General features: G+C 60.1%; 51 protein-coding genes and 1 pseudogene (2 of these 52 only partly in view). 31 read left to right on the forward strand and 21 right to left on the reverse strand.

The genetic code is table 11. The features are described from left to right. The 3 genes in view from AB4Z13_RS24335 to AB4Z13_RS24345 are tightly spaced (each overlapping or abutting the next) and all read right to left on the reverse strand, a layout consistent with a single transcriptional unit that may run on beyond the window. Window positions 1-590, reverse strand: the 5' portion of a protein-coding gene (locus tag AB4Z13_RS24335; protein WP_442206991.1) for a CCA tRNA nucleotidyltransferase. Its footprint begins 667 nt before the window's first position; only the first 590 of its 1257 coding nucleotides appear in the window; it begins with the start codon at window positions 588-590; its stop codon lies beyond the left edge, outside the window. Next, entirely contained in the window at window positions 587-1237 is a 651-nt protein-coding gene (locus AB4Z13_RS24340; protein WP_029868578.1) for a CoA pyrophosphatase, read from the reverse strand. The genes AB4Z13_RS24335 and AB4Z13_RS24340 overlap by 4 nt, the downstream gene beginning before the upstream one ends. Beyond that, on the reverse strand, window positions 1234-1869 hold the full coding sequence (locus tag AB4Z13_RS24345; protein ID WP_442206992.1) for a DUF1285 domain-containing protein: 636 nt from the start codon (window positions 1867-1869) through the stop codon (window positions 1234-1236). Before AB4Z13_RS24345 ends, AB4Z13_RS24340 begins: the two co-directional genes overlap by 4 nt. 160 nt (window positions 1870-2029) lie before the next feature. On the opposite strand from AB4Z13_RS24345, the gene AB4Z13_RS24350 reads away from it, so the two are divergent. The 5 genes from AB4Z13_RS24350 to AB4Z13_RS24370 are packed head-to-tail and all read left to right on the forward strand — an operon-like array spanning window position 2030 to window position 9283. Next, window positions 2030-3040, forward strand: a complete 1011-nt coding sequence (locus AB4Z13_RS24350) for an AAA family ATPase (protein WP_037100272.1) — start codon at window positions 2030-2032, stop codon at window positions 3038-3040. 13 nt (window positions 3041-3053) lie between these two features. Next, entirely contained in the window at window positions 3054-3974 is a 921-nt protein-coding gene (locus AB4Z13_RS24355) for a DUF58 domain-containing protein (RefSeq protein ID WP_442206993.1), read from the forward strand. Next, entirely contained in the window at window positions 3971-6790 is a 2820-nt protein-coding gene (locus tag AB4Z13_RS24360) for a DUF4159 domain-containing protein (RefSeq protein ID WP_442206994.1), read from the forward strand. Before AB4Z13_RS24355 ends, AB4Z13_RS24360 begins: the two co-directional genes overlap by 4 nt. Before the next feature lies 1 nt (window position 6791). Next, window positions 6792-8864: a hypothetical protein gene (locus AB4Z13_RS24365; RefSeq protein ID WP_442206995.1), complete on the forward strand. Its 2073-nt coding sequence runs from the start codon at window positions 6792-6794 to the stop codon at window positions 8862-8864. Window positions 8865-8866: 2 nt separating this feature from the next. Beyond that, complete coding sequence (locus AB4Z13_RS24370; RefSeq protein WP_442206996.1) at window positions 8867-9283, forward strand: GNAT family N-acetyltransferase; 417 nt, start codon at window positions 8867-8869, stop codon at window positions 9281-9283. Window positions 9284-9385: 102 nt separating this feature from the next. On the opposite strand, the pseudogene AB4Z13_RS24375 reads toward AB4Z13_RS24370, so the two are convergent. Further along, a pseudogene (locus AB4Z13_RS24375) lies at window positions 9386-9957 on the reverse strand (GNAT family N-acetyltransferase). 210 nt (window positions 9958-10167) lie between these two features. On the opposite strand from AB4Z13_RS24375, the gene AB4Z13_RS24380 reads away from it, so the two are divergent. Further along, complete coding sequence (locus tag AB4Z13_RS24380; RefSeq protein WP_439016068.1) at window positions 10168-11157, forward strand: glutathione S-transferase family protein; 990 nt, start codon at window positions 10168-10170, stop codon at window positions 11155-11157. Between the two features lie 3 nt (window positions 11158-11160). Here AB4Z13_RS24380 and AB4Z13_RS24385 read toward each other — a convergent pair whose 3' ends face one another. Next, entirely contained in the window at window positions 11161-11640 is a 480-nt protein-coding gene (locus tag AB4Z13_RS24385; RefSeq protein ID WP_113322001.1) for an NUDIX domain-containing protein, read from the reverse strand. A 68-nt stretch (window positions 11641-11708) separates the two neighbouring features. Here AB4Z13_RS24385 and AB4Z13_RS24390 point away from each other — a divergent pair, with 68 nt between their 5' ends. The 4 genes from AB4Z13_RS24390 to AB4Z13_RS24405 all read left to right on the forward strand — a co-directional run bounded on the left by AB4Z13_RS24390 (window position 11709) and on the right by AB4Z13_RS24405 (window position 14913). Beyond that, window positions 11709-12617, forward strand: a complete 909-nt coding sequence (locus tag AB4Z13_RS24390) for a metallophosphoesterase family protein (protein ID WP_113322000.1) — start codon at window positions 11709-11711, stop codon at window positions 12615-12617. A 159-nt stretch (window positions 12618-12776) separates the two neighbouring features. Beyond that, the gene (locus AB4Z13_RS24395; protein WP_442206997.1) at window positions 12777-13337 is read left to right on the forward strand and encodes a tetratricopeptide repeat protein; all 561 of its coding nucleotides are present in this window, start codon (window positions 12777-12779) and stop codon (window positions 13335-13337) included. A 221-nt stretch (window positions 13338-13558) separates the two neighbouring features. Continuing rightward, window positions 13559-14071 (forward strand): RNA polymerase sigma factor, encoded by a 513-nt coding sequence (locus AB4Z13_RS24400; RefSeq protein WP_442206998.1) that lies wholly within the window; start codon window positions 13559-13561, stop codon window positions 14069-14071. A gap of 5 nt (window positions 14072-14076) precedes the next feature. Next, complete coding sequence (locus AB4Z13_RS24405) at window positions 14077-14913, forward strand: anti-sigma factor family protein (protein WP_113322024.1); 837 nt, start codon at window positions 14077-14079, stop codon at window positions 14911-14913. A gap of 3 nt (window positions 14914-14916) precedes the next feature. On the opposite strand, the gene AB4Z13_RS24410 is transcribed toward AB4Z13_RS24405, so the two are convergent. After that, the gene (locus AB4Z13_RS24410; RefSeq protein WP_113321997.1) at window positions 14917-15897 is read right to left on the reverse strand and encodes a zinc-binding dehydrogenase; all 981 of its coding nucleotides are present in this window, start codon (window positions 15895-15897) and stop codon (window positions 14917-14919) included. Between the two features lie 98 nt (window positions 15898-15995). Here AB4Z13_RS24410 and AB4Z13_RS24415 point away from each other — a divergent pair, with 98 nt between their 5' ends. Continuing rightward, complete coding sequence (locus AB4Z13_RS24415) at window positions 15996-16385, forward strand: winged helix-turn-helix transcriptional regulator (RefSeq protein WP_113321996.1); 390 nt, start codon at window positions 15996-15998, stop codon at window positions 16383-16385. A gap of 9 nt (window positions 16386-16394) precedes the next feature. Here AB4Z13_RS24415 and leuA read toward each other — a convergent pair whose 3' ends face one another. The 3 genes from leuA to AB4Z13_RS24430 form a co-directional block, all read right to left on the reverse strand. Then, window positions 16395-18128 (reverse strand): 2-isopropylmalate synthase, encoded by a 1734-nt coding sequence (gene leuA, locus AB4Z13_RS24420; protein WP_113321995.1) that lies wholly within the window; start codon window positions 18126-18128, stop codon window positions 16395-16397. Window positions 18129-18455: 327 nt separating this feature from the next. Then, entirely contained in the window at window positions 18456-19670 is a 1215-nt protein-coding gene (locus AB4Z13_RS24425) for a benzoate/H(+) symporter BenE family transporter (RefSeq protein ID WP_442206999.1), read from the reverse strand. A 161-nt stretch (window positions 19671-19831) separates the two neighbouring features. After that, a complete protein-coding gene (locus AB4Z13_RS24430; RefSeq protein WP_113321993.1) occupies window positions 19832-20419 on the reverse strand; it encodes an ATP-dependent Clp protease proteolytic subunit in 588 nt (195 codons plus the stop codon). A 157-nt stretch (window positions 20420-20576) separates the two neighbouring features. Between AB4Z13_RS24430 and AB4Z13_RS24435 the strand changes: the two genes are divergently transcribed. Next, on the forward strand, window positions 20577-21287 hold the full coding sequence (locus AB4Z13_RS24435) for a hypothetical protein (protein WP_113321992.1): 711 nt from the start codon (window positions 20577-20579) through the stop codon (window positions 21285-21287). A gap of 114 nt (window positions 21288-21401) precedes the next feature. Further along, a complete protein-coding gene (locus AB4Z13_RS24440; protein ID WP_442207000.1) occupies window positions 21402-22151 on the forward strand; it encodes a DUF2076 domain-containing protein in 750 nt (249 codons plus the stop codon). Window positions 22152-22345: 194 nt separating this feature from the next. On the opposite strand, the gene queF is transcribed toward AB4Z13_RS24440, so the two are convergent. Beyond that, a complete protein-coding gene (gene queF, locus AB4Z13_RS24445) occupies window positions 22346-22810 on the reverse strand; it encodes a preQ(1) synthase (RefSeq protein WP_007824496.1) in 465 nt (154 codons plus the stop codon). Beyond that, window positions 22810-23724: a CDF family cation efflux transporter EmfA gene (gene emfA / locus AB4Z13_RS24450; RefSeq protein ID WP_113321990.1), complete on the reverse strand. Its 915-nt coding sequence runs from the start codon at window positions 23722-23724 to the stop codon at window positions 22810-22812. Before emfA ends, queF begins: the two co-directional genes overlap by 1 nt. Before the next feature lie 246 nt (window positions 23725-23970). On the opposite strand from emfA, the gene AB4Z13_RS24455 reads away from it, so the two are divergent. The 4 genes from AB4Z13_RS24455 (at window position 23971) to AB4Z13_RS24470 (ending at window position 26139) form a co-directional block, all read left to right on the forward strand. Further along, window positions 23971-24480: a MarR family transcriptional regulator gene (locus AB4Z13_RS24455; protein WP_113321989.1), complete on the forward strand. Its 510-nt coding sequence runs from the start codon at window positions 23971-23973 to the stop codon at window positions 24478-24480. A gap of 84 nt (window positions 24481-24564) precedes the next feature. After that, on the forward strand, window positions 24565-25245 hold the full coding sequence (locus AB4Z13_RS24460; RefSeq protein ID WP_442207001.1) for a GNAT family N-acetyltransferase: 681 nt from the start codon (window positions 24565-24567) through the stop codon (window positions 25243-25245). A 105-nt stretch (window positions 25246-25350) separates the two neighbouring features. Continuing rightward, window positions 25351-25875, forward strand: coding sequence for a hypothetical protein (locus AB4Z13_RS24465; protein WP_113322023.1), 525 nt, complete (start codon window positions 25351-25353; stop codon window positions 25873-25875). 99 nt (window positions 25876-25974) lie between these two features. Further along, window positions 25975-26139: a DUF1328 domain-containing protein gene (locus AB4Z13_RS24470; RefSeq protein ID WP_007824505.1), complete on the forward strand. Its 165-nt coding sequence runs from the start codon at window positions 25975-25977 to the stop codon at window positions 26137-26139. Between the two features lie 68 nt (window positions 26140-26207). Here AB4Z13_RS24470 and AB4Z13_RS24475 read toward each other — a convergent pair whose 3' ends face one another. Further along, the gene (locus AB4Z13_RS24475; RefSeq protein WP_442207002.1) at window positions 26208-28397 is read right to left on the reverse strand and encodes an anthranilate synthase; all 2190 of its coding nucleotides are present in this window, start codon (window positions 28395-28397) and stop codon (window positions 26208-26210) included. Between the two features lie 267 nt (window positions 28398-28664). Continuing rightward, on the reverse strand, window positions 28665-30902 hold the full coding sequence (locus AB4Z13_RS24480) for a TonB-dependent hemoglobin/transferrin/lactoferrin family receptor (RefSeq protein WP_442207003.1): 2238 nt from the start codon (window positions 30900-30902) through the stop codon (window positions 28665-28667). A gap of 279 nt (window positions 30903-31181) precedes the next feature. Here AB4Z13_RS24480 and AB4Z13_RS24485 point away from each other — a divergent pair, with 279 nt between their 5' ends. Beyond that, the gene (locus AB4Z13_RS24485; protein ID WP_442207057.1) at window positions 31182-32096 is read left to right on the forward strand and encodes an extensin family protein; all 915 of its coding nucleotides are present in this window, start codon (window positions 31182-31184) and stop codon (window positions 32094-32096) included. Between the two features lie 83 nt (window positions 32097-32179). Here AB4Z13_RS24485 and AB4Z13_RS24490 read toward each other — a convergent pair whose 3' ends face one another. Beyond that, window positions 32180-33859, reverse strand: coding sequence for a formate--tetrahydrofolate ligase (locus tag AB4Z13_RS24490; RefSeq protein ID WP_007824517.1), 1680 nt, complete (start codon window positions 33857-33859; stop codon window positions 32180-32182). A gap of 154 nt (window positions 33860-34013) precedes the next feature. Between AB4Z13_RS24490 and AB4Z13_RS24495 the strand changes: the two genes are divergently transcribed. Then, complete coding sequence (locus tag AB4Z13_RS24495; protein ID WP_007824518.1) at window positions 34014-34541, forward strand: TIGR00645 family protein; 528 nt, start codon at window positions 34014-34016, stop codon at window positions 34539-34541. A 90-nt stretch (window positions 34542-34631) separates the two neighbouring features. Here the strand turns inward: AB4Z13_RS24495 and AB4Z13_RS24500 are convergent, their stop codons facing one another. Then, on the reverse strand, window positions 34632-36323 hold the full coding sequence (locus AB4Z13_RS24500) for a hypothetical protein (RefSeq protein WP_442207004.1): 1692 nt from the start codon (window positions 36321-36323) through the stop codon (window positions 34632-34634). 95 nt (window positions 36324-36418) lie between these two features. Then, on the reverse strand, window positions 36419-39535 hold the full coding sequence (gene putA, locus AB4Z13_RS24505) for a bifunctional proline dehydrogenase/L-glutamate gamma-semialdehyde dehydrogenase PutA (RefSeq protein WP_442207005.1): 3117 nt from the start codon (window positions 39533-39535) through the stop codon (window positions 36419-36421). A 112-nt stretch (window positions 39536-39647) separates the two neighbouring features. On the opposite strand from putA, the gene AB4Z13_RS24510 reads away from it, so the two are divergent. The 3 genes from AB4Z13_RS24510 to AB4Z13_RS24520 all read left to right on the forward strand — a co-directional run bounded on the left by AB4Z13_RS24510 (window position 39648) and on the right by AB4Z13_RS24520 (window position 41488). Then, the gene (locus AB4Z13_RS24510; RefSeq protein WP_007824522.1) at window positions 39648-40109 is read left to right on the forward strand and encodes an Lrp/AsnC ligand binding domain-containing protein; all 462 of its coding nucleotides are present in this window, start codon (window positions 39648-39650) and stop codon (window positions 40107-40109) included. A 145-nt stretch (window positions 40110-40254) separates the two neighbouring features. Continuing rightward, window positions 40255-40980, forward strand: a complete 726-nt coding sequence (locus AB4Z13_RS24515) for a helix-turn-helix transcriptional regulator (protein WP_113321982.1) — start codon at window positions 40255-40257, stop codon at window positions 40978-40980. Between the two features lie 46 nt (window positions 40981-41026). Further along, complete coding sequence (locus tag AB4Z13_RS24520; RefSeq protein ID WP_113321981.1) at window positions 41027-41488, forward strand: diguanylate cyclase; 462 nt, start codon at window positions 41027-41029, stop codon at window positions 41486-41488. On the opposite strand, the gene AB4Z13_RS24525 is transcribed toward AB4Z13_RS24520, so the two are convergent. The 3 genes from AB4Z13_RS24525 to AB4Z13_RS24535 form a co-directional block, all read right to left on the reverse strand. After that, a complete protein-coding gene (locus tag AB4Z13_RS24525; protein ID WP_442207006.1) occupies window positions 41485-42606 on the reverse strand; it encodes a DUF2333 family protein in 1122 nt (373 codons plus the stop codon). The genes AB4Z13_RS24520 and AB4Z13_RS24525 overlap by 4 nt on opposite strands. A gap of 152 nt (window positions 42607-42758) precedes the next feature. After that, on the reverse strand, window positions 42759-43832 hold the full coding sequence (locus AB4Z13_RS24530; RefSeq protein ID WP_442207007.1) for a hypothetical protein: 1074 nt from the start codon (window positions 43830-43832) through the stop codon (window positions 42759-42761). Window positions 43833-43905: 73 nt separating this feature from the next. Continuing rightward, on the reverse strand, window positions 43906-44508 hold the full coding sequence (locus tag AB4Z13_RS24535; protein WP_113321978.1) for a thymidine kinase: 603 nt from the start codon (window positions 44506-44508) through the stop codon (window positions 43906-43908). 236 nt (window positions 44509-44744) lie between these two features. Between AB4Z13_RS24535 and AB4Z13_RS24540 the strand changes: the two genes are divergently transcribed. The 5 genes from AB4Z13_RS24540 (at window position 44745) to AB4Z13_RS24560 (ending at window position 48989) form a co-directional block, all read left to right on the forward strand. Beyond that, window positions 44745-45701 (forward strand): choline ABC transporter substrate-binding protein, encoded by a 957-nt coding sequence (locus AB4Z13_RS24540; protein WP_442207008.1) that lies wholly within the window; start codon window positions 44745-44747, stop codon window positions 45699-45701. Window positions 45702-45778: 77 nt separating this feature from the next. Then, window positions 45779-46624: a choline ABC transporter permease subunit gene (gene choW, locus AB4Z13_RS24545; RefSeq protein WP_442207009.1), complete on the forward strand. Its 846-nt coding sequence runs from the start codon at window positions 45779-45781 to the stop codon at window positions 46622-46624. Continuing rightward, on the forward strand, window positions 46621-47667 hold the full coding sequence (choV, locus tag AB4Z13_RS24550) for a choline ABC transporter ATP-binding protein (RefSeq protein ID WP_442207010.1): 1047 nt from the start codon (window positions 46621-46623) through the stop codon (window positions 47665-47667). The genes choW and choV overlap by 4 nt, the downstream gene beginning before the upstream one ends. A 139-nt stretch (window positions 47668-47806) precedes the next feature. Beyond that, window positions 47807-48556 carry a HugZ family pyridoxamine 5'-phosphate oxidase gene (locus AB4Z13_RS24555; RefSeq protein WP_442207011.1) on the forward strand — a complete coding sequence of 250 codons (750 nt, stop codon included), beginning with the start codon at window positions 47807-47809 and terminating at the stop codon, window positions 48554-48556. 115 nt (window positions 48557-48671) lie between these two features. After that, window positions 48672-48989, forward strand: a complete 318-nt coding sequence (locus tag AB4Z13_RS24560) for an ArsR/SmtB family transcription factor (protein ID WP_007824533.1) — start codon at window positions 48672-48674, stop codon at window positions 48987-48989. 143 nt (window positions 48990-49132) lie between these two features. Here the strand turns inward: AB4Z13_RS24560 and AB4Z13_RS24565 are convergent, their stop codons facing one another. Further along, a complete protein-coding gene (locus AB4Z13_RS24565; protein WP_442207012.1) occupies window positions 49133-51106 on the reverse strand; it encodes a PhoX family protein in 1974 nt (657 codons plus the stop codon). Between the two features lie 247 nt (window positions 51107-51353). Here AB4Z13_RS24565 and AB4Z13_RS24570 point away from each other — a divergent pair, with 247 nt between their 5' ends. Continuing rightward, window positions 51354-52682 (forward strand): aspartate aminotransferase family protein, encoded by a 1329-nt coding sequence (locus AB4Z13_RS24570; RefSeq protein ID WP_007824535.1) that lies wholly within the window; start codon window positions 51354-51356, stop codon window positions 52680-52682. A 139-nt stretch (window positions 52683-52821) separates the two neighbouring features. Beyond that, complete coding sequence (locus tag AB4Z13_RS24575; RefSeq protein ID WP_442207013.1) at window positions 52822-53880, forward strand: alpha/beta hydrolase family protein; 1059 nt, start codon at window positions 52822-52824, stop codon at window positions 53878-53880. A 105-nt stretch (window positions 53881-53985) separates the two neighbouring features. Here AB4Z13_RS24575 and AB4Z13_RS24580 read toward each other — a convergent pair whose 3' ends face one another. Then, window positions 53986-54897: an HD-GYP domain-containing protein gene (locus tag AB4Z13_RS24580; protein ID WP_442207014.1), complete on the reverse strand. Its 912-nt coding sequence runs from the start codon at window positions 54895-54897 to the stop codon at window positions 53986-53988. Between the two features lie 447 nt (window positions 54898-55344). Between AB4Z13_RS24580 and AB4Z13_RS24585 the strand changes: the two genes are divergently transcribed. Then, on the forward strand, window positions 55345-56448 hold the full coding sequence (locus AB4Z13_RS24585) for a branched-chain amino acid ABC transporter substrate-binding protein (protein ID WP_442207015.1): 1104 nt from the start codon (window positions 55345-55347) through the stop codon (window positions 56446-56448). 117 nt (window positions 56449-56565) lie between these two features. After that, window positions 56566-57671 carry the 5' portion of an adenine deaminase gene (ade, locus tag AB4Z13_RS24590; RefSeq protein WP_442207016.1) on the forward strand. Its footprint extends 592 nt past the window's final position, so only the first 1106 of its 1698 coding nucleotides appear in the window; its start codon is at window positions 56566-56568; its stop codon lies beyond the right edge, outside the window.

Raw genomic sequence — 57671 nt, forward strand, 5'->3', positions numbered from 1 at the left:
AGCTTCGAACGCGCTGAGGATGACGCTCTCAGCCCTTCTGCATCGGGCCGTCCGGAACCGTACCAGGCGAAGAAACGGAAGAAGCGCAGGATGCGCAGATAGTCCTCGGCGATCCGCGTCGCTGCATTACCGATGAAGCGAATATTGCGCTTCTCGATATCATCGAGCCCGCCGATGAGATCGATCACCTCGCCCGCAGCATTTGCGTAAAGTGCATTGATGGTGAGGTCGCGCCGTTCCGCATCCGATTGCCAGTCCGCGCTGAAGGCCACCTTGGCGCGACGGCCATCCGTTTCCACATCGGTACGCAACGTCGTCACTTCGAAGGGGCGGCCATCGATGACGAGCGTCACCGTTCCGTGGTCAATGCCGGTCGGTACCGCCTTGACGCCAGCAGCAGCGGCCCGCTCCATGACTGTTTCCGGCAGCAGCGTGGTGGCGACATCGATATCGGCGACCGCAAGCCCCATCAGGCTGTTGCGCACCGCGCCACCGACCACACGCCCTTCCCCGCCATCGGCGTTCAGTAGCGCAAAGACCCGACCGAGCGCCGGATCCTGAAACCATGCCTGGTCGGCAACAGAGGTCATGCATAAAGCCTTTCATAAAGCGTGCGGACGATGCCGGCGGTGATGCCCCAGATCATCCGCGTTTCATAGGGCATGCGGTAGAAATGCCGGTCGATACCATCAACTACCCGCTTGTCCCGTGTGTGATTGGCAGGATTCATCAGGAAGGAAAGCGGCACCTCGAAAACGTCGTCCACTTCGATCGGATTGAGCTGCAGCGAAAAACCGCGTTGCACAACGCCGAGAACGGGCGTGATGCGGAACCCGGTGGACGACAGATAGTTCGGCAGCCGGCCGACCGTCTCGACGAAGCCGCCGCCAAGACCAATCTCCTCCTCGGTTTCGCGGATCGCGGCCATCTCGGGCGAGACATCCTCGGGATCGATCGAACCACCGGGAAAGGCGATCTGGCCAGAATGCTTGCGCAGTGTCGACGTTCGCTTGGTGAAGATCACCTTCGCCTCTTCGCCATCATCGACGACGGGCACCAGCACGGCCGCATCACGGAGTTTCAAGGTCTCGGCCAGCGCAACGATATCGGGATTGAGCACATGGTCGCCATGGTCGCGCCAGGCGTGATCGATGGGTGCACCGATCTGATTGAGCGCACGGCGACGGAACTCGGCAGCCGAAAACGGGGGATAGGTCTTGCTGATCGCTTCACTCATCGGGAGGCTGCTTCCAGTTCGTCGGCCGGCATGATCGGAAAAATCTCACCACCGGAGCGAACGACGAACATCTCCCGGCCGGCAACCTCGGCCACCTCTCCGAGTTCGACCAGCTCATACATCACGGCGCGTGACACCAATGCTTCAAGCCGGCCCCGCACATGCAGATAGGGCTTTAGTTCACTGTCTTTCCCATACTCTGGCCCATGATCCGGAAAGCGCAGAGGGTGATCCTTGCCGGCCTCGATGACATCGCCGACATTGGTGCGGAAGGTCAGAACCTGCTGGCCATCTCGCTCACTTACATTCATCTCGACGGCCACAAAGGGTGCGTCAATGACCCTGATGCCGACCTTTTCCACAGGAGTTACGAGATAGGTTTTTCCGTCTTCGTCCTTCCTCAAAACGGTCGAAAAGAGCTGGACCAGCGGAGCCCGGCCGATCGGCGTGCCCATGTAGAACCATGTGCCATCCGCCCGAATTTCCATGTCGATATCGCCGCAAAAGGGCGGATTCCATTTCTCGACAGGCGGCAAGCCGCGCTTTTTGCCGGATTTCGCCTCGGAAGCGCGCGAAATCAGCGCGGCAAGCCCCGCTGCATCTGCCGTATGCCTCATTTCCTCGGCTGCCATTCTTCTGTCCCGGTTTGCTCTTAACAAAATAAAGTCACGAGATAGTCATTTGAAACAAACTTGTCAGCCCGCAACATCTTCATAACTGTATCGGGTATGAGGCACGCCTATTAAAGTCAGACGATTCGCAGCCGAATGATTTCAGCCGTTGGAGATGCCCGTGGGTATGATCAAGACCGAAGCCAGCCTCGATGAACAGGCGATTGTCGCCGCCGCAGAAAGAGCGCTCTCCGATATCGCCGCCATCCGCACGGAAGTTTCCAAGGTCATCTTCGGTCAGGAAAGCGTGGTTGAAAACACGCTTCTCGCCGTTCTCTCCGGTGGTCATGCACTCCTCGTCGGTGTTCCCGGCCTTGCCAAGACGAGGCTCGTGACAACGCTCGGCGAAGTCCTCGGCCTTGCCGCAAACCGTATCCAGTTCACGCCCGACCTGATGCCTTCGGATATCCTGGGTTCCGAAGTGATGGACCAGGACGAGAGCGGCCGCCGCTCCTTCCGTTTCGTCAAGGGGCCGGTTTTCGCCCAGCTTCTGATGGCCGACGAAATCAACCGCGCTTCGCCGCGCACCCAGTCGGCACTTCTGCAGGCGATGCAGGAATATCATATCACCATTGCCGGCCAGCGTTATGACCTGCCCTCACCCTTCCACGTTCTCGCAACGCAGAACCCGCTGGAGCAGGAAGGCACCTATCCGCTTCCCGAAGCCCAGCTCGACCGCTTCCTTCTGCAGGTCGATGTTCACTATCCCGAACTTGCCGCCGAGCGCCAGATCCTTCTGGAAACGACGGGTCTCACCGAAGCCAAACCCGAACCGGTCATCAATGCGGCACGCCTGTCCGAAATCCAGACGCTCGTACGCCAGATGCCGGTCAGCGATACCGTCGTCGATGCCATCCTCTCGCTCGTGCGCTCAGCCCGTCCAGGCCAGGGCAATGCCTCCACCGACAAGCATGTGGCCTGGGGGCCTGGCCCGCGCGCCGGCCAGGCGATGATGCTGTGCGCCCGCGCCCGCGCGCTCTATGAGGGCCGTCTGGCGCCCTCGCTCGACGATATCTACGCTCTGGCCGAGCCCGTTCTCGAGCACCGCATGGCACTGACCTTCGCCGCCCGCGCCGAGGGCATGTCGGTGCGCGACGTCATCGCCGGACTGGTCAAGCAGGCAAAGGGATAAGGAAGCGCTGCGCGTGGCATCCATCGGACAGATCGTCAACCCGACGCCCGGCAGCGATGCCCTTTCCCGCGCAAGGCAGCGGGCTGCCCTCGTGCCGGATTGCCTGGTCGAAGCCAAGCGCATCGCCAACACCGTGATTGCCGGCTGGCATGGCCGCCGTAAACGCGGTATCGGCGAGAATTTCTGGCAGTTCCGCCCCTATAGCGAAGGTGAAAGCCTGTCGCGCATCGATTGGCGCCGCTCCGCCCGCGACGACCATACCTATGTGCGTGACCGCGAATGGGAGGCTGCCCACACAATCTGGCTCTGGGCCGACATGTCGCCCTCCATGATGTACAAGTCGACCTATGGCAGCGTTTCCAAGGAAAGCCGGGCGCTGGTCATCATGCTGGCGCTTGCCGAGATCCTCGCCCGCTCCGGCGAGCGCATCGGCTGCCCCGGCGTGATGGAACCTGTCTCCGCCCGCAATGCAGCCGAAAGGCTGGCAGCCGCCCTGATGCACACGCCGCTGACTGGCGGCCTGCCCGAAACCGCGATGGTGCGCGGTTGGAGCGATCTCATCCTCATCGGCGATTTCCTCGATGACGCGCCTTCCATCATGGCTCGTCTCGGTCCGCTTGCCCGCCGGGGCCTGCGTGGCCATGTGGTCGAGATCGCCGATCCGGCCGAGGAAATCTTTCCCTATAACGGTCGCACCGAATTCACCGATCCGGAAACAGGCGACAGGCTGACCTCCGGGCGGGCGGAGAGCCTGCGGGAAGCCTATCGCAACGCCTATCTCGCGCGACGCGAAGATCTCGGCCAATCGCTGCGCCATCTCGGCTGGACCTTCGTCAGCCACCGCACCGATCATCTGGCGTCCGAAGCGCTGGTTGCCGTCCATATGTATCTTTCCGGCATGCCGGCAAAGGCAACGCATGGAGGACAGTTTTGAGCGCGCTTCCCTTCGCCTTCGCCTATCCCGCTATCCTCGGCGCGCTGATTGCCCTGCCCGTCATCTGGTGGCTGCTGCGGCTCACCCCGCCGCGCCCGCAGGCGGAAGTCTTTCCGCCGCTGAAAATCCTCGCGACTGTGCTGAAGCGCGAGGAAACGCCGGCGAAAAGCCCTTGGTGGCTGACGCTGCTGCGCATGCTTCTGGCAGCCGCCATCATCTTCGCGATCGCCGATCCGGTCTTCAATCCGCGCACCAGCTCGCTCGCATCGGGTGGTCCGCTCGTCCTTTTCGTCGACAATAGCTGGGCTTCGGCACCCGATTGGGAGCGCCGCGTCCAGACGGCCGATGCGCTGATCGACGATGCCGAGACTGCCGGCGCTGTCGTCTCCATCGCCTTCACCGCCGACCCGACCAATAACGCGACACCCGGCACTGCGGCTGCCGCCCGCGAAAAGCTCCGCGCCGCCGTGCCGAAACCGCTCGTGCCGGATCGCCAGCGGGCTTTCGAAGCGCTGCGCGCCGCCCTGAACGGCACGCATCCCGGCACGCTTGCCTTCCTCACCGACGGTGCAGCAAGCAGCGACAACGATGCTGTCGTCCGTCAACTCTCCGACCTTCGGCCCGCCGAACTGCGCGTGATCGAAGGCGATGCTGCCCAGACGGTAGCAATCTCGGGCGCCACCAATACGGCCGATGCGATGACGGTCAAACTGACCCGCCTCAGTGCCAGTGGCGCGGCCTCCGTCCCGCTCAATGCACAGGACGCGCAGGGCCGCGTGATCGCCACCGGCAGGGCTGACTTCGCCCCCGGCCAGACGGCCGTCAATGCCGGCATTTCCGCCCCCTTCGAGATGCGCAACGATTTTGCCCGCGTCAGCATCAATACCGGCGCCACCGCAGGCGCGGTGCATCTGCTCGACGATGCCTTCAAGCGCCGCAGGGTCGTGCTTCTCTCGGGCGAAAGCGGCGATGAATTCCAGCCGCTGCTCTCCCCGCTCTACTACATCCAGCGGGCGCTCGAACCCTATGCGGACCTCGTGCGGCCGACCGATGCCGATCTTTCGGTCGCGATCCCGAAGCTGCTCGCCAACAATCCTTCGATCATCATCATGGCCGATATCGGCCGCTTGCCGGAGGATACCTACGCGCCCCTGCAGCGCTGGATATCGAACGGTGGCATGCTGCTGCGCTTTGCCGGCCCGCGCCTTGCCGCGGCACCTGCCGAAGATCCGCTGATCCCTGTCACCCTGCGCCAGGGGGAACGTGCGCTTGGCGGCAGCCTGTCCTGGAGCGAGCCGCAAGCGCTCGCCGAATTCCCTGGATTCAGCCCGTTTGCCGGCATACCGCGTCCGACCGACGTGACGGTCAACCGCCAGGTGCTGGCAGAGCCGACACCCGATCTCGCCGAACGCACATGGGCAAGCCTTGCCGATGGTACGCCGCTCGTGACCATGAACAAGATGAATGCCGGCCAGATCGTGCTCTTCCATGTGAGTGCCGAAGCGACCTGGTCGAACCTGCCGATTTCTGGCACCTTCGTCGAAATGCTGCGCCACCTCATCCAGATCTCCCGTTCCGGCGGAGTAACCTCGGAATCATCGGGCAGTGCGCGCGTTGCCGAAACACTGCCGCCCTTCCGCATGCTGACCGCCAAGGGCATCCTGGTCACCGAAACCGGCAATGCCCGTCCACTGATCCCGAATGCCAAGGCAGCACCCATTGCCAATTTCGACAATCCACCCGGCCTCTATGGCTCCGAAGATGGCTTCACGGCACTGAACGTTCTGCCCGACAATGCCGAGCTGAAACCGCTCGACATCGATGGCGTCAATGTCGTGCGCGCCGGCCTTGTCGGTGGCGAAAGCTGGTCGGCCAAGCCCTTGCTCTTCTTCATCGCCTTCCTGCTGCTTCTGGCCGATAGCCTGGTCGTGCTCTTCATGAACGGCGCCTTCTCCCGCCTGCGGCCGCGCGCCCGGGCTGCGGCGACGATCGCCGTGGCACTTGCGGCCGGCCTGATGTTGCAGCCGGACATCTCGCATGCCAATGACACCCAGCCGGGCGACGACATCATCATGCAGCGGCTCGACAATACCCATCTCGCCTATGTCGTGACCGGCGAACAGGATGTGGACAATATTTCTGAAGAGGGGCTCAATGGCCTCACGAGATTCCTGACCTACCGCACCACGCTGGAGCCGTCCCCACCCGTTGGCATTGACCTGAATAAGGACGAGTTATCCTTCTACCCGATCATCTACTGGCCGATTTCGGCAACCGCGCCGATGCCGTCCAACGCCGCCATCAGCCGTATCGACGCCTATATGCGCAATGGCGGAACGGTGCTTTTCGACACGCGCGACCAGTTCGACTCCCTCGAAGGGGGCAGCGACACGACCGCCAACGGCCAGCGCCTGCAGCAGATCCTCGCCAATCTGGATATTCCGCCGCTGGAACCCGTTCCGCACGACCATGTGCTGACCAAGTCCTTTTATCTTCTGTCCAGCTTCCCCGGCCGCTACGCCGGCAGCCCGCTCTGGATCGAGGCGCGGCAGGGCGGCCAGAACCAGAACAGCGCCAATAGGCCGGCCGCTGCCGCAGACGGCGTCTCGCCGATCCTGATCACCGCAAACGATTTTGCCGGCGCGTGGGCCGTTGACGACAATGACACCCCGCTGCTGCCCACTGTGCCGCCGGATGAGACGCAGCGCGAATATGCCTTCCGCGCCGGCGTCAACATCATGATGTACATGCTGACCGGCAACTACAAGACAGACCAGGTTCACGTGCCCGACCTGCTCGAACGGCTGGGGCAGTGATATGACGCTCGATTATTCACCCTTCCTGCCCTGGCCCTTTTTGGCGGTACTGACCGGCATCGTCCTCCTGATCGCCGTATTCGCGATCTGGCGCGGCATACGCGGCGCATGGATCCGCACGCTTGCGGCGATGGCGCTACTGGCAGCACTTGCCAATCCAGTACTGCTGCAGGAGGACCGCGACCAGCTTTCGACCATCGTCCCCGTCATCGTCGACCGCAGCCAGAGCCAGCAGACGGCCGACCGCATGAAGATGACGGATGATGCGCTGGCATCCTTGAAAACCCAGCTCGCCCGCTTTCCGCAGATCGAGCCCCGCTTCGTGGACGTGAACGAGGACCGCAATTCCGACGTGCCCTCCACACGCCTCTTCGAGGCCCTGTCGGCTTCGATCGCCGATGTACCGCCCTCGCGCGTTGGCGGCGCGATCATGCTGACGGATGGCGAGGTGCATGATGTGCCCGGCGTCAATCAAGCACTCGGCTTCGACGCGCCGATCCATGGCCTCATCACCGGCAAGCCGAACGAGTTCGACCGCCGCATCGAGGTCATCAAGGCGCCCCGCTTCGGCATCGTCAACGAGGAGCAGCAGCTCGTCCTGCGCGTCTTCGACGACGGCCCGAGTCCCGGCGGCGCTGCGAATGTGACAGTGCGCCTCAACGGCGATGAGATCGCCACCCTGCAGGCAACACCCGGCCAGGATACACCCTTCTCCTTCAAGGTGACCCGCGGCGGCCCGAACGTGCTGGAATTCTCCGTCGCCGGTATTCCCGGCGAAGTGACGGATGCCAATAATCGTGCCGTGCACATCATCGATGGCATCCGCCAGAACCTGCGCGTCCTTCTCGTCTCGGGCGAACCGCATGCCGGCGAGCGCGCCTGGCGCAATCTCCTGAAGTCCGACGCGTCAGTCGATCTCGTGCATTTCACCATCCTGCGCCCGCCGGAAAAGCAGGACGGCACGCCGATCAACGAGCTGTCGCTGATCGCATTCCCAACCCGAGAGCTCTTCGTCGACAAGATCAAGGATTTCGACCTGATCATCTTCGACCGCTATCAGGATCGCGCCAATGTGCTGCCGATGCTCTATTATGACAACATCGCGCAATATGTGGAAAATGGCGGCGCATTGCTGATCGCCGCCGGTCCTGAGCATGCAAGCCCGGAGTCGATCGCCATGACCCCGCTTGCTTCCGTACTGCCGGCAGAGCCAACCGGCCGGATGATCGAGCAGGCCTTCTATCCCCGTCTTTCCGAACAGGGCCGCAAGCATCCCGTCACTCGCGGGCTTGACGGCTCCGGCGATGAGCCGCCGCATTGGGGCCGCTGGTTCCGAAGCGTCGATGTCGAGCGGCCGCAGGGCCAGACCGTCATGGTCGGTGCCGACAACCATCCGCTGCTGGTGCTCAACCGCGCCGGCCAGGGCCGTGTCGCCATGCTGCTTTCCGATCAGGGCTGGCTCTGGGCGCGTGGCTTCGAGGGCGGCGGCCCGCACGTCTCGCTCTATCGCCGCATCGCCCACTGGTTGATGAAGGAACCCGCACTGGAGGAAGAGGCTCTGACGGCGCGCACCTCCGGCCGAACACTGGAAATCACCCGCCAGACGATTGGCGATGCCCCCGGAGACGCGGTCGTCCGCTACCCCTCGGGCAGGACCGAGAACCTGCCGCTGACGCAGACCGAGCCCGGCCTCTACAAGGCCGAAAAGCGCATGGACGAAATCGGGCTTTTCGAAATCCGCAACGGCGATCTGACCACGCTCGCCCATGTCGGCGCCGTCGATGCGCCCGAATTCAAGGCGATGATTTCGACGACCGCTGCGTTGAAGCCGATCACCGACAAGAGCCGCGGCCTCGTCACGCGCGTCGTCAACAGTGCCGGCGCCATCACTGTCCCGCCCATCCTGCCGGTGCGCGGCCAGGTGCGTGTGGCCGACAATGATCGCATGGCGATCCGCATGACCAATGAGACCGTGCTGAAGGGCATCAATACCTTGCCACTCTTTGCGGGCTTCGCAGGTGTCGGAATTCTGCTTCTAGCCTTTGGCGCCATGTGGTGGCGTGAGGGGCGGTAACAATGCCGGAGTTCGAACTCACCGCGTCCCCTTCGCCGGAAGAGCTCGCCGTCATCACTGATGGCCTTTCGGCCTTCAATACCGAGGATGTCGGTCCGTCCGAACGGCAGACGCTTGCCGTTCTGATCCGTGATACAGATGGCAAGGTCTCCGGCGGTCTGTCGGGCTACACCGCCTGGGGCTGGCTCTTCGTGCAGATGCTCTACATTCCCGACATGCTGCGCGGCAGTGGCATGGCAGGCAAGATCCTCGCGAAGGCGGAAGAAGAAGCCGCCGCCCGGGGCTGCCGTGGCGCCTGGATCGATACGTTCAACCCGCATGCGCTCAGCGCATACAAGCGTCAGGGCTATGAAGTCTTTGGCGAACTGCCCGATTTTCCCGAGGGCAGGACGCGGACCTTCCTCAAGAAGAGGCTCTGACGAGAGCAATTCCAGCAAAAGTGCGCAGCTGTTTTGCGTCCGGAATTGCGTAAGAACAAAGAGATAGAGTGTTTCCGTGATCCGAAGAAGAACGGAAATGCTCTATCGCCGCCAGGCGATCGTGCCTTTCAGCCGCGCATGCGTATCTTCCGCGATCGGGACCACGAGCACACGGCCCGGATCGACGGGACCGGGAAAAGTCAGTGCGCCATATGCGACCTTCTCGAAGCCGAGCGGGCCGTAATACGGCGGATCACCGACGAGGATGATGGCTTCCGAACCCTTGCGTTTGGCGGCCTCGACCGCGATGCGCACCAGTTCGCGGCCAATGCCCTTGCTCTTGTGCGACGGCCGCACGGCAAGCGGTCCCAGGAGATGGCCTTTCACCGTTCCGGCCAGAACCGGCGTCATCCGCACCGAAGCGATCGTCTCGCCGTCATCGGCGCAGATGAAGGAGAGCGACAGGTCATGCGGTCCCTGCTCGCGAATACGGGCAGCGGCGCGCGTGTGCCGGCCGGGGCCGAATGCTTCTTCGTTGATGAGTTCAATAGCCGCGTCGTGAGACGCATCCTCAGTGAGGTAGACGAGATCGTGCTTGTACATGAGCATGGGAACAGAGACCGTATAGACGCAGATGTGGGTTCGCGAACACGCCGTCGGGCGTTCGGGAGCATCAGCGTCGTCGCAGGCCTCTGAGAATAGACATCAAGCAGGATTCCAGAAATTTGTGAGGAAGGCGGATAGCAGGAAAAATTTCCGTCGTCCATTGCAAAAATTCGGCCAAGAATTAAGCGACCGAGACGCAGTGTTCAATTTTTGCCGACCTGCAAAAAGCGGTGTGCTGCGATATCTATGCGAAACGAACAATTTCAGAGGTACAAAACATGGGCATGCTGGTGGACGGCGTCTGGCATGACGTCTGGTACGATACGAAGGAAACGAAGGGCCATTTCAAGCGTCAGCCCTCGCAGTACCGCAACTGGATTACAGCTGACGGAGAGGCCGGTCCCAGCGGCAAAGGCGGCTTTAAAGCCGAGGCGGGCCGTTATCACCTCTATGTCTCCCTCGCCTGCCCCTGGGCGCATCGCACGCTGATCTTCCGCAAGCTGAAGAAGCTCGAAGACCTGATTTCCGTTTCGGTCGTCGATCCGCTGATGGTGGAAAATGGTTGGGAGTTCAAAGTCGGCAATGGCGCCACCGGCGATCACCTTTTCGGCTCCGAGGCACTTTGGGAAATCTACGTGAAGGCCGATCCGCACTATTCCGGCCGCGTCACCGTACCGGTTCTCTGGGACATCAAGACGAGCACGATCGTCAACAACGAATCGGCTGAAATCATCCGCATGTTCAACAGCGCCTTCAATCATCTGACGGGCTCGACGGCAGATTATTACCCGGAAGACCTGCGGGCCGATATCGATGCACTGAACGACATCGTCTATGACACCGTCAACAACGGCGTCTACAAGTCGGGCTTTGCCACCACGCAAGCGGCTTACGAGGAGAATGTCGTCAAGCTCTTCGAAACGCTGGATAAGCTCGATGAGCGTCTCGGCAAGGGCCGCTACCTTTTCGGCGATCGCCAGACCGAAGCCGACTGGCGGCTCTTCACGACGCTCGTGCGTTTCGACCCTGTTTATGTCGGCCACTTCAAGTGCAACATCCGCCGCATCGATGACTACCAAAACCTGTCGGGCTATCTGCGTGACCTTTATCAGACTCCCGGTGTCGCTGAGACGGTGAACCTGCGCCACATCAAGGAGCACTATTACCGCAGTCACAAGACCATCAACCCGACCGGCATCGTGCCAGCCGGCCCGGCACTCGATCTCGATCGGCCGCACGGCCGGGACAGGCTCGCAGCCGCTGCCTGAGCCTCACCAGTAATGCGCCGGCTCCGCCTCACCGCGGAGTTCAGCCAGCCTTCTATGCGTCGCTTCAGTCGTCTCCGCCGGCAGCTTGTCGATTTCGAAAAAGCCGCTCTCGGCAATTTCCCAATCCGGCAAGCGCGGCGCGGTCTGTTCCACGATGGCTCGGTAGAAGACCACATGGTCGCGCCGGGTGATATTGGTGTTGAAATAGACGTGAAAGAGCTGTGGCTTGCCCACGATCTTGAGGTTGCCTTCCTCCCGCAACTCCTTGATGAGCGCCTCTTCTGCCGTCTCGTTTCGTTCCAGCCCGCCACCTGGCATATGCCATCCGCCGGTGTAGCCGTGACGAACGAGAAAGAGGCGCCCCTGCTCGTCGAAACAGGCTGCACGCACCCCCATCGTCATGCCGCGCGCGACGGAAAAATACACGTGCAGCAATCGCACCAACACTTTCATGTGAAGGGGCCATGTTTGTTTGTCTGCCATGGGTTCTTTCATACTCTCATCGCGGGGATGTGTTTGAATTGTAAATAAGCTGGTCTATGTGTCGTTGCATGTTCAAGCTCGCGCATATCTCCGACGTCCATCTCGGACCCCTGCCCCGCCTTTCCATTCACGAACTTTTCTCAAAACGTATTACGGGCTTTGTGAACTGGCACCGCAACCGGCGCAAGCATCTTTTCGGCAGCACGCTCGATCTGCTTCTGGACGATATCCGCTCACACAAGGCCGACCATCTGGCGGTGACCGGCGACCTCGTCAACCTCGCAAGCGGCATCGAGATTCGGAGCGCGGCAGCCTGGCTGCGCGAACTCGGCGATCCCGCCGCGACATCGGTCGTCCCTGGCAACCACGATGCCTATGTGCCGGGCTCCTATGAGAAGTCGATGCGCGCCTGGTATGACTATGTGCGCGGCGACCTTGCGCCACCGGAATGGGAAGAAAACCGGCACATCTTTCCCTATCTTCGCATCCGCGACAAAGTCGCAATCGTCGGCTGCTCGACTGCCGTTGCAACTCCGCCCTTCGCGGCCTCCGGCTTCTTCGGCGCGCGCCAGGCGCGCGATACGGTCAACATGCTGCGTGCTGCCGGCGAGGCCGGTCTGTTCCGTGTCGTCATGATCCACCATCCGCCGATCCGCGGCGCGACCCGTTTCTATAAACGCATGATCGGCATCCGCCGCTTTGCCGCCGTCGTCTCCACCGGCGGAGCCGAGCTCGTGCTGCACGGCCATACCCATCTCAACACACTCCACTGGCTGCGCGGACAGACAGGCCCCGTACCCGTCGTCGGCATCGCTTCGGCATCGCAAGGACCGGGCGGCATCAAGCCGCGCGCCGCCTACAATCTCTTCTCCATTTCCGGTTCTCCCGGCGCTTGGGAAGTGAAAGGCGAGCGCTTCAGCATAAATGATACGGGCGACGGAATGATGCCGGAAAGTGCAGATATTTTCGCGCTTTAGAGGCGATTGCGGAATCAATTTCGGCAGTTGTTGAATCAACATGTGAAGAGCGATCGCCAATGTCGCAACATTGGCAATAAAGGCCGCCGGGGCTCTTGGTATTTTTAAACGTCGGCGTACAATTCAACAACCGCAGCGCTTCAAAACGGAGTACGCCCGATGACTGCTTCTCTTCATCGCCTGTGCAGACTTTCGATTGTTTCCGTCTTTGCTTTCGGCCTCGCCACGTCGGCTTTCGCGGTCGGCGGCGGGAACGATGACACCTCGCCGCCGCAGAAGACCCAAACGACCAAGACCTGCACCAAGGGCAAGGTCTGGGATGCCAAGAAGAAGGAATGCGTCGATCCGAAGAAGCAGAGCTTCAACGATGACGATCTCTACAAGTTCGCCCGCGAATTTGCCTATACCGGCCAGTATGAGAACGCCATTACGGTGCTCAATCTCGCCAAAAACCAGAACGATCCGCGCATCTTGAACTATCTCGGCTATGCCAACCGCAAGGCCGGCCGCATGGAGCTCGGCATGTCCTACTATAAGAAGGCGCTGCAGCAGGATGAGAATTACATCCTCGCCCGCTCCTATATGGGCATGGCGCTCGCCGAGCAGGGAGACATTCAGGGCGCCCGCGTCCAGCTCGTCGAGATTCGCGATCGCGGCGGCGAAAATACCTGGGCCTATCGCGCTCTGCTGCAGAGCCTGAACGGCTACAGGACATATTGAGGCAAGCTCCGCGGGGTATGGTGCGGAAATCCCTTGGGATGGGATGGATGAATTGAACCCCGCGCTTGCGAAATACAGGCGACTTGTTCCATAAAAGCCGCCTGCATGGCCGGGATGAATACGATGGCTTCGCACCCGCCGGGCAAGGCCCGCATGCGAAGCTGGCCCATATTTGAAGCTGGTATGAGTTTCGGCCAATGTGAATGCTTCTTGGAAAAACCATGCGCCAACCCGCCACCACCACCGATATCCGGCGTGATCTCGTCGGTCTCCTGCCCCGCCTCCGCCGCTTTGCCATCACGCTCGCGGGAGAGACGGCTGCGGCCGATGAGCTGGTCCAGGCGGTCTGTCTGCGCGCAATTTCCAAAGGGCATCAGTGGAATGGCGAAGGCCGGCTGGAAAGCTGGATCTATACACTTGCACGCCAGCAATGGGCCGACGACAGCCGCAAGCGCAAGCCGCGTCCGGTCGCACGGGGCAATGTAACCGATATCCGCGATGCCATTCGCGACCATACAGCGTTCGTCGATACCGACGCCCTGCACCGCATGCTCGCGGAAATGCCCGAGGGCGTGGCCAGCATCTTCGTGCTGATCGACGTGGAAGGTCATACCTATCAGCAGGCAGCCGAAATCATGGGCATTGCGATTGGCGGCATTGCCGGTCAGCTTGCGACCGCACGACTCCATTTCGCCGCATTGTCCGGTCACAATCCGCCCGTCCACAGGTACTGACTGATTTGCTCGATTTCAAAAAACAGCCGCTTGAAGCCCAGCTTGCCGCCCTCCTTGACGGCGAAACCACACCGGAACAGAAGTTGGAACTGGAAAGCAGGCTGGCAACGGATGAAAACGCCCGTAAAATCTACGACAAGCTCCGCCACGGCGTCGATTTCGGCCGTCGCAAGTTGGACGACATGCTGAAGGAACCTGTTCCGCTGGCGCTTGTTCGCTCGATCAAGAGCACGCAGCCACCGAAGACGCCGATCGCCCAGCGCAACGCGCGCCCGCAGCTGAAGCTCGCGCCAAATGGCCGCCAGGCGCTTGCCGCAGCCCTTATTCTCTTTGTCGTCGGCGGTGGCATCGGCTATTTTATCGGCAATGCGCCGGATACGGATGACACCACGCCGGCCGCAATCCCCCAGATCAACACCAATGACTGGCTGGGTGACGTCACCGCCTTCCAGCGGCTTCTCGTGCGCCAGCCGCGTCACCTCGTTGAAGTGCCGGCCTCACAGTCAGAGGAAATCTCCTCCTGGCTGACGACCGCGATTGGCGTGCCGTTCCGCGTACCGGATCTTTCCACAGAATCCTGGACCTTCCAGGGCGCGCGCGTGATCCTTGGTGACAGCCGCCCTGTCGGCCAACTCGTCTATTCCAATGCCGATGGCGATATCATCTCGATCTGCTTCCGCAAGGATGCGCAGCCACCGGAAACGGAAGACTTCAAGGAAACGATCCGCGACGAGATCGGCCTGGTAACCTGGCACAATGCCGGCACGTCCTATGTGCTGGCAGGCCCCTCCGCCGAAGCCACGCTCAGCCAGCTCGCCATGGAAATTGCCGCCGCCATTTGACGGTTATGGCACCAGCACGACTTTTCCGCTGACTCGACGCTCCTCAAGCGCACGATGCGCCTCAGCGACTTCATCAAGCGAAAACCGACCGCCTTGCACGATCTCCAGCCCTCCGGATGCGGCAAGATCGAAGAGAGCAGCGAGATCGCCCTTCCATTTGTCAGCCGCAATCAGCGGCAAGAGTGAAAAGCCCTTCAGCGACTGGTTCATATCCAGCATGGAGCCGATCTCTGAAAGCTCCAGCGAGAACCGCCCCATGGCCGCAAACAGCATTTCTCCGGCGGGAGCAAGTGCAGCCAGAGACGCCCTCGCGATATCGCCGCCGACCGTCTCGTAAATGACATCGGCACCCTGCCCTCCGGTCGCGGTCCTGACCGAGCCGGTCCACTCTTCGGCGGTGTAATCGACCGCCAGATCGGCGCCGAGGGAGAGTGCAAGCTGCCTCTTCGCCTCACTGCCGGCTGCTGCAATGACCACGCTCGCCCCCTCGAGCCTAGCAAGCTGCAACAACAGAGACCCGACCCCACCGCCAGCAGCGTTGACGAGCACCACCCTTCCCTTCGGCGGGCTACGACGCACCATGTGCAGAGCCGTCAGGCCCTGCACCATCAATGCCGTCGCATCCGCAAAGGAAAGGTCGTCCGGCAAACGCACCGCCGCTCCAACATCTATAGCCACATATTCGGCATAACCGCCGAAGCCACGAGCGATTGCAAAGAGCGGCACGGCGACACGCGCGCCAAGCAGCGACGGATCTGCATCCGCCCCAAGTTCTTCGACGATGCCTGCCACTTCCACACCGGGAAAGACAGGCAGCGGTGGCGTCACGGCATAGCGATCCGCCCGCATCAGAACCTCGAAGAAATTGACGCCGGCGGCATGGACGCGCACCAGCACTTCGCCGCCTTTGGGCTTCGGGATCGGCACCTCTACAGTTTCGAGAACCTCAGGCGGACCGAAGCGGGTGAATTGAACGGCTTTCATGGCAGACCTCAGATTTTGATGGCGTAAGGCAGCCTGTAGCACTCGATTTACGCTTCAAAATACACACATATCAGTGCCATACCCACCAGGAGGTGACCATGGCCGAGCCCATGAAAAGACTGCCGAAACTCCCCGTGGAACGGGCCTTGAAGGTCATTTCCGGGAGATGGAAACCCGTCATTCTCTATCATGTCTTCTCAGGACCGAAACGGCTTTCAGAGCTCAAGCGCATGATGCCCGAGATTACCCAGAAGGTGCTGATCCAGCAATTGCGAGAGATGGAGGAGCACGGCCTTGTACGCCGAGAAGTCTTTGCAGAGGTGCCCGCACGCGTAGAATATACCGCGACTGAACTTGGCCTCGGGTTGGAGCCGATCCTTCTCGCCCTCTGCCAATGGGGACAAAACCACGCGCAAGCACAGGGCGAGCTCGATGAGCTCGCCGATTGCATCGTCAGGCCGCGCCACTCCGAGGCGATCGCGGCCTGATCAGAATGGTTAGGCCTTGCCGGCCTTCACGTCGAGCACTCGGTTGGCAGCCGAGACGATCGCTTCGAGCGATGCCGCCACGATATTGGTGTTGATGCCGGCACCAAAGAGCTTGCCGCCCGGATAGGACGTCTCGACATAGGAGATGGCGGCGGCATTCGAGCCGTGCTGCAGCGAATGCTCCGAATAATCCTCGACCGACATCTCGATACCGAGATAGTGCGACAGCGCATTGATGAAGCCATCAATCGGGCCGTTGCCACGGCCTTCGATACGCTTGATCTCACCATTGTCGGTAATCTCGGCCGCCACGATCCGCTGTCCCTTGTGCTCTGTATCGGGATAGGTGTGGTGATCGACGAACCGGAGACGGGCGCCCGGCTGGGTCACATAGCGCTCGATGAAGCGGTCGTGGATACGCTTCGAAGGAAGCTCCTTGCCCTCTTCATCGGTGATGCGCTGGATGTCTTCGCGGAATTCGACCTGCAGATTGCGCGGCAGGTTGAGCCCGTAATCCTGCTGCAGGATATAGGCGATGCCGCCTTTGCCCGACTGCGAATTGATGCGGATGATCGCTTCGTAGGAGCGGCCGACGTCACGCGGGTCGATCGGCAGGTAAGGCACTTCCCAGACTGGATGGTTGGCAACCTGCGCCGCCTTCATGCCCTTGTTGATCGCATCCTGATGCGAACCGGAAAAGGCCGTGTAGACCAGTTCGCCGACATAAGGGTGACGATCGGCAATCGCCATCTGGTTCGAATATTCGAACACTTCCTTGATGCGTTCGATGTTCGAGCAGTCGATTTCCGGATCGACGCCCTGCGTGAACATGTTGAGTGCCATGGTGACGACGTCGACATTGCCAGTGCGCTCGCCATTGCCAAAGAGCGTGCCTTCAACGCGATCGGCGCCTGCCAGCAACGCCAGCTCGGCGGCGGCAATGCCGGTGCCGCGGTCATTATGCGGATGCAGCGAGATGATCAGGTTTTCTCTGTTATCGAGATTGCGGCACATCCATTCGATCTGGTCGGCATAGACGTTCGGCGTCGCCATTTCGACGGTCGAGGGCAGATTGATGATGAGCTTGTTGTCAGGCGTCGGCTTCACCACGTCGATGACGGCGTTGCAGATTTCCAGCGCCACGTCCAACTCGGTGCCGGTAAAGCTCTCGGGCGAATATTCGAAACGGTAGCCGCCCCCGGCCTTGGCAGCCATGTCTGTGATCATCTTGGCGGCATCGACGGCGATCTGCTTGATGCCCTGCACATCCTTGGCGAACACAACGCGGCGCTGCAATTCGCTGGTCGAATTGTAGAAATGCACGATCGGTCGGTTGGCGCCTTCCAGCGCTTCGAAGGTACGCGTGATCAGCTCAGGCCGGCACTGCACCAGCACCTGCAGCGAGACATCATCGGGCACATTGCCCTCTTCAATGCACCAGCGGGCAAAATCGAAATCTGTCTGCGAGGCAGAGGGGAAACCGATCTCGATTTCCTTGAAACCCATTTCCAGCAGCAGCTGAAACATGCGGGCCTTGCGATCATGGCCCATCGGATCGACGAGCGCCTGATTGCCGTCGCGCAGGTCCACGGAGCACCAGATCGGCGCCTTGGTGATGGTCTTGGTCGGCCAGGTGCGGTCGGGAATGTTTACCTGCGGATAAGGCCGGTACTTCACGGCGGCGTCGGGCATGCCCTTGGCGGAAGCAGCGCTTGCGGAGGATCGGCTGGTGTTCGTATCCATTGTCTTGTCTCCTCGTCCCGGCATTTGCCCCGCGTCTTAGCCGATCATATCTGGCTTGGCGACTGCAAATGCGGACCTTTACTCGGTCGTTTGGTCAATTTTGAGAGTGAGTCGCGAGGAGCGATGGCCGGGCGGGCTTTCGGCCGCCGGGCGCTCCTCAAAGGACCCGGCAACCGCGCGTAAGGCCGAGGAGAAGAAGCGAAGTCAGGGCGCGCGTATTGTCACGCAGGGCCGTGCGGCTGCGTGCAATCGTGTCGGAAATCCGTGCGCTTGTGCTCTTCATGACCGCGCTTATAGCCTTCGCCGCAAATTCCGGCAACCCCTCGCCTATTTTTTCCGCGCCTGCACTATCCGGGACAGCGCAAGCATCAGCCCGCCGGCAATCAGGCCCCAGAAGGCGCCGGAGATGCCACCGAAGGAAACGCCGGAAGCCGTGACAAGAAAGGTGATAGCCGCCGCCTCACGTGACTCCGGCGCCTGGAAGGCAGCCATGGCAGAACCGGAGAAGGCGCCGACCAGTGCAAGACCGGCAACGGCCTCAATCAGAATCGGCGGCGCCAGCGCGACAAAGGCGGTCACCGCCCCGGCAAGCAGGCCGAAAATGACGTAACCGACACCCGAAATCAGCGCTGCCCAATAACGCCGCGAAGGATCGGCATGCGCATCCTGCCCGGCGCACATCGCTGCCGTGATCGCCGCCAGGTTGACCGCATGCCCGCCGAAGGGCGCCGCCAGAAGCGAGAAGACGCCGGTCACGGCAAAGAGCGGGCCCGGCATCGGATCATAGTGATTGACCTTCAGCACCGCGATGCCGGGAATATTCTGCGAGGCCATCGTCACAATGAAGAGCGGCAGGGCAATCGACACGAAACCGGCGAGATTGAAGACCGGGTGAACGATGTCGATAACGGGCACCAGCGACTGTTCGAGTGACGCAAACGCCCCCTCGGGAATATCGACGCCGAACGCCAGCACCAGCGCGAAGGCCACCAGCGCTGCCGGCACCGCCCACAGCCGCTTGAAGGCGCCGACCACAATCCAGGTCAGAATGATCGGCAGGCCGAGCAGCGGATTGAAGGCGATCGCCTTGACGGGAGCAAAGCAGAGACCGAGCAGTACGCCCGACAGCATTGCATTGGCAAGCGGCGCCGGAATGGCGGCAACCGCCCGTCCGAGCGGCTTGAACAGCCCGGCAATGACGATGAGCAAACCGCAAAGAATGAAAGCCCCGACCGCCGCATTGAAGCCGCCGTCGATCGTGCCGATGCTGGCAAGCAGCGCTGCCCCCGGGGTCGACCAGGCGATGCTGACCGGCAGACGCGTGACGGCGCTGAGCACGATGGCGCAAAGCCCCATCGAGATTGACAACGCCATCAGCCCTGAGGCTGCCTGCGCATCCGTCGCGCCGACCGCCTGCAATCCATGCAACACGACCGCAAAGGAGCTGGTAAACCCGACGAAAGCCGTCAGAAGACCCATGAACAGGCTCTGGACGGAAAAATCTTTGAGCATGGCGCGACTCCGGCTGCGAAGATTGCGCATGGAGCCGCATAAGCGGGAGGCGCGCAAGCCGGATTGCCGGCGGAAATGTTCGCTTGGGCGGCAATCCCCTATATTACACGGCGCTATCTCGGTAGATATGGAAACGCCCCGCCTGCGACTGGCAGACGGGGCGTATATTCAAAAGGCTAGATGGCGAAAGATCAGATTTCGCTCTGCGAGGTCACGACGCGAGAGACGAGACCATAGGCGACGGCATCTTCAGCCGAGAGCCAGTAATCGCGGTCGATATCCTTGGCGATCTTTTCTTCCGACTGGCCGGTTGCCTTCGAGAAGATCTTGATGAGGCGTTCGTTCATCTTGATGATTTCGCGTGCCTGGATCTCGATGTCCGAAGCCATGCCGCGCGTGCCGCCGGACGGCTGGTGCAGCAGGAAGCGGGTGTTCGGCAGGCAGATGCGACGTTCCTTCGGAGCCGCGGCATAGATAAGCGCACCAGCCGAGGCAACCCAACCCGTGCCGATCATCCAGACCTTCGGCTTGATGAACTTGATCATGTCGTGGATGGAATCGCCGGATTCGACGTGACCGCCGGGCGAATTCACATAGATACGAATATCTTCGTCATTGGCGGCTGAAAGCGCCACGAGCTGGGTGCTAACCTTCTGCGCCAGTTCCTGCGTGATCGGCCCATAGATGAAGATCGAACGCGACTTGAAAAGGTTCGCCTCCGTTTCCTTGCCGAGCGGCAGTTCCTTCGTCTTGTCGTCCTGTTCTTCTTCGTCGTTCATTCGAACCTCTCTCACGTCTAATGCGGTTCCTCGCACATAGTGCGACTCAATGCGTAAAACAATGCGGGAAAAAGAGGAAGCAGGAAGCGGTGAAGATATTCTTATGACAAACGGACGATATCATCGCATCCTCTAAAAAGACCGGGAGAAACGCAAAATGACCTCCTCCTTTCTGCGTGCTGCCATCAGCAACAATGCATTCTGGTGCGATGCCGTCTGCAAGGCGCTGAGCTCGCCCGGTGAGTTTACGGCCACACTCTGGTTTCATCGTCGAGGCACGCCGCCCTTCTATCCCGATGCCGTAACGCTGACGGAGGCCGACGGCGAACAAACGGAGACGATCGCGACGCTGATCAATAGCGAGAAACGGGACTGGGCGATAAAGGACAGCTATGCGGCCCTCGATCTTGCGCCGCTCGGCTTCAAGCTCTTGTTCGAAGCTGAATGGATCGGCATGCGCATGCCAGTCTCAACGACGTCCCCAATCACCTGGCGGCGCGTGGAAAGCGCTGCTGACCTTGCGCGATGGGAGGCGGAATGGGGCAAGGCGAACGGCCCGGTAACGCAGAAGATCTTTACCGAACCACTACTCCACGATCCCGAAATCGCCTTTCTGCTCGGCTTCGAACACGGCCAACCGGTCGGGGGCGGCATCCTCAATCACCACGCCGGCGTCGTCGGCCATTCGAACCTGTTTGCCGAGGGCCGGCACGGTGAAACCATCCGCCGTGGGCTGATTGCGCAGGCGGCCGAGCTCTATCCGCGAGAACCGCTTGTCGGTTACGAACGCGGCGACGAGCTGGACGAAGCGCTGCGCGTGGGCTTCGAACTTCTGGGGCCGCTGCGCATCTGGCTGAAGGAGGCCTGAGCTTACTGAAATGTAAGTTGCCAAGGCTTTGAAATGCCCTAATCGCTTCCTAACTCAGCCTTAGCGGCCCATCCGCCGAATGTTAAAGCCGCAGAACTTTAGAGGAGACAGGACATGTCACCGGAAGAACGCCAATTGCTGACCGCCCTCTTCGATCGCGTGCGCACCGCCGCCGCCACGCCGCGCGATCCGGAAGCCGAAACGCTGATATCAGAAGCGACCCGTGCGCAACCCTCCGCCACTTACTATCTGGCGCAGGCCGTCATCGTGCAGGAAAAGGGCCTGGAAGCTGCCGCCAATCACATCAAGGAGCTTGAAGAGCGTGTCCGGCAGTTCGAAGCGGGCGAAACCGATCACCGCCGGGCCGAACAAGGCGGCTTTCTGAGCTCCATCTTCGGCAACACGCAGACGCAACAACCGGCGCCTGCTCCCGGCCCATGGGGTGGCGCTCCGAGAGACAGTTACGAGCAGCCACGCGGCTACGACAACACCCGCCAGGTGCCGCAGCAACCGTCAGGCCCCTGGAGCCAGCAGGCCTATGCACCGTCCGCCGGCGGCAGCTTCTTGCGCGGCGCCCTCGGCACGGCAGCCGGCGTTGCCGGCGGCATGCTGCTTGCCAATTCGCTCAGTGGCATTTTCGGCAACCACATGTCGTCACTCGGCTTGGGTTCACCTTTCGGCGGCGCCAATCCCTTCGGCAATGCGAGCGCGCCCACCGAGGAAACCGTTATCAACAATTACTACGGCGACAACAATAAGGCCGACGACAACCAAGCCGACAATAACGACAATATCCAGCAGGCCGATTACGACGACAACGACGATTTTACAGATGACTCCGGCGACGACACGACAGATGTCTAGGATTTAGCTGTAAGGAAAGAGCGGCAGTTGGTTTCAATTGCCGCACCGTTTCCCGGCCCTTCGCCTTAAGCTTAGGGCGTTCGCCGTTACAATCGATTCAGAGCAATTCCAGAAAAAGTGCCAAGCGGTTTTTCGTCCGGAATTGCGAAGAACAAAGCAGTGCATCGATTGCTCGGGCTGCGCCCGACCATGGCTCACCCACGCCCACGATAGGTCGCAACGCCCTGATCCGGCAGCCACACACCTTCCGGCGGCTTGCCTGTCTGCCAGAAGACGTCGATTGGAATGCCGCCGCGCGGATACCAGTACGCGCCGATGCGCAACCATTTCGGATCGAGAAGCTCGACGATCCGCTTGGCGATATAGATCGAGCAATCCTCGTGAAAGGCGCCGTGATTGCGGAAGGAATGCAGGAAGAGCTTCAGCGACTTCGATTCCACCAGGAATTCGTTCGGAATGTAATCGATGACGATATGGGCGAAATCCGGCTGTCCGGTCATTGGGCAGAGCGACGTGAATTCCGGCGCGGTGAAGCGCACGACATAGTCGGTTCCGGCATGATTGGACGGCACTTTTTCCAGAACCGCCTCTTCGGGACTCCTGGCGGTTTCCGTCTGCTGGCCCAGCATCGAAAGGCTGGAAACGTCTGTATTGGGCATTACGCCTCCTTGATCACTTTGACGCGGATGCCATGGGCCTTTTCGCCCTCCGGCTCCACGTGAATGGCAATTGTCGAGCCCGAATGCGCGGCCCGAATGGCATCTTCAAGGCGATCGCAAATATCATGCGCTTCCCGCACAGTCATCTTGGCGGGCACGACGAGATGGAAATCGACGAAGGTCACCGACCCGGCGCGCCGCGTCTTCAGGTCATGCACGCCGATCGAGCCTGCCGCATGGGTGGCAATCGCCTGCTTGATCGCCTCTTCCTCCTGCGGTTCGACCGCCTGATCCATCAGCCCACCGATCGACTGCGAGATCACCTTCCAGCCCTGATAGAGGATGTTGAGCGCGACGAGAATCGCGAGAATGGGATCGAAGATCGCATAGCCGGTTGCAAGCGCCAGAAGCAGGCCGACGAGAACGCCGACGGAAGTGACCACATCCGACATGATGTGCTGCCCGTCCGCCGTCAGTGCCGCAGAGCGATGCTTGCGCCCCGTGCGGATCAAAAGCCGCGCCCAGACGGCATTGATGACACCGGCCGCGAAGTTGATCGAAAGACCGAGCACCGGTGCCTCGAGCATGCGCGGATCTGCGAGATGGTTCACGGCCTCCTGCACGATCAGCAGCGCGGCGACGACGATCATCACCCCTTCGGTGACGGCGGAAAGATATTCCGCCTTATGGTGGCCGAAGGGATGGTCGTGGTCGGCGGGCTTCTGCGCGTAGCGGATGACGAAAAAGGCGATGAAGGCCGCCACGACATTGACGAAGGATTCCAGCCCGTCCGAGAGCAGCGCCACGGAGCCCGTCACCCACCAGGCGACCATCTTGAGCCCTAGAACGCCGAGCGACAGGGGAATGCCCCAGAACGCAAGTTTCCGAACCGTGAGATTGCCTTCTTCGTTCATATCATCCCCCTGCGGATGCGAATGAATTGCAGCATTTAAGCCATTGAAACGCAAAACCGCCCGCGCGGGAATCGCGCAGGCGGCCAATGCGGGTGATATGGGCAATCAGGCCCAAAATGTCAAAGGTTTTGACAGGACAAAGGCGACGTCATCTCCATGTGAACGGCCCCAACCCGCTTGTGCAATTGACGATAAATACATAAGCAGTTATATAACTTGTTATGTAACAAGAATAGAGAACATGCCTTGGTCGAAGATGTCGTGAAATCGCTGGGCTACCTTTGCCTCGGCAGCCGCTTCCGCCGGATCGGCGAACGTCTGCAGGCCGACACGCAACAGGTGATCGAGGAACTGGGCGTCTCGATCCAGGCCGCGCAATATCCCTTCCTCGGCGCCATCGACAGGCTCGGCCCGCTTACCATCGGGGAATTGGCGCAGGCAGTGGGCATCACCCAGCCCGGCGCGACGCGCACCGCCTCCCAACTCATGGGGCTGGGATTCCTTGGTATGCAACCATCTGCCGAAGATCAGCGGCGCAGAGTCGTTTCGCTGACACCAAAAGGACAGGAACTCGTTGACTATTCGAAGCAACAGGTCTGGCCGCTCATCGCAGCCGCCGTTGCCGATCTCTGCCGGGATCTCGACGGCCCGCTGCTCGAGCAGCTTGCCGCGATGGAGGACGGGCTCGCCGAATCACCGCTGATCCGCCGCGTTAGATCGCCGTGCGTCCATTCGGACGCACAAAGGACGCTCTAATTTTTTGAATCTACACATCAGGCTTTCCGAAAATCGGTCCCGATTTTCGGGCCGATGCTGTAGCGCCGTACAGGAGAAGACACCATGAGCCATATTCTCGACCGACCGATCTGGAACGCGCTGCAAACAGCGCATGCCGAGCTTGCCGAAGGCGGCGAATACGCGATGCGCTACCCGCCCTCGATCGTCCCCTTCGCAGCGACCGCCGATGATAGCCGCGAAAGCCTCGAAGCACTCGAAAACCTCCCCGCCGCTGATGAGGTCATGGCGATTGTCGAAGCCGGACCCGTCACCATCCCGCAGGGACTGACGGTCGTCTCCGAGGGAAAGCTGGTACAGATGATCGCCGAGCGGCCTTACGAGCGTATTTCCGACAGCCGGCTGCAGCCGCTGAGCCCCAACGATGCGGATGAGATGCTGGCCCTCGCCATGCTGACCAAACCCGGGCCCTTCACACTTGGTGCTCAAAAACTTGGCACCTTCTGGGGCGTCAAGATCGACGGCCGGCTTGTCGCCATGGCCGGGCAGCGCCTGCGACATCCCGGATTTGGCGAGCTCAGCGGACTTTGCACCCATCCTGATTTTCAGGGGCAAGGCCTCGGCACCCTGCTCTTCCGCTTCGTCGCCGGCGAAATTTCCGCCAGGGGGGACACCGTCTTCCTTCATGCCTATTACACCAACACTTCAGCCATAACGCTCTACAAGGCACTCGGCTTCAAGCTGCGCTCGGAAATGAACCTGCGCGTCGTCAAGCGCAACGCATAAGCTGACCAAAACGCCGCAGGCTCACGCTTTTGCCCATTTGCGCCATGATAGCGTCCCAATTGCATGGTGTTGACGGCCCTGCAGTCAATTGGGGACCGCGCAGACATGCATTGGATCAATCGTTACATCGACCAACCGTTGCTCGACGGTGCGGCCAGTTCCTTGCGGGCCTGGCATATCCGAACCGGCCTTTCGCCGGAACGGCTGGAGCCGCTCTGGAACATTGCCGTGACAGGCTTTCTGTTCTTTACCGCCGGACACTTCCTCACGGGACCGGCCCTGCTTCTGTGTTACGGCGGTCTCGTGATGCTGACCCTCCCCTCGGTCTGGATGCTCTTCACGTCCAGTCGCAAGACAGACAGCTATAACGTCGCCGCCTACAAGAAGCTGAGAACCAGGGCTTTCATGAAACGCGAGGCGGAATGGGCCGTGCGGCTCGCCATCCTCTTCACCGCCATCGGCCTTCCCTTCGTCTCACGCTCGGATGATCCGACGGCCGCCTATTTCATGATCGGCGCCAGCCTCTGGTTCGTGCTGACCGGCCCGGCGAGATCCTATCTGGCAGCAGCAGAACCGCCCATGCCACGCGATGGAGACCGCTCCTTCAATACCGATCTGCAATTCGGCTGAGCAGATTTAAATCAGCACACAATTCAATTGTCGCAGCGACAATGGAACGAACGGCTCACGCTTCCGTTATATTGCCAGCAACCGACAAAGGAGATCGCGATGCTGTACTATGCTCTGGTATTTCTCGTCGTAGCCCTGATTGCAGGCGTCCTTGGATTTGGCGGCATTGCCGGCGCATCCGCTTCGATCGCCCAGGTCCTGTTCTTCATCTTCCTGGTGCTGTTCGTCGTATCCATCGTCGCCCGGCTCATGCGGCGCGTATAGACGAACAAACCAACGCACATAAAAAACCCGCCATTCAGGCGGGTTTTTTATTGCTTATACCTTTGGCATCAGGCCGCCTTGGTCTTGGCCCGGCGGGCAAGGTGCGCCACCACATTCTCGATCATCCGCATGCCGGCATCGCCGCCGAGCGTCATGATCGATTCCGGATGGAACTGCACCGCTGCGATCGGCTCCTTGGCATGCTCGATACCCATGATGGTGCCATCCTCGCTCTCCGCGGTAATAATGAACTCCCGCGGCAGCGTCGAAGGGTCGGCAAAGATCGAGTGATAACGACCGACCGTCACTTCCTTGGCAAGGCCGGAGAACACGATACCCGGCTCCAGTACGCGGATGCGTGACGGTTTGCCATGCATCGGCAGCGCCAGATGACGAAGCTCGCCGCCGTAGGCTTCCGCCAGCGCCTGCAGACCGAGGCAAACACCGAAGATCGGCAGATTGCGCGCGCGCGCCTTCTTGATCGTCGCCTTGCAGTCGAAATCCTTAGGATTGCCGGGACCAGGCGACAGCACGACGAGATCCGGGTTCAGCCGATCGAAAACTTCCTCGGGCACCGGCGTACGAACGGTCGAAACCGTGGCGCCCGTCTGGCGGAAGTAATTCGCCAGCGTGTGAACGAAGCTGTCTTCATGGTCGATCAGCAGGATATTGACGCCCTTGCCGACGGAGGCGACATCGCGCTGGGTCTTGCCGGAATTGCCCGTTTTGGCATCGCGGATTGCGGAAAGCATGGCAGAGGCCTTCAGTTCGGTTTCGGCTTCTTCTTCCTCGGGAATGGAGTCGTTCAGCAATGTCGCGCCGGCGCGCACTTCGGCAATGCCATCCTTGATGCGCACGGTGCGCAGCGTCAGGCCGGTATTCATGTCGCCATTGAAGCCGACCATGCCGATTGCCCCACCATACCACGCGCGCGGGCTCTTCTCATGGGATTCGATAAAACGCATGGCCCAGAGCTTCGGCGCGCCTGTGACGGTGACAGCCCATGCATGGCTGAGGAAGCCGTCGAAGGCATCCATGTCATCCCGCAGGCGACCTTCGATATGGTCGACCGTGTGGATGAGACGCGAATACATTTCGATCTGCCGGCGGCCGATGACCTTGACCGACCCCGGCTCGCAGACGCGGCTCTTGTCGTTGCGATCGACATCCGAGCACATGGTGAGTTCGGATTCGTCCTTCTTGGAATTCAGGAGCTTCAGGATCTGCTCGCTGTCGGCAATCGGATCGTCGCCACGCTTGATCGTGCCGGAGATCGGGCAGGTCTCGATGCGGCGACCGGAAACACGCACAAACATTTCCGGCGAGGCGCCGACCAGATATTCCTGGTTTCCGAGATTGATGAAGAAGGAATAGGGCGACGGATTAATCGCCTTCAATCGCTTGGAAATGTCCGAAGGTTTGCTTTCGCAGCGCTCCATGAACTTCTGGCCGGGCACCACTTCGAAAAGATCGCCCTTGCGGAAGCTCTCCTTCGCCTTGACGACGAGCTCGGCATATTCGCCCGGGCGGTGATCGCTCTTCGGCGGAATGGCATCCGTGCGGATAAACGGCTCGGCAGCGATATCGCCCGCCTTGCCCTCCGTCGTCTTGCCGTCCTTGGCGAAGTCGTAACGATCGACCCACGCCTTGGCGGCGTAGTTGTCGACGACGAGAATTTCGTCCGGCAGGTAGAGCACCATGTCTCGCTGGTCGGAAGGACGCCCCAGCTTCAAGTTGATCGCATCGAACTGGAAAGCGAGATCGTAGCCGAAGGCGCCATAGAAGCCGATGCTGGCATCGGCCTGCGAATAGAAGAGATCGGTGATGGCGCGAAGCACCGTAAACACCGTCGGCATCTTCGAGCGCTCTTCTTCGGTAAAGACGCGGTCCGGCATCTTCACCGTCAGGTCTAGCCTGCGCGCGGTCGATGCGCCGAGTTCGAGTTCGCTGACAGTCTTCAGCCGCTCGACGATAAACTCGAGGATGATCTCACCGCGCTCGTTATAGGCTTCGATCCAGACATTGCGGCCGAAAGAGGAAACACCGAGCGGCGGATCGACGACGGCAGTATCCCAACGCGTATAGCGGCCCGGATATTCGTAGTTCGACGAGAAGACCGCCCCGCGCCGCTCGTCGAGCTTGTCGACATAGGAGGACACCGCATCGGCATAGGGGATGGCCCGCCTCTGCCGGGTGACGGTGATGCCGCCCTTGGTCTCGTAGATTTCCGCACCATCATCCCGCAGGATCGTTACCATAGTTCCACTCCGTTATCGGGCCCGGACGAAAGGCGGCCTTTGAAACAAAAAAGCCGCCTCGAAGTTTCGGGCGGCTCGTTCGTCGTCTTTGGACACGATTGGTCGAGGCCGCCTCAGCGAGCCCACCACCAAACTGCAATGTTCAAGGACTTCTTCATGGGCGAAATTGTTAGCCTGAGATGAAGCCAAGCGCAAGAGGCGATCGGCTCACGAAAAAGGGCGGCCCGAAAGCCGCCCCTACCCCAGCCTTGAACAGGCAATTGTCACTCAGAAGGTCTTGGTAACGGAGATCTTGAAGGTACGGCCCGGCTCCGAATACCATTCCTTCGGCTGCGAAGCGGTTGCACTCAGATTGACCTCGCGAACAGCGAGCGCGTTGTAATACTCCTGATCGAAGATGTTGTAGATCCCGCCCTGGATACGCAGACCCTTGACTTGTTCTGGCGTCCACCATGCGGTCAGATCGACGATGCCGTAGCCGGGCGCATCGAACGACGTCAGAGCATTGTCGTTACCGGTCATCTGCGACGAGAGCGTGGAGGAGAGGTCGAAGCCGTATTCGTCATTGCTCCAGCCGCCGCCGACAATGGCCTTAAACGGCGCGACTGAGCGCAGCCGCTCCTGCGTATCGTCGTTCCGGCCATAGGTATAGGCAAGCGAGGTATGAAGATTGATACCGTTGTCGAACGTCTTGATCACATTCGCTTCGAGACCGGAGATGGAAGCCGAGGATACGTTCGTGTAGGCGAACGTCATGAAGCCGGTGGTGGGATCTCTTGTCGTCACGGTTTCGATGAAGTTCTGATACCGGGTATGGAATGCCGCTACGCGACCCTGCAGACCGCCAGTATCGAAGTTAGCGCCGATCTCAATGCCGCGGCCGATTTCCGGATCCAGGTTTGGATTGCCAAGCTGCGCATAACCCTGCGTCGCGTTGTAGAAGCGGCTGTAGAGTTCATCGACGGTCGGGGCACGGAAGCCGACGGCAAGCTGGGCATAGAGCTGAACATCAGGCGTCAGATCGTAGGTCGCGAGCAACTTCGGCGACATGCCGGCTTCCGTACGATCATAAACCGCACCGAAGCGGGGAAGCGCCGGGTTGCTCTCGAAACCGCCACCCGTCGACGGCCGGTAGTTGAACCAATCGAAGCGGAAGCCGGGCGTTAGCGCGAAGCCGCTATTGCCGATCTCGATCTTGTCTTCGAACGTCACGCCGAGGTTCGTGCTGTCGACATCGGGCACTTCAGACTGGTTGTTGAGTGCCGGGCAGGTTGTCGGCGTTGGGCAAAGCGCCGAACTGTACTGCGTCCATTTCGATACCCCGACGTCGAGGCCGACACGAACGGAGTGGCTGAGGCCGGAATATTCAAAGTCCTTCGTCGCCGTACCGCTAAAGCCCCAGGTTTCGTTTTCTACGCTGTTATTGCGGCCAGAAACGACATTGGCTGCGGTCCGGCCCTGGCTGCCGGATTCCTTTTTCAGATCCTGCCAGTAGAGGGTGGCTCTGGCAGTGCTGAAGAATGCATCGGAAGACTGCGCCTCGTAATCATAATCCAGTGAAACACGGTCACGGTCGCGCAGTTCCCGACCGTCATAGTTACCGACGAGATAGCTGCGGATCGGAGGCGTGCCCTGCAGGTCCCGCAGATCGGTCTTCAGGTCGCGCCGGAAGCGTTCAGCCGTCAAACCGATGCGATGGCCGCCTTCGAGATCCTGACGCACCTTGAACAGCAGGTTGTGCTGGTCGAAATCGGCCGGATCCGGCTCGGTCCTCGGCTTGCCGTAGACGTCGATGTCGCCCTTGCTGTCACGCTCATGGCCCTTGCGATAGGCACCCTGGAAAAGGATCGACGTGTTGCCGACCCTTTTGGCGGCAGCAGCGGAGCCGGCAATGCTGCGGTCTTCGCTGTCATAGGTCGACTTGACGATCGCACCCCAGTCGCGATCTTCCGGGATCAGGTCTTCCGGCTCGAGCGTATTGAGAACGAAGGCACCGCCGAGCATGCCCGAACCGCCCTTGCTCGAATCCGCTCCACGCACGATGTCGAGAGAGGAGAGCGAGTCGAAATCGAAAGTATCGCCGCCGCCATTGGCGTTGCTGGTCGCAAAGGCGCCCTGACGCGAACTGTTGGAAACATAGGGGATCGGGATGCCATCGATCGTCGTCAGGATACGCGGGCCGGAGAGGCCACGCAGATTGAAACCGGCATCGGCGCGCGAATAATTCACGGTTGCATCGACGCTGCGGCCGATATCGTCGTAATTCGTGACCTGCTTCTTTTCCAGTTCCTTCTTGTCGATCTGGGTTGCAAGCGGCGTGTCGGCAACACTGCCGGGGGCCGCACGATTTCCCTTGACGACGATTTTCTGAAGAACGGTTGCGCCTTCGGCATTCGTGGCCGGCGTGGTCGCCGGAGCGCTCTGAGCGAAAGACTGTGAAACGGGAAGAACAAGTGCGGCTGCTGTGCAGACCATTAGAACCGAGCGCCAATGCCGGACGATCATAACCTACCCTCAAATGAAAATTACCGGGCTGGCTGTCGTGGCGTTTCAGACGCTCGAGGGGCTGGCTAGGCTTGCGGACGACTGCGGAGATTTCCGCCTTCTTTTTGCCGCATAAAAAACATGAGTATTATTGTCAATATATTCCGCCGATTTATGTTGAATAATAACGTCAAGTTTTAAGGATCTCAGGAAACGTTGCGCAATTGCAACGAATTCGCCGTTCTTGCGTTTCCCCTCCGCTCGATCAACGGGAAACGACGTGTGAGAGAATTTCGGAAGATGGCGGTCATTCTGGCCGCACTCGCCCTGCTCCCCGGCGCAAGACTGCCGCGAACCGGCCCGGTCCCTCAGGCAAAGCCAGAAGCAGCAATCGAAGCGCCTGCGGCCCCTCAGCCAGAAAAGAAACAGGAAGAAGAGCAGGTTCCCAAGCCTCAGCCCGAACCTGCGCCTGCGCAAAACCCCGAAACACCGCCGGCCGCCTCCGAGGTTCCGACACCGCAGCCCAAACCGAGCGAGACCCCGGCCGCGCCAGCCGGCGAAAAATTTGGTCCACCCTCTCCCACACCGGAAGACCGGGCGAAGCCCCCGACTGAACAGACGCTCGAAGAGCAGCATCTGACCATCGAACCGGAAAGCGACGCGGACCATGCCGAATGCACTAGAGAATTGCAGAGCCTCGGCGTCGTCTTCCGCGAGACACCCCGCATCGACGACGGCAACGGCTGCGGCATCGACAAGCCGATCATCGTCTCCCAAGCGCTGCCCGGCATCACGCTGAAGCCTGAAGCCACACTACGCTGCCCGACGGCACTGGCGCTCGCACGATGGATGAAGGGAAGCGTCATTCCCACAGCCTCGGTCGCCTTGCCGGAAAGCGGCGATATCACCACCATCAATCAGGCTTCCGCCTACATTTGCCGCCTGCGCAACGGCGCCGACACCGGCAAGATCTCCGAACATGCCCGCGGCAATGCCATCGATATCGCAAGCTTCAGCTTCAAGAAGGGTGAGGATGTTGCCGTCCGCTCGCGCCGCGAGGATTCGACGCTGACAGGGGCATTCCAGCGCACCGTCAGCGCCGCAGGCTGCCTCTATTTCAACACCGTGCTCGATCCCGAGAGCGATGCTGCCCACGAAACCCACTTCCATCTCGATGTGATCGAGAGAAAGGGCGGCTTTCGTTACTGTCACTGAAATACGAGACAGATCAACGGTTTGATCGCGAGATCGGAATCCGGTTGCGAAAGCCTTGAATCGGCTTGTGAAGTGGCGGCGGCCTAGAATAGTCCTTCGATATAACCCTGATCATTGAGGTAAATCCGCTCCGCCGACGGCGACTTCGGCAGACCGGGCATCGTCATGATCTCGCCGGTGATGACCACGACGAAACCGGCGCCGGCTGACAAGCGCACCTCGCGCACCGTTACGATATGCCCCTCGGGCGCACCGCGCAGGTTCGGATCGGTGGAGAAGGAATATTGCGTCTTCGCCATGCAGACCGGCAGGTTACCGTAGCCCTGTTCCTCCCAGGCTGCTAGCTGGTCGCGTACAGCCTTGTCAGCCGTCACCTCGCCGGCGTGATAGATCTTCGAGGCGACGATCTCGATCTTTTCGAGCAGCGGGAGGTCGTCGCCATAGAGCGGCTCGAACTTCGCCTGTCCGGATTCGGCAAGCTCCACAACCTTATAGGCGAGGTCCTCGATGCCTTCAGACCCTTCCGCCCAATGACGGCAGAGGATGGCTTCCGCTCCGTGACGCGCGACGAAATCTTTGACGGCAGCGATTTCCGCATCCGTATCCGAGGTGAAATGGTTGATCGCAACGACGACAGGCACGCCGAACCGGCGCACATTGGCGATATGGCGGCCAAGGTTGGAGCAGCCGCGAACCAGCGCCTGAACATTCTCCGCGCCGAGATCGTCCTTCTTCACGCCGCCGTTCATCTTCAGCGCCCGGACTGTCGCCACGATCACGGCAGCACTCGGCTTCAACCCTGCCTTTCGGCACTTGATGTTGAAGAATTTCTCTGCGCCGAGATCGGCCCCGAAGCCCGCTTCCGTCACGACATATTCGCCGAGCTTCAGCGCGGTCTTCGTCGCAATCACCGAATTGCAGCCGTGAGCAATATTGGCGAAAGGACCGCCGTGAACGAAGGCAGGATTGTTCTCCAGGGTCTGCACGAGGTTCGGCTGCATGGCGTCTTTCAGGAGCACGGCCATGGCCCCATCCGCCTTGAGATCGCGGGCATAAACCGGCGTCTTGTCGAAGCGATAGCCGATGATGATATCGCCAAGGCGACGTTCCAAATCCCTGAGATCGGTCGCAAGGCAGAGAATTGCCATCACTTCAGAGGCGACGGTGATATCGAAGCCGTTCTGCCGCGGAAAGCCGTTGGAAACCCCACCGAGTGAAGACACCATGCTGCGTAGCGCCCGGTCGTTCATATCCATCACCCGCCGCCATGTGATACGGCGCAGGTCGATATTCTCTTCGTTGCCCCAGTAGATATGATTGTCGATCATCGCCGCGAGCAGATTGTGTGCCGAGGTGATCGCGTGGAAATCGCCCGTGAAATGCAGGTTGATGTCTTCCATCGGCACGACCTGGGCATATCCGCCACCTGCCGCCCCGCCCTTCACACCGAAGCAGGGACCAAGCGAGGCCTCGCGCACGCAGACGATCGCCTTCTTGCCTATGCGGTTCAGCCCGTCGCCGAGACCGACGGTGGTCGTCGTCTTGCCCTCGCCCGCCGGCGTTGGGTTGATGGCGGTAACAAGGATCAGCTTGCCGTCCTTTTTGCCCTCTTGGGCGGCGATGAACTCGGCACTGATCTTAGCCTTGTCGTGACCATAGGGAACAAGCTGTTCCGGGGGGATGCCAAGCGTGGCGCCGATTTCGAAAATCGGCTTCTTCGTCGCCGCGCGTGCGATTTCGATATCGGATTTGATGGCAGCCATGGATCGTGTCCTCATTCTCTCAGCACAACGGACTCGGCGTTTATTTCAATCGGATAGCGAAATATCCCGAACCTGTGAATAGTACTGCGCCTTGCAGTCCGCCTATTCCATTGTTTATTAGGGGCCAACGATTCTGAGATTTACGGGGTAGACCATGAAATCACTCGAACTTCTGGTCGAGCGCATCATTCTTTCCAGCCGCTGGCTGCTGGTGGTCTTCTATATCGGCCTTGTGCTTGCGTTGGCCGTTTATGCCGTATCTTTCGCCTTCAAGTTCCTGAAGGTCGCAGGAAGCGTATTCGAGCTCGGCGAGGCGGAAATGATCCTCGCCATGCTCGGGCTTATCGATGCGGCACTCGTCGCAAGCCTCATCGTCATGGTGATGATCTCCGGCTACGAGAATTTCGTCAGCCGTTTCGACGAGGCCGAAAAGGAAGGCGAAGTCTCCTTCCTCGGCAAGCTCGATTCCGGCAGCCTGAAGATCAAGGTCGCCTCCTCGATCGTCGCCATCTCCTCCATCCACCTCCTGCAGGTCTTCCTCAACGTCGATCAATATACCGACGGCAGGATCATGTGGCTGACCCTCATGCATCTCGCTTTTGTCGTCTCGGCAGTCATGCTCGGCTTCCTCGAGAAGCTGATGAGCGTGACCTCGAAGAATGATTTGAAGGACAAGGCGTAAGGCGGCGTCAAGCCGGACACATCCGGCGAACGAGAGCCGCACAAAGCAAAAGTGCCGTATCGCGGCGGCGCATCTTTTCGGATATCGGCATCAATTGACCGTGGCCGCAACCGGAACAGTTTCCACACCGGATCTCCTGGGGCACCGGACGCTTTCCTTCGCGTTCGGTCCGCAGAGATGAAGGCCCGGCTCTTCATCGTAGGGAATCACACCATCGATGATGTCAAGCTTGAGCGCCTGAGGTGGATATATATCGTCTCTCCCGAATGACGGCGTTATCATCATCGTGTCGAATGTCTCGGGACTGATGCCCATCTCGCTGAAATAGGCAATGAATTTTCCGCGCTCGGTCTCCGTAAGCTCGATCGCCGGCTGGCTGAGGCCAAGAGCAGAAGTCTTTCCGACGAACCGCAACTCTCCGCCCATGAAGGCAAGCGTGCAGCTCGAAAAGCAGTACGCACCGCCGGCAAAGACCTCACCTTCGGTCGGCCCGTTTTTGGCCATACTCGCAGTGCAACGCGGATCCTGCATCGGACAATTCGGCAAGCGCGTTCTACCAATCGACGTATCGAGACCTGCGGCGCGGATCATACGCCCCATCGCGAAAGCAGCATCTCTGTCGCCGCCATAGGACTGAAAGACGACGGGCAGCTTTTTTTCTCCGAGCGTCTTCAAGACCGCGTCCAGCTGAGCCGGCGTATCCGGGGTGATGTCCCCATCCGCAGAAATCCACTGCGTACACTCGTCCTGGCAATTGCCATCGTACATCACGAGAAAGTCCATAGGATGGGTTTTAGGCAGACCGCCGCTTGTGTATACGGTCGCACGCTTCACCGGTGCCTCCGCCACAGGCGCCGGCGCTACAGCCACCTCGGCCGCAGGATGGCGATAGCAGGCGGCGCTCGCCGCGGCGTCTTTGGTACAGAGCGGCATACCGGGCCACTCACTGAATGTCAGCACACCCGTGAGAAGACCCATTCGAACTGCGTCTTCAGGCGGTATGACTGCGATGCTTGCAGGGGTGGTCGCCATCATCAGATCAACCAGATCACCACTGACGCCCATTTCTTTCAAATAGCCCGTCAGGGCAGCGGTGGCTTTCTTGCCCAGCTTGGTGGAACTGCGCTGCCCAGCTGGCTTTCGTCCAACCTCCTTGCGGGAGACTTCCGTCTTCTTACCGTTCACCATTTTGTATTCGATCCGGTAAGAGACACGCACCTTCTGATAGATGGTCGTGATCTGGTGGATGCCGATATAGGCCCACTGCGACGAGGCGCGCGACGTGCCACCAGCCAGCACCAGAGGACACGCCGAATAGCAGAACGCACCATCCGAATAAGTGTCCCCGAGCGAAGTGCCATCCTTTGCGATAGCAGCAGCGCAGCGCCTATCGTCATCGGGGCAATCCTTAAGCTGCGTCCCGCCGACTGCCGTTTCAAGACCAGCCTTGCGGATCATCCGGCCCATCGCATAGGCGGCATCGACTTCGCCGCCCTCCGAGCGGAGGACGACAGGTACTTTCCGGTCGCCGATCTTCTTGAGAAATTTTCTCAACCGCGCTGGCGTATCTGACGTTATACGCCCCTCCGCCGATATCCATTCAGGACAGTCTTCCAGACAGGAGAGGCTGTGCACGAGAATGAAATCCATCGGGGGTTGCCCCGCCTGTTTCTGCTTGGCTGCTTCGGAGGCAGTAGCTCCGATCGGCAAGTTCAAAAGGAACAAAATAAGTAATGATCGGAAGGATAGGCACTTCACCAAAAAAGAAACTGCAAAGCGCACGATTAGATCGCCTTAGTTGCACCTGACCATACGCTTAGCAATTGGATTAAACGGCAGCAAGCGGGATTCCGAGGACTTGCCGCCGCCTTATTACTTTATTCGCCCATCGCAATCAGGCTGGCATTGCCGCCTGCGGCAGCCGTGTTCACCGAGATCACCTGCTCCAGCGCAAAACGCAGCAGATAGGCGGGCCCGCCGGCCTTGAAGCCGGTGCCGGATAAACCTGAGCCGCCGAAGGGCTGGGTGCCGACGACGGCGCCGATCATGTTACGGTTCACATAGACATTGCCAGTATCGAGCGCATCGGTGACGGTGCGGATCGTGGATTCGATGCGGCTGTGAACGCCAAGCGTCAGGCCGTAGCCGGAGGCCTGGATATCCTGCAGCACCCTGGGCAATTCCTTCGCCTTCCATCTCACGATGTGCAGCACCGGCCCGAAGACTTCCTTGGTCAGTGCCGCAGGCTTGTCGAGCTCGATGATATGCGGCGCGAAGAAGCTTCCGCCATCAGGCGCCTTGCCGGCATAGCGAACCTTCTGCGTTTTCTGCATGTCGGCGATATGGGCTTCCAACATCGCCTTCTGCTTCTCGTCGATGATCGGGCCGACATCGGTCGTTTCCAATGCGGGATCGCCAAGCTGCAGTTCGCGCGCAGCACCTTCGATCATCTGCGTCATGTGCTCGGCCACGTCCTCCTGCAGGAAGAGCAGGCGAAGTGCAGAGCACCGCTGACCGGCAGAGCGGAAGGCTGAGAGGACCACGTCATCGGCCACCTGTTCGCCGAGCGCGGTTGCATCGACCACCATGGCGTTGAGACCGCCGGTTTCGGCGATCAGCGGCACGATCGGCCCATCCTTGGCAGCAAGCGCTCGGTTGATCGCCCATGCCGTCTTCGTCGAACCGGTGAAGGCAACGCCGGCAAGCGCTGCATGCGCCGTGATAGCGGCACCGACGTCGGGACCGCCAGGCACGAAGAGCAGCGCATCTTCCGGCACGCCGGCCTTGTGGAACAGCTTCACTGCTTCATAGGCGATCAGCGGCGTCTGCGGTGCAGGCTTTGCAAGCACGGCATTGCCGGAAACGAGTGCGGCCGAAACCTGCCCAAGGAAGATCGCCAACGGAAAGTTCCAGGGCGAGATGCAGGTAAAAACCCCGCGGCCGCGCCATAGATACCGATTATCCTCTCCAGTCGGCCCCGGCATCTTGGTCGCTGTGCCGAAGAGCCGCCGCGCCTCGCTGGCGTAATAGCGGCAGAAATCCACCGCCTCGCGTATTTCCGCAATGCCGTCGTCGAGCGTCTTGCCGGCTTCTGCGGCCAGGAGCACAAGCAGCCTGTCGCGATTTTCTTCCATAAGGTCGGCCATGCGCTCCAGCGCAGATGCACGTTCTTCGACCGGACGGCGCGACCATGCTTTGTAGCCTTTAGCGGCAACGGCAAAGGCCTTGTCGATATCGGCAACGGTGGCATTGCGAACCGAGCCGACGGTCCTGGAGCGATCGGACGGTGAAAGGACGGGCGCTTCCGAAGCGCTGGCAGCCACGCCCGGAATGAGGGGCGCGGCCGCGATGGCGGGAAGCCCCTTCCGGATCGCCTCCATCAGCTTTTCAAGCGTCGCCCGATGGCCGAATTCCAGTCCGGCGCTGTTCTTCCGCTTGCCGTAAAGCTGCAGCGGCATCGGGATCCTGCTGTTGCGCGCACTGGCGCCGACATCGAATTGCAATTTGTCCGCCGGACGCTCCAGCAATGCCTTGATCGGCACATTCTTGTCGCCGGCCATAGCAACGAAGGAGGAATTGGCGCCGTTTTCGAGAAGACGGCGGACAAGATAGGCGAGCAGATCGCGGTAGCCTCCAACAGGCGCATAGATCCGGCAGGCGATCCGGTCGTTGGTATCAAGCAGATGATTGTAGAGGCTCTCGCCCATACCATGCAGGCGCTGGAACTCGAAGCCGGAACGATCATTGCCGGCAAGCTCCAGAATGGTGGAAACCGTCAGTGCATTATGGGTGGCAAATTGCGGGAAAATACGCGCCCGCTTGGCGAGCATGTGCTGCGCGCAGGCGAGATAGGAAAGGTCTGTCGCCTGCTTGCGCGTCCAGACCGGATAATCGTCAAGCCCGCGTTCCTGCGCCCGCTTGACCTCGGTATCCCAGTAGGCGCCCTTGACGAGGCGCACCATCATGCGGCGGCCAAGCTTTGCGCAGAGTTCATCAACATAATCGATCACGGCGACCGCGCGCTTCTGATAGGCCTGGATTGCAAGGCCAAAACCATCCCAGCCGGCAAGCGACGGATCGGAAAAGACCGCGGCGATCACGTCGAGCGAAAGCTCCAGCCGGTCGGCTTCTTCGGCATCGATGGTGAAATTGAGCTGATGTGCCTTAGCCATCTGCGCAAGCTTCAGGAGGTCGGGCACGAGTTCCCTCATCACGCGATCGCGGTGAGTGGCGAGATAGCGCGGATGCAGCGCCGAAAGCTTGACGGAAATACCCATGCGATCGGGCAAATCCTTGCCCTTGGCGTTCTTCGCCATCCAGCCGCCGATCGCTTCGATCGCCATGGCGTAGGATTGCCAATAACGTTTGGCATCTTCGGCCGTCCGTGCGCCCTCGCCCAGCATGTCGAAGGAATGGCGATAGCCCTTCTCCTCGCTCTTGGCCGCGCGGTTGAGAGCGTCCTTGATGGTTTCGCCGAGCACGAAGTGATGGCCAAGGAAGCGCATGGCCTGCTTGGTGGCATTGCGAACGGTCGGCAGGCCCATGCGTTTGACAAGGCCGCGAAGCACGCCCTCGGGCGTCTCACCGGGGCGGATGATGCGGGCTGAAACGCCGAGCGCCCAGGCGGATGCCGAGACAAACCAGCTGTCGGCCTTGCCCTCATGCTCGCTCCAGCCGCCTTCCTTCAGCTTGTCCTCGATCAGCTTGTCCTGCGTCAACGCGTCGGGCACGCGTAGCAGCGCTTCGGCAAGCACCATCAGCGCCAGACCCTCCTTGGTGGAAAGCCCGTATTCCCTGAGGAAATCCTCCACGCCGCCGATCGATCCCGAATTGCTGCGGATCGCCTCGATCATGCCCCCGGCACGCTTGTCGATCGCAACATCCTGGGAGGCCGAAAAGCGCAAGCCTTCGGCGAAACCATGCAGCAGGCGATCATCGTCACCGGCAAATGGAGCGTTGAACGGGGCAAAAGGCGTGGAAATCTGGGTCGGCATGAAGTGTTCTCCGTGATTTCGGCAACATAGCTGTTCATTCGTGGTGTTTTTCACTAAACTGAGGCCGACCAACACGATCTTCGCCTACCGACCGCCTGAAAGGCCGCGAAAAATGAAAGAGCTCGACCGTCTCGATCGCAAGATTCTGCGTGCGCTGCAGAAGGAAGGACGACTTTCCAACATAGAGCTCGCCGAACGCGTCAACCTGTCTCCCACGGCCACTGCCGAGCGCGTCAAGCGGCTAACCCGAGACGGTTATATCACGGGCTATATGGCAATCCTTTCGCCGGAAAAACTCGGCCGCAACCTCCTCGTTTTCGTACAGGTAAAACTTGACCGTACCACGCCTGACGTTTTCGATGCCTTTGCTGCGGCAGTAAAACGCAGCGACGACGTCATGGAATGTCATATGGTCGCAGGAGGCTTCGACTATCTTGTGAAGGCGCGCATGGCGGGGATGGAGGCTTATCGCCAATTCCTCTCGGAGGTGATTCTTTCCCTCCCCGGCGTACGCGAAACACACACCTATGCGGTCATGGAGGAGGTAAAAGGCACAGCCCTTCTACCCGTATAGCTCGAAAATCAACTTAAGCGCGTTTTTCATCTGGTTAATTTTTCACAAAATGAATTAATCAGCGTGTGCTAAGTCAATTAGGGCTAGCATCCAGGCGGATTTATGTATTTGATAGCGGTAACATAGGGACTTGCGGGGGCATATAATGTCTTACATGACTACCTCTGAAAGGCAGTCATTACTATCGAGCGAACTGGCAGTGGCGCGCACGCGCGGCCTGTTCGCACAAGCGCTTGGAAGGGTGGCAGCGGCATTCGGTTTTGAGCACGCCACCCTGCTGAACGCGCCGACGATAGAAGATTTGCTGCTCAAGCCGCTGATCATCGAGAGCTCGCTGCCGGTTTCCTACATCAGGGATTTCGATCGCGCGCATATGCTGCGCGCCTGTCCCTTTGCCGCACGCATGAGGGAATCAGCCGTACCGCAGGTATGGCATCTTAACGATCCCGGCCATGCCCAGTCTTTCCCTGCCGGCACCAGAAACTTGATGCTGCAGCACGGCATGAGCGCCGGCATTGCCATGCCGATCAATTCGGCCGATGGACAGCGCCTCGTCTTCTGGTTTGGCGGCGAACGTGCATCCCTCGGCCAGAGCGAGATCAACGAACTCGCGATGATCGTTCTCCACGCCGTCGATACCTACAACAGCGTCAAGCGCAATGAGGAGAGCCCCCATAGCGCGCTCTCGGCCCGCGAGCTTGAGGTCGTGCGATGGACAGCGCAGGGCAAGACCTCGATCGAGATCGGCCAGATCCTGGCGCTCTCGGATCACACGGTAAATGCCTATATGACCAACGCAATTAAAAAACTCGATTGCGTCAACCGCACCCAGTTGGTAGCAAAAGCCATCCGATTGAAGCTGATCAACTGAGGAATCAGAAGAGAATCAGCGCGCCATCCCGAATTAGGGGGAAACCGTGCCTCTTCGTTTCGAACAGTCAGCCGTCGAACATCGGCTGCAATCCCGTGCCCACATCGGAATTACCGATGCAGAAGCGCTGACCATGTTCGCTGCCTACCGCCTCTTCGGCTTCTGGCGGATGAACCTCGAGACCGGGCATTTCTTCGCCAGCGAAGACGTACACCAGATCTTCGATCTTCCTTACAGCGAAGGTCCGGTCAACCTGACCGAACTCATGTCGCGCATCCATGCGGAAGACCGGCTGCTGATTGCCGAAACCTTCGAGCAGGCAAGCCTCTACCGGGTCGGCTTCCACTATGTCTATCGCGTCGACAACGGGCTCGGCGGCTACAAGATGGTGCGCTCCGTCGGCAAGTTCCGCGACGACGCCAGCGGCGGCGGTATCGTCGGTATCACCTATGAATTCGTCGAGAAGCTGCGCATCCTTGGCTTCGAGGACGGCGGCACTCCGGCTTAACGGTCCAGCACCGAGCGGATTTCAACCAGGTTCGATCGCACTCTCAGCATATAAAAGCCCATCGTGGCGAGATGGCTCGGCATGATCCAGCCATCCTCCCGTCCGTTGGAAATGATTGCCGGCTGGATGCGAAGTGCTGCCTGGAATTGCCGTGTCGTGCCGGCCCAGATCGCCCCGAGGTTTCGCTCCGACACAACCTGAGAGAAATCAGACTGTGCGGCCGTCAGAATCGCGTAATAAGCGTAGAGCTGCCCGTAGGCGAACCAGAATCGATCGTCCGCCCGCGTGTCGAACCAGCCGCGATTATGGTTTTCCGAGCGCTCCGCCAGCATGTCGGAGGTGCTGCCGAGATCGTTGGCGATGCGGTCGATGAACTGCATCAGGTTGTCCGCGCGACCGTCGAAAACTGCGTTGCAGGCGGCGAGATCAGTATTGAACTTGCGCAAGTCTTTGATGGCGGTGCGATAATAGGCAGGCGTCGGCGTCTTCAGTCCGAAGGGATCGAGCCCGAAATACCAGCTGTGTTCATCGAACTGCAGATTGCCGCGCGCGGTCTGCAGATCGTTGTTGATGCCGGACGTGCCGCGCACGCGCCCGAGCGTGTCGACAAGCTCCGCCGAAGTTCGCCGGACCGCCTGGTTGATGCCGCGCTGGAAGGATGCCTTGTTGTCGAGGAAGGGCGTGTGATCCCAGTCCATGCCGAACAGGCCCATCTTGTAGAGCACCATCGACGATATCCAGGCATTCTGGTTGACGTTGAAGTCCGTCAGATCGGCCGCGACATCGACGATCGCCGAGCGCTGGCAGGTCTTGGTGGCAGTGCCGTCGGCCGCCGGAATTTCCTGTCCTGCCGGCACCTTGCGATCCGAAAGGCGATATTGATCGACGAAGTTCGTATTGAAATTCGACCAGGCCTGCGTCTGCCAGATGAAATAGCCGTAGAGGACGACGAGAAGCGCGAGAAACGCGATGATCGGCAGCCGGATCATCCAGGTCCGCCGCGCATACCATCCGTGCGCGGCCATGAGTGGCCAGATCGCCCAGGCAGCGAAAAGGCGAACCCAGCGGCTGATCGTCTGGCCGATCAGTCTGAAAAAACCGGCAATCCGGTCGAGCATCGTCGTCTCCTGTCAGGCGGCGAAAACAGGGATATCCTTTCCATCCACATATGCGCTCGATCGCCCAAGTACAACAACAGACAAGGATATTTCGGCCAAACGGTGCGCGAGCCAGACGCGACAGATCGGATACGCCTTCCCTCGCCGCCCCGTCAGGAGCGCAGCGAACGGAGGAATCCGAGGCCGAACATCGGAGATTTTCGCACCACATCGATCAGCGGCGCCTCCGAGGGCTCCTCGGCATAGGCGGGAAATTTCCGGGCAAATTCCTGATCTGCACGGCTCTTTCGCTGGACCAGATCCTGAGGCACCAGCATGCCCTTTTCGAAAAGCGCGATGGATGCGGCGATATTCGGGAAAAGCTCCGGCTTGATCCTCACCTTCATGCCCGGACGGTCGGTATCGACCTGTGCCTGATAGATGATAAGCCGCTCCTCGGTATCGACCGAAAGCTTGCGGATGAGCACGTTGCAGCCGGCGACACGGCCGTTCAGCCTGTCGACGAAGGCCTGGAACATGCCGATGAAGCGTTCGCGTCGCTGGCTCTCGTCGCGCATCGCATGTTCCTCGACGGAAATGCGCTCGGCCTCCGCCTTCAACGCCAGACGCTCCGCCTCCATCTGCTCCCAGTGCGCCTTGTTGCCATAGACGCCGATGCGCCCCTGCGTGTTCAATGCCTTGGCGTTGAGCTCCTTCATCCGCATCCGCGCAATGTCGATCTCGTCAACAAGCCGCCGCCGATGCTCGACAATGTCGATGAGGCTCAATTCGGCGCTCTTGTGACGCTCGACAAGGGACAGCCTCTCGCCTTTAAGCAGCGTCGCCAGCAGATCGGATTTCGTCAGAAGATCGAGCAGTTGTTCCACGACCGGCGCCTCGCGCACCCGCGCGCTATGCATGCGCCACATGCGCTGTCGGGAAAACCATCCGGCCATCTTTTCACGCCGCGTCAGCCCGCGAAAACTGTCGAGATCGGCCGAAACCTTGGCCGTCAGCCGGTCCAGGGAGAAGACGAGTTCCGCAAGCAGCACATCGAGCGTGGCACTGTCGTTTAAGAAGGCCTGGAAGCGCGCATTCTGCTCCAGGAAAATCTCGTCGGATGAGCGCGACTCGTCACCATCGAAACTTGTGATGCAGGCGGCGCAATAGTCGGCTTCGCCGGCCATGGCCTCGGCAAGGTCACGGGCAGCATCATACTGGCTATCGAAGGGCGGGCTCTTGCGCACCGGGCACTCCCATGGAATCTCCGTCTTCCAGACTATTCACTTGCCGCGCTAAAGAAAACAGGCGTCGATCCGTTCAGACCGGCTCGGCAATCCATTCGCCGTTCATTGCATCATCCCAATGGCGGCGGCAGAGCGAAACATATTTCTCGTTCCCCCCGACATCGATCTGCGCGCCCTCGTGCAGCACCTTGCCCTCGGCATCGAGCCGCACGACCATGGTGGCCTTGCGCCCGCAATGGCAGATGGTACGCACCTCCCTCATCTCGTCGGCAATCGCCAGCAGCTCCTGCGAGGCCGGGAAGAGCTTGCCCTGGAAATCCGTTCTCAGGCCGTAGACCATCACGGGAATGCCGAGCCTGTCGACGACGCGGGCAAGCTGCCAGATATGATCGCGCGTCATGAAATGCGCTTCATCGACGAAGACGCAGGAGATCGCCTGTCCTTCGCTGCTGAGTTTCCGGACCAGCGCATAGAGATCGCTGTCGCTTTCGAAGGGGATGGCCTCCGCTTCGAGCCCGATACGCGAACCGATGATGCCCCGCCCCACCCGATCGTCGAAGGCCGCGATCAAGAGAACCGTGCGCATGCCGCGCTCCTGGTAATTGTAGGAGGCCTGCAGCAGCATGGTCGACTTGCCGGCATTCATCGTCGAGTAGTTGAAATAGAGTTTTGCCATCGGATTCTCCTTATCTGGCTTCTTGAAAGCTGGAGAACGCAAAGAAAAGCCCCGACAAATCGATAATCACAGGAAATCCTGGTGGCGAAATCGCCAAAGGCCTTGAAATTCAAGCTTTCCCAAAAAACGCTGAGGCGTCGCAATCATATAGTCCGGAACGCCGCAAACGCGCCGAGATCGCTTGTAAAACTGGTCTATTGATGGTTGGCTTGGGAACGTAAGACTGGGAGTCTAAAATGAAAACAACAAGCGCATTCAAACTCATTACCGCAACTGCAGTCGCAGCTCTCTCCGTTGCGACCGCCGCCTTCTCCGCAGACCCTGAAAGCTGCTCCACCGTCCATCTTTCGGATATCGGCTGGACGGACGTCACGTCGACTACGGCGACCGCCTCCCTGCTCCTCAAGAAGCTTGGTTATGAGACCGACATCAAGGTTCTCTCCTTGCCGGTCACCTATACCTCGATGAAGAACAAGGACATCGACGTGTTCCTCGGCAACTGGATGCAGTCCCAGAAGGCAGATATCCAGCCCTACCTCGACGACAAGTCGGTCGAATCTTACGGTCCGAACCTCGTCGGCGCCAAGTACACGCTGGCAACCAATGCCAAGGGCGCCGAACTCGGTATCAAGGACTTCAAGGATATCGCTGCCCACAAGAGTGATCTCGACGGCAAGATCTACGGTATCGAGCCCGGCAATGACGGCAACCGCCACGTCATCGACATGATCGACAAGAACACCTTCGGCATGAAGGAAATGGAACTGGTCGAATCCTCCGAGCAGGGCATGCTGGCGCAGGTCGCCCGCGCCGAGAAGGAAGGCAAGCCCGTCGTCTTCCTCGGCTGGGAACCGCATCCGATGAACACCAACTTCAAGATGACCTATCTGTCGGGTGGCGACGACACGTTCGGACCGAATTTCGGCGGCGCCGAAGTCTATACCAACGTGCGTGCCGGCTATCTCGATGAGTGCCCGAACGTCGGGACGCTGGTCAATAATCTGAAGTTCTCCCTGAAGATGGAGAACGAGATCATGAACAAGATCCTGAACGACGGTGAAGATCCGGAAAAGGCAGCGGGCGAATGGCTGAAGGCCAATCCGTCCACGGTTGATCCCTGGCTTGCCGGCGTCAAGACGCGCGATGGCAGCAGCGATGGCCTCGCAGCCGTCAAGTCCGGCCTCGGCCTCTGATGAAATGAACGGGGCGGATCTGCCGCCCCGTTTTCGTTTTCATCCCGATCTTCGTTCTTAAAAGACAGGCGCGCCTCGTGAATTGGATCACCGACGCTAAAATTCCCATTGGCCCCTGGGCCAAGTCCTTCGTTGACTGGCTGACGACAAACGGCGAATGGTTCTTCAACCAACTCTCCGCGCTGCTGTCCCACGTCATCAATGCCTTGCTTTTCGTGCTGCAGACGCCCAATCCGCTGATTGCCATCCTTGCCATCAGCCTCCTCGCCTGGTGGCTGCGCCGATCGATAACAGTGGCGGTCTTCACCTGTCTTGGGCTGCTGCTCATCATGAACCAGGGCTATTGGAAGGAGACGACGGAAACGCTGGCGCTCGTACTCGCCGCGACCTTCGTCAGCATGGTGATCGGCATTCCGCTCGGCATTGCGGCTGCCCGCCGCGCCTGGATCTATGCCGCGATGCGGCCCGTTCTGGACCTCATGCAGACCATTCCGACCTTCGTTTATCTGATTCCAGCACTTATCCTTTTCGGCCTCGGCATGGTGCCGGGCCTGATCGCAACCGTCATCTTCGCCATCCCCGCCCCCATCCGCCTTACCCGCCTCGGCATTATCTCGACGCCCCCTTCCCTCGTCGAAGCCGCCGTCGCCTTCGGCGCGACGCCGATCCAGGTTCTGCGCAAGGTCGAGCTGCCCTTTGCAACACCGCAGATCATGGCCGGCCTGACGCAGACCATCATGCTCTCCCTCTCGATGGTCGTGATCGCCGCCCTCGTTGGCGCTCCCGGTCTCGGCGTACCGGTCGTGCGTGCCTTAAATACCGTCAACATCGCCAAGGGTTTTGAGGCCGGTTTCTGTATCGTCATCTTGGCAATCATTCTGGACCGCATGTTCCGCACCGCAGGCGAAGGAGACGGCGCATGACCGCGGTCAGTTTCAGAGACGTCAACATCATCTTCGGCGACCGGCCGGAAATTGGGCTCGCCATGGTCGACCAGGGCCGCTCACGTGACGAGATCGGCGCCGAGACCGGCCTCGTTCTCGGCGTCGCCAATGCCTCGCTGACCATCGAGGAAGGCGAAATCCTGGTGCTGATGGGCCTTTCGGGTTCCGGCAAGTCGACGCTCCTGCGTGCCGTCAATGGGCTTGCGCCGGTCGTGCGCGGCGACGTCGCCGTTTCGACGGCAACGGGGCCGGTAAACCCCTACAAATGCAGTGCCAAGGCGCTGCGCGACCTGCGCACGCATACGGTCTCCATGGTGTTCCAGCAATTCGCCCTCATGCCCTGGCGCACCGTTGCCGAGAATGTCGGTTTCGGCCTTGAGCTCTCGGGCGTGCGGGAAGCCGAGCGCAAGAGCCGGGTCGGCGAGCAGCTCGAACTCGTCAACCTGACGAAATGGGCGGACCGCAAGGTCAACGAGCTCTCCGGCGGCATGCAGCAGCGCGTCGGCCTTGCCCGTGCATTCGCCACCGGCGCGCCAATCCTCCTTATGGACGAGCCGTTCTCCGCGCTCGATCCGCTGATCCGTACGCGCCTGCAGGACGAGTTGCTGGAATTCCAGCGGCGGCTGAAGAAGACCATCCTCTTCGTCAGCCACGATCTCGACGAGGCCTTCCGCATCGGCAATCGCATCGCCATCATGGAGGGCGGACGCATCATCCAGTGCGGAACGCCACAGGAGATCGTCAAGAACCCGGCCGATCAATATGTCGCCGACTTCGTGCAGAACATGAATCCGATCAACATGCTGATGGCCTCTGACATCATGCAGCCCGGGCTTGGCGATGCGGCAATCGGCATGTCGGTCAGCGCCACTGCGCGCCCCACGACGCCGCTTGTCGATATCCTCGACGCCCTCTCCCGGCAGCCCGGCAGTATCGGCGTGGTCGACAACGGGCAGATCGTCGGCACGATCTCGGCGCAGGATGTCGTCACCGGCCTTACACGGCACAAGCGGAAGGAATAAAGCATGTCGCGCAAAAGTGTGCAGCGGTTTTGCGGTAACGACATGCGAAAACAAAAACCTAAAGCGTGGCAAGCGAATCCTGGAGATCGCGACACGCTTTAGACTTGATCCTTTCACTCCGCTTTGCGACAACGCGGATATGAAAGAACCGTCCTCCACGCTCCGCGAAACCGACGACGAGGCCCGCAAGCTGGCGCGCACTCTCTTGCGCTCCGCCCGCTATGCTGCCCTCGCCGTTCTCGATCCCGAAACCGGCTTTCCCTTCGCAAGCCGGGTTCTCCTCGGCACCGACATAGACGGCGTGCCGGTCATTCTCGTTTCCGCGCTCTCGACCCACACGAAAGCGCTCGCTGCCGATGCCAGGGCCTCGCTCCTGACCGGCGAGCCCGGCAAGGGCGATCCGCTTGCCCATGCCCGCCTGACGACCCAATGCAGTGCGGAACAGGTGGAGCGGGATACGCCTCTCCACGCGCGCATCCGCGCTCGTTTCCTCAATCGTCACGCCAAGACGAAACTCTATATCGATTTCCCGGATTTCCGTTTCTTCCGGCTCATCCCGCAATCGGCCAGCCTTAATGGCGGATTCGGCCGTGCTTACATTTTGGACGGCAGCGATCTCGTGATTCACTCCGAGGCAAATGATCACATCGCTGAAAAAGCTGACGCCGCAGTGCAAGATTTAGTAGCGCGCCATCCGGACCTCATGTTAGCGCTGACATCCAGGCTGAAGGCACCTGAAGCGGGTCCCTGGCGCATATGTGGGGTCGATTCCGAAGGTTTTGATATGATTTCAGGTGACTTATTGATGCGTTGCGAGTTCGACATACCCGCTGAGGACTTAGATCACATTTGTTCAAACATATCTAAAATAGCATACCTGATACCTTAAATTTAGGTATATACAATCTTCGAGCCCAATTGCTAGTTTTCGCCGTCAGTCAAAGAACCGTCTGACGGCCTGTGCCTGTACGGATGATGTACGTTTCGCATTAGGAAGAAAAAATATGGAAACCTCTGATTTGGCCGAGCACACCAATGTGGCGGCAGCTTTATTATCGGCCATGGCCAACCCCAAGCGTTTGCTGATCCTCACCAGCCTGGTAAAGGGAGAAGTGCCTGTCGGCGTTCTCGCCACCCAGGTCGGCCTGAGCCAGTCGGCCCTCTCCCAGCATCTGTCGAAATTGCGCGCTCAGAAGCTGGTCAAGACCCGTCGTGATGCACAGACGATCTACTATTCCAGCAACTCCGAGCCGGTCATGAAGATCCTCGCGACGCTGGAGGATATCTACGTGGCTCAGAACCGGAGCAGGTCTGCAGCCTGATGTCAGCGCTGACATGATGTCAGTCTGAGCAGCGTTCCAGGGAAATGCTTCCGCGGGCGCCGCTTAACGATTTTCAGCACGTAAAACCTTTGGGACCGGCAATTCGCAAGAATTGCCGGTCCCGTCTGTGTCAGAACGACAGGTTAGCTGCCCACCACTCCGTTGCTAGCGCGCGTCAGCACGACGAGCGACGGACGCGCCGGCACACCCGGCTTGAAGTCCGGCCAGCTGGTGCCGGCATCTTCCATTGAGGTCGCATCCTCGTTATCGGCCATACGCAATTCACCCGGATGCTGGACCGAGAGGAAGACACTGGAGCCGTCCGAGGTAAAGGTCGGCGAGCAGGTCTCCGAACCGACAGGCGCGATATAAATGAGCTTCGGCAAAGCGCGGCCCGAACCTTCCGTATCCATCACATAGACGGAATCGGCGATGCCCTCAGGCGGCGGACCGTCGGTAGTGACCCAGAGGCGGCCTGCTGGATCCACGGCAAGGTTATCGGGGTCGGTGAACCAGCCGGCCGAGGTGGTCGCCGGGTGGAACATCGCCTGGTCTTCGGGCTTGGCCGGATCACCGCAGAGCACGAAGACGTCCCACTTGAAGCTCTCAGCGGCGTAATCGGGCTTGTCAGGACCGCCTGGCGTTACAAGCTCCAGCAGATGCCCATGCGGGTTGGGGCCACGTGGATTGGCAACGTTGACCTGTTCCTTCTCGTCGTCCCCCTGGCCCTTCGGCAAGCGATCCTCGTTTTCGGTCATGGCCACATAGAGCTTGCCGGTGCCGGGATGCGGGATGAAGCCCTCCGGCCCGTCCATCGGCGTCGCACCAACAAGGTCGGCGGCAGTGCGGGTGGCGAGAACCACGTCTGCCTGCGTCTTGAAGCCGGCTTCCGCCGTCAGCGGGCCTTCGCCGGCAACGAGCGGGATCCAGCGCATCGTGCCGTCGCTTTCGAACTTGGCGACAGACAGCGTGCCGTGATCGAGCAGATCCTTGTTGGCGGCGCGATCGTTGGGGTTCCACGGATCGCGGGTGACGAAGCGGTAGATATATTCGAAATCGTCGTCATCACCCATGAAGACCACGACGCGGCCGTCAGGCGCGACGCAACATTGCGCGCCTTCATGCGTCATGCGGCCGAGCGACGTGCGCTTGACCGGCTTTGCCGTCGGATCGAAGGGATCGATTTCGACGACCCAGTCGAAACGCATCCATTCGTTCGGCTCTTCCTCGAACTTGAAGCGCGGCTCGACGCGGCTGACGGAATAGATGTCGTTCTCATCCTCGTCCCAGCCCTGGCGCTCGACCAGTTCCTGGTTCGGCAACTTGGTATAGTCGCCGGCAAAAACGTCCATCGCGCCTTCTTCGCCTGAGAGCATCGTGCCCCAGGGTGTGATGCCGCCATTGCAGTTCGAGATCGTGCCGAAGACAACCGTGCCGGTCGGATCGGCCTTGGTCTTGAGCCGGTCGTCGCCGGCAGCCGGGCCGGAAATGCCGATCTCCGTGCTCATGTGGATGCGGCGGTTATACTTGCCGTCCTTAGCCACCTGCCACTGATTGCCATCCTTGCGCACTTCGAAAACGGATATGCCGACAGCAGCCATGACGGCGCGGATCTGATCCTCGGTCATCTTCTCGCGGTAATCGTCCGCGGTCAGGCCCGGGAACATCAGAAAGGGCGTCGCATATTCATGGCTGACGACCATCAGGCCGTGATCGGAGCTCTTTTCGCCCCACGGCAGCGGCAGGAACTGCGTGAAGTCATTGTTGTAGCCAAACTGGCGCTCGGCCGCCTTGCCATTCAGCTTGGCGACATCGAATTCCGGGCTGTCGGTAAAGAGAGCGTCGCCCCAGCGAATGAGGATCTGGCGCTCGTAACCATCAGGCCAATGGTCGGCGGTGTCGCGCACGCGCTTCAGTTCGGGGAAAGTAAGGGTCGACTCGGCAGCTTCTGCCCTCGTTGCTTCGAGCGCCGGCGCAAAAGCAGCCGCACCCATGGCGGCGATAAAGCCCTTGAGAACGGTACGGCGACGAACGCCTTCTTCGAGAATGGTGCCGTAGCTCGGCGCAAATGCACGCCGCGGATTGGGACGCGGTCTGGTTTTCTGGCGGTCCGTCATGACTACCTCCGGTAAAAATGGTTGAATTTCAAGGAAATGAATGAAATGCCCTCGGCCATTGCGGCCATCGATTTTTGTAGCAATGCCGGGCGAAGGATTGATGACGCCCGAAGTGTCCGGCAACGGCAGACAGCGGCGCTTCTTCGGCTTGACGCCTTGCCGGGCGCTGATAATTTGACCGGGCAGTAAAAATAAACGGCGCCAAGCCTTGAACGGGAACGGCCTCCCCAACGGCCAGGAGAACAGCATGTCCAACCGCCTGAATGCAACGCCAAACGACCTTCGCGCCTTTTGGATGCCCTTTACCGCAAACCGTCAGTTCAAGAAGGAACCGCGCCTCTTCGTGAGCGCCAAGGATATGTACTACCAGACCCATGACGGGCGTCAGGTTCTGGACGGTACGGCTGGCCTCTGGTGCGTGAATGCCGGACATTGCCGTCCGAAGATCACCGAGGCGATCAGCGAACAGGCCGGCGAACTCGATTACGCCCCGGCCTTTCAGCTCGGCCATCCCAAGGCTTTCGAGCTCGCCAACCGCCTGGTCGACATCGCGCCGGAAGGATTGGACCACGTCCTCTTCACCAATTCCGGCTCTGAATCGGTGGAAACGGCGCTCAAGGTGGCGCTCGCCTATCACCGCGTGAAGGGCAACGGCTCACGCTTCCGCCTGATCGGCCGTGAGCGTGGCTATCACGGCGTCAACTTCGGCGGCATCTCGGTCGGCGGCATCGTCACCAATCGCAAGATGTTCGGCACCCTGCTGACCGGCGTCGACCACATGCCGCACACCCACCTGCCCGGCAAGAACAACTTCACCCGCGGAGAACCCGAGCATGGCGGCGATATCGCCACCGAACTCGAGCGCATCGTCACTCTGCACGATGCATCCACGGTCGCCGCCGTGATCGTCGAACCGGTTGCGGGTTCGACCGGCGTTCTCATTCCGCCGAAGGGCTATCTGCAGAAGCTGCGCGAGATCTGCACCAAGCATGGCATCCTGCTGATCTTCGATGAAGTCATCACCGGCTTCGGCCGTCTGGGCGCTCCCTTCGCTGCTCAGTACTACGATGTGAAGCCCGATATCATCACCACCGCCAAGGGCCTGACCAACGGCGTCATCCCGATGGGCGCTGTCTTCGTGACCTCGGAAATCCATGATGCCTTCATGAATGGCCCCGAGCACATGATCGAGTTCTTCCACGGCTATACCTATTCTGGTAACCCGATCGCCTCGGCCGCAGCTCTTGCAACGCTCGACACCTACAAGGAAGAAGGCCTGCTGACCCGCGCAGCCGAACTCTCCGACTACTGGGCCGATGCGCTGCATTCGCTGAAGGATTGCCCCAATGTCATCGACATCAGAAACACCGGCCTTATCGGCGCCATCGAACTCGACCCGATCGCCGGTGAGCCGACCAAGCGGGCCTTCACGGCCTTCCTCAAGGCTTACGAAAGCGGCCTGCTGATCCGCACGACAGGCGACATCATCGCTCTCTCACCGCCGCTGATCATCGAGAAGAAGCACATCGACGAACTCTTCGGCAAGCTGCGTACGATCCTGCAGAACAACATCTGAGCTCGATAGTCCCGATTGAATTCAAGGGCGAGGCTTCGGCCTCGCCCTTTCTTTTGATATCGGCGACCTCGATCGCGTTATCGGTCTCCAGCCTCAGGGATTTCCTCCAGACAGGGCAAATCAACCCAATGGAGATCCGATGCCAAGACTCGCCTTTGTCCTCCCTCTGCTCCTGCTGCTGGTATCAGCAGCACATGCCGGAACCGGGTTCCGCCAAACCACCCTGCCCGGCAAAAACGCCGATCGCTCAATGCATGTCAGCATCTGGTATCCGACCGCGTCTGACGCCACACCCGTCCTTCTCGGCGAAACACCGGCCTTCGTCGGCCAACCTGTCATCAAGGACGCCGAACCCGTGGCCGGCCCGCATCCGCTGGTCGTCCTCTCCCATGGTTATGGCGGCAGCTGGCGCAACCTCGCCTGGCTTGCGGCCGACCTCGTTGACGCGGGCTATGTCGTCGCCGCACCCGATCATCCCGGCACGACCACACTCGACATGCGAAAGCCCGATGCCGTTAAACTGTGGAAGCGCCCTGGCGACCTCAGCCGCGTGATCGATGCGCTGCTCGACAATCCCGATCTGACGGGCGGCGTGGCATCCGATCGGATTGCCGCCATCGGCCATTCGCTCGGCGGCTGGACGGTCGTCGAACTGGCGGGCGGCCGCTTCGACGCGGCCAAGGTGACGAAGAATTGCATGGCTGAATTCAGCGCGATCTATTGCAAGATATTCGAGGCGCTCGGCATCGGACGCGATGCGGCTTCCAACGCGGCGATGGCCGCCGATCTCGGTGATGCAAGAATTCGTGCCGCGGTGACGCTCGACCTCGGACCTGGCCGCGGGCTGACACCGGAGAGCCTTGCGGCAATCCATATCCCTCTCATGGTGCTGGGTGCTGCGGCGGATGTCGATGCGGAGACGGCAACCGAGGCGGACATAGCCGCCACCAACAAGGATTCCGGCTACCTTGCCCGCTATCTACCGCCAGCGACCACCACCTACAGCCTTATCCCCGGATCGCTGCATTTCAGCTTCATGCAGTCCTGCAAACCTGACGCCGCCGAACTGATCGAGAAGGAAGCGCCAGGGGAGAGCATCGTCTGCGGGGATGGTGTTGGCGCGGATCGCGGAACGATTCACCAGCAGGTTTCCAGCATGGTCACGGATTTCCTGGGAAAGGCGCTCGCTGATCAATAGAGCAGCTTCCTCATCCTGCGCGCTTTCGGGAAGCCACGGATCACGAAGACATTCGGCCTGCGGCGGATCAGATCCCTGCAGCCTTGTGTGATGAGACAGATACGCTCAGGAAACGGAGGCTATCGACAGGCAGAGGGCAAATTTTTTGACGAGCCGGCGGTCGAAATGCCCTTCATTGGCAAGCATCCAGCTCAGCGCCTCCTTCGCGCTCCACGGAGCCTTGTAGGGGCGCACCGAAGTAACGGCGTCATAGACATCGCAAATCGCGGCAAGACGTGCGTGAAGGCTGATCTCGCCGTGGGACAGCCTGCGCGGATAACCCTTGCCGTCGATCCGTTCATGATGATTGAGGCAAACGTCGAGAACGATTTCCGACATGCCCTCCTGACGCGACAGGATCGCATGCCCTTTTTCCGGATGATCACGGATCAACTGGATCTCGTCTTCGTTCAGGCGCCCTTCCTTGTTGAGGACTTCGAGCGGAATTTCGAGCTTGCCGACGTCGTGCAACAGCCCAGCCGTGCCGAGTGTCTGCACCACTTCCTCATCCAGTCCGAGATGGCGGCTGAAAAGGATCATCAAGGCACTGACCGAAAGGGAATGCAGAAAGGTCACTTCATCCTTGGACTTCAGCCGGGTGACGCTCATGAAGACGGCAGGGTGGTCATCCATCGATTTGGAAACGGAGGAAATCACCGGCTCGACCTGATCGACGGTGATCCCATCTCCACCCTGCAGCCGATCGAAGACATCTTCCAGGACCTCCACGGATCTCTGAATGGTCTCGCGCGCTCCCTTGACGTCGATCTCGATCTTGCGTGAGGTGTTCCTGACATCGAGGCCCTTGGTGGTGTTGATCACGACACCTGCATCCGCGCACTCATTGAGCTTCAGCGTATCGCTCTCGCGTCGCAGTAAGAACCGTCGCCGAGATAGAAGAGGATCGTGCCAGATGCCCTCGACCATCTCGATAAACATTCCGGTCCGCACCTGCCTGGCTTCAATACGCTTGAGCATCCAGATATCTGTTCCCGCTATCCATATATCGACAAATCGAATATTTTATTGCACCGCAACAATATCTACAGGAACGACAGTTATACTGGGATTCTCAGAATCAATTATTAATTGGATTGAATATATGAATTACCGCAAGGATCATTGGCGGGCCGAGACAAGGCAGACCGAAAATTGCGGGAAATGGACTGAAAAATCAAAAAATCGGGCGCAATCTTTCCAGATTTGGCGAAAACAAACCTGATCTTGTTATCATCTTGCGGAATCTCACCGAAATTCCTAGAAATCTTGCCATGCGCCGCGCGAGCCAAATATGGCCGCGGGGCTCATTGATCGCGCAGCTTTTCCTCGTCCTTGGCACGCTCCCGAAGGGATCGCTGACAAAAGAAACGGCTTTCGCGGCAAGCAACCGGTGGTCGAAGACGACCCTACCCAAGGAGAGAGAACATGACCCTGAAGACCCTGACGGCGACGCTCGTCGCCTCGCTGGCATTTGTGCCGCTCGCGCATGCGGATATCGTCATCGGCCTCATCGCGCCGCTGACCGGCCCGGTGGCTGCCTATGGTGACCAGGTAAAGAACGGCGCGCAGACCGCCGTCGATGAAATCAACAAGAGCGGCGGCATTCTCGGTGAGAAGGTCGTGCTCGAGCTTGCAGACGACGCCGGCGAACCGAAGCAGGGCGTTTCCGCCGCAAACAAGGTTGTCGCCGACGGCATCCGCTTCGTCGTCGGTCCGGTCACCTCCGGCGTTGCAATCCCGGTTTCCGACGTTCTGGCCGAAAACGGCGTGCTGATGGTCACGCCAACGGCAACCGCGCCTGACCTCACCAAGCGCGGCCTGACCAACGTTCTGCGCACCTGCGGCCGTGACGACCAGCAGGCCGAAGTCGCCGCCAAATATGCTCTGGAACACTTCAAGGACAAGCGCGTCGCCATTATCAACGACAAGGGCGCTTACGGTAAGGGCCTTGCCGACGCCTTCAAGGCAACGCTGAACGCCGGCGGCGTCACCGAAGTCATCAATGACTCCATCACGCCCGGCGACAAGGACTTCTCCGCACTCACGACCCGTATCAAGGCCGAGAAGGTCGATCTCGTCTATTTCGGCGGCTACCACCCGGAAGGCGGCCTGCTTGCCCGCCAGTTGCATGACCTCTCGGTCAACGCTCAGATCATCGGCGGCGACGGCCTCTCCAACACCGAGTTCTGGTCGATCGGCACGGATGCGGCAGCCGGCACGTTGTTTACCAACGCCTCCGACGCCACCAAGAGCCCGGACTCCAAGGCTGCTGCCGATGCACTGGCCGCCAAGAACATCCCGGCCGAAGCCTTCACGCTCAACGCCTATGCAGCCGTTGAAGTCCTGAAGGCTGGCATCGAAAAGGCCGGTAGCGCCGAGGATGCGGAAGCCGTTGCTGCTGCCCTGAAGGGCGGTGAGCCGATCTCGACCGTCATCGGCAAGCTCACCTACGGCGAAACCGGCGACCTCACCTCGCAGAGCTTCTCGCTCTACAAGTGGGAAGGCGGCAAGATCGTTGCTGCCGAGTAATCGAAACGAATGAGACACGGGACCGGGCGCCATTGGCGTCCGGTTTCGTTTGCGGGCATCCAATCCGCAGACAGATGCGCTATAACTCGCGGAATCGATTGTATCGCGAGGATAGTCATGACCGCCAAGCTCGAACGTCTCATCGATCAGGGTGTGGGTCGCATACCGGCCGATATCGTCTTGAAAGGCGGACGCTTCTTCGATCTCGTGACGGGTGAACTCATCCAATCGGACATTGCCATCGGTGGCGAGCGTATTGTCGGCACCTGCGGCGCCTATAGCGGCGAGACCGAGATCGATATCTCCGGCAAGATCGTCGTTCCAGGCTTCATCGACACACATCTGCACATCGAATCCTCGCTGGTCACACCGCATGAGTTCGACCGCTGCGTGCTGCCCTATGGTGTGACGACCGTGATCTGCGACCCCCACGAGATCGCCAATGTACTTGGTAAGGAAGGCATCGAGTTCTTCCTCGCTTCAGCGCTCGAAACGATCATGGACATTCGTGTTCAGCTTTCCTCCTGTGTGCCGGCCACGCATCTGGAAACATCAGGCGCCGATCTGCCGGTCGAAAGCCTCCTGCCCTATCGCGACCATCCCAAGGTCATCGGCCTTGCCGAATTCATGAATTTCCCCGGTGTGATCCACAAGGATCCCGTCTGCATGGCAAAGCTCGATGCTTTCCAGGGCGGCCATATCGATGGGCATGCACCGCTGCTCTCAGGCAACGATCTCAACGGCTATCTCTCCACCGGCATTCGCACCGAGCATGAATGCACGAGTGCAGTCGAAGCGCTGGAGAAAATCCGCAAGGGCATGCATATCCTCGTGCGCGAGGGCTCCGTCTCCAAGGACCTGTACGCCCTGATGCCCATCATCACCGAACGCCTCTCGCCATACCTCGCGCTCTGCACCGATGACCGCAACCCGCTCGACATCGCCGAGCAGGGCCATCTCGACTACATGATCCGCACGGCGATCGCTGCTGGCGTCGAGCCGCTGGCGATCTACCGGGCCGCATCGATCTCCGCCGCCCGCGCCTTCGGTCTGCGTGACCGCGGCCTCGTTGCCCCCGGCTGGAAGGCAGACCTCGTCGTTATCGACAGCCTGGAGAATTGCAAGGCAGAGATGGTCTTTTCGGCCGGCCGCCGCGTCACCGATGCGCTCTTTGCCACCCGCAAGCCTGTCTCGCCTGTCGGCCTCGACAGCGTCAAGGCGCG

It is taken from the genome of Rhizobium sp. YAF28, from assembly GCF_052113285.1.
Lineage (GTDB): Bacteria > Pseudomonadota > Alphaproteobacteria > Rhizobiales > Rhizobiaceae > Rhizobium.

Coding starts and splice junctions, on each gene's coding strand:
- AB4Z13_RS24340 (WP_029868578.1), bottom strand. CDS start 1,237: ATGAGTGAAGCGATCAGCAAGACCTATCCCCCGTTTTCGGCTGCCGAG.
- AB4Z13_RS24345 (WP_442206992.1), bottom strand. CDS start 1,869: ATGGCAGCCGAGGAAATGAGGCATACGGCAGATGCAGCGGGGCTTGCC.
- AB4Z13_RS24365 (WP_442206995.1), top strand. CDS start 6,792: ATGACGCTCGATTATTCACCCTTCCTGCCCTGGCCCTTTTTGGCGGTA.
- AB4Z13_RS24370 (WP_442206996.1), top strand. CDS start 8,867: ATGCCGGAGTTCGAACTCACCGCGTCCCCTTCGCCGGAAGAGCTCGCC.
- AB4Z13_RS24380 (WP_439016068.1), top strand. CDS start 10,168: ATGGGCATGCTGGTGGACGGCGTCTGGCATGACGTCTGGTACGATACG.
- AB4Z13_RS24385 (WP_113322001.1), bottom strand. CDS start 11,640: ATGGCAGACAAACAAACATGGCCCCTTCACATGAAAGTGTTGGTGCGA.
- AB4Z13_RS24390 (WP_113322000.1), top strand. CDS start 11,709: ATGTTCAAGCTCGCGCATATCTCCGACGTCCATCTCGGACCCCTGCCC.
- AB4Z13_RS24395 (WP_442206997.1), top strand. CDS start 12,777: ATGACTGCTTCTCTTCATCGCCTGTGCAGACTTTCGATTGTTTCCGTC.
- AB4Z13_RS24400 (WP_442206998.1), top strand. CDS start 13,559: ATGCGCCAACCCGCCACCACCACCGATATCCGGCGTGATCTCGTCGGT.
- AB4Z13_RS24410 (WP_113321997.1), bottom strand. CDS start 15,897: ATGAAAGCCGTTCAATTCACCCGCTTCGGTCCGCCTGAGGTTCTCGAA.
- AB4Z13_RS24415 (WP_113321996.1), top strand. CDS start 15,996: ATGGCCGAGCCCATGAAAAGACTGCCGAAACTCCCCGTGGAACGGGCC.
- leuA (WP_113321995.1), bottom strand. CDS start 18,128: ATGGATACGAACACCAGCCGATCCTCCGCAAGCGCTGCTTCCGCCAAG.
- AB4Z13_RS24425 (WP_442206999.1), bottom strand. CDS start 19,670: ATGCGCAATCTTCGCAGCCGGAGTCGCGCCATGCTCAAAGATTTTTCC.
- AB4Z13_RS24430 (WP_113321993.1), bottom strand. CDS start 20,419: ATGAACGACGAAGAAGAACAGGACGACAAGACGAAGGAACTGCCGCTC.
- AB4Z13_RS24435 (WP_113321992.1), top strand. CDS start 20,577: ATGACCTCCTCCTTTCTGCGTGCTGCCATCAGCAACAATGCATTCTGG.
- AB4Z13_RS24440 (WP_442207000.1), top strand. CDS start 21,402: ATGTCACCGGAAGAACGCCAATTGCTGACCGCCCTCTTCGATCGCGTG.
- queF (WP_007824496.1), bottom strand. CDS start 22,810: ATGCCCAATACAGACGTTTCCAGCCTTTCGATGCTGGGCCAGCAGACG.
- emfA (WP_113321990.1), bottom strand. CDS start 23,724: ATGAACGAAGAAGGCAATCTCACGGTTCGGAAACTTGCGTTCTGGGGC.
- AB4Z13_RS24460 (WP_442207001.1), top strand. CDS start 24,565: ATGAGCCATATTCTCGACCGACCGATCTGGAACGCGCTGCAAACAGCG.
- AB4Z13_RS24465 (WP_113322023.1), top strand. CDS start 25,351: ATGCATTGGATCAATCGTTACATCGACCAACCGTTGCTCGACGGTGCG.
- AB4Z13_RS24470 (WP_007824505.1), top strand. CDS start 25,975: ATGCTGTACTATGCTCTGGTATTTCTCGTCGTAGCCCTGATTGCAGGC.
- AB4Z13_RS24475 (WP_442207002.1), bottom strand. CDS start 28,397: ATGGTAACGATCCTGCGGGATGATGGTGCGGAAATCTACGAGACCAAG.
- AB4Z13_RS24480 (WP_442207003.1), bottom strand. CDS start 30,902: ATGATCGTCCGGCATTGGCGCTCGGTTCTAATGGTCTGCACAGCAGCC.
- AB4Z13_RS24485 (WP_442207057.1), top strand. CDS start 31,182: ATGGCGGTCATTCTGGCCGCACTCGCCCTGCTCCCCGGCGCAAGACTG.
- AB4Z13_RS24490 (WP_007824517.1), bottom strand. CDS start 33,859: ATGGCTGCCATCAAATCCGATATCGAAATCGCACGCGCGGCGACGAAG.
- AB4Z13_RS24495 (WP_007824518.1), top strand. CDS start 34,014: ATGAAATCACTCGAACTTCTGGTCGAGCGCATCATTCTTTCCAGCCGC.
- putA (WP_442207005.1), bottom strand. CDS start 39,535: ATGCCGACCCAGATTTCCACGCCTTTTGCCCCGTTCAACGCTCCATTT.
- AB4Z13_RS24510 (WP_007824522.1), top strand. CDS start 39,648: ATGAAAGAGCTCGACCGTCTCGATCGCAAGATTCTGCGTGCGCTGCAG.
- AB4Z13_RS24515 (WP_113321982.1), top strand. CDS start 40,255: ATGTCTTACATGACTACCTCTGAAAGGCAGTCATTACTATCGAGCGAA.
- AB4Z13_RS24525 (WP_442207006.1), bottom strand. CDS start 42,606: ATGCTCGACCGGATTGCCGGTTTTTTCAGACTGATCGGCCAGACGATC.
- AB4Z13_RS24535 (WP_113321978.1), bottom strand. CDS start 44,508: ATGGCAAAACTCTATTTCAACTACTCGACGATGAATGCCGGCAAGTCG.
- AB4Z13_RS24540 (WP_442207008.1), top strand. CDS start 44,745: ATGAAAACAACAAGCGCATTCAAACTCATTACCGCAACTGCAGTCGCA.
- choV (WP_442207010.1), top strand. CDS start 46,621: ATGACCGCGGTCAGTTTCAGAGACGTCAACATCATCTTCGGCGACCGG.
- AB4Z13_RS24555 (WP_442207011.1), top strand. CDS start 47,807: ATGAAAGAACCGTCCTCCACGCTCCGCGAAACCGACGACGAGGCCCGC.
- AB4Z13_RS24560 (WP_007824533.1), top strand. CDS start 48,672: ATGGAAACCTCTGATTTGGCCGAGCACACCAATGTGGCGGCAGCTTTA.
- AB4Z13_RS24565 (WP_442207012.1), bottom strand. CDS start 51,106: ATGACGGACCGCCAGAAAACCAGACCGCGTCCCAATCCGCGGCGTGCA.
- AB4Z13_RS24570 (WP_007824535.1), top strand. CDS start 51,354: ATGTCCAACCGCCTGAATGCAACGCCAAACGACCTTCGCGCCTTTTGG.
- AB4Z13_RS24575 (WP_442207013.1), top strand. CDS start 52,822: ATGCCAAGACTCGCCTTTGTCCTCCCTCTGCTCCTGCTGCTGGTATCA.
- AB4Z13_RS24580 (WP_442207014.1), bottom strand. CDS start 54,897: ATGCTCAAGCGTATTGAAGCCAGGCAGGTGCGGACCGGAATGTTTATC.
- AB4Z13_RS24585 (WP_442207015.1), top strand. CDS start 55,345: ATGACCCTGAAGACCCTGACGGCGACGCTCGTCGCCTCGCTGGCATTT.